This window comes from Acidaminococcus sp. HCP3S3_H5 (genome assembly GCF_052122235.1).
Lineage (GTDB): Bacteria > Bacillota > Negativicutes > Acidaminococcales > Acidaminococcaceae > Acidaminococcus.
In genome coordinates this window covers 397,066-454,736 of the sequence record NZ_JBQKCS010000001.1, presented here as the reverse complement: position 1 = coordinate 454,736, position 57,671 = coordinate 397,066, and the positions used below count along the sequence as shown (strand labels likewise).

51 protein-coding genes, 2 tRNA genes and 2 riboswitches (1 of these 55 running past the window's edge) are annotated in these 57,671 nt (G+C 57.2%); of the genes, 44 read left to right on the top strand and 9 right to left on the bottom strand.

Annotation, left to right across the window (positions count from 1 at the left end):
* Positions 1-534 precede the first annotated feature (534 nt).
* The gene (locus tag ACTQY5_RS02275) at positions 535-774 is read right to left on the bottom strand and encodes a hypothetical protein (protein ID WP_195839653.1); all 240 of its coding nucleotides are present in this window, start codon (positions 772-774) and stop codon (positions 535-537) included.
* 625 nt (positions 775-1,399) lie between these two features.
* Between ACTQY5_RS02275 and ACTQY5_RS02270 the strand changes: the two genes are divergently transcribed.
* From ACTQY5_RS02270 to ACTQY5_RS02210, 13 genes are all read left to right on the top strand, one after another.
* Positions 1,400-2,569 carry a hypothetical protein gene (locus ACTQY5_RS02270; protein ID WP_154488603.1) on the top strand — a complete coding sequence of 390 codons (1,170 nt, stop codon included), beginning with the start codon at positions 1,400-1,402 and terminating at the stop codon, positions 2,567-2,569.
* A gap of 15 nt (positions 2,570-2,584) precedes the next feature.
* Complete coding sequence (locus ACTQY5_RS02265; protein ID WP_154488602.1) at positions 2,585-3,745, top strand: M20/M25/M40 family metallo-hydrolase; 1,161 nt, start codon at positions 2,585-2,587, stop codon at positions 3,743-3,745.
* Positions 3,702-3,872: a hypothetical protein gene (locus tag ACTQY5_RS02260; RefSeq protein WP_022487107.1), complete on the top strand. Its 171-nt coding sequence runs from the start codon at positions 3,702-3,704 to the stop codon at positions 3,870-3,872. Before ACTQY5_RS02265 ends, ACTQY5_RS02260 begins: the two co-directional genes overlap by 44 nt.
* A gap of 93 nt (positions 3,873-3,965) precedes the next feature.
* Complete coding sequence (locus ACTQY5_RS02255) at positions 3,966-4,547, top strand: flavodoxin family protein (RefSeq protein WP_308664639.1); 582 nt, start codon at positions 3,966-3,968, stop codon at positions 4,545-4,547.
* Between the two features lie 72 nt (positions 4,548-4,619).
* Positions 4,620-4,696 (top strand) — tRNA-Pro (locus ACTQY5_RS02250).
* 156 nt (positions 4,697-4,852) lie between these two features.
* Positions 4,853-6,463 (top strand): peptide chain release factor 3, encoded by a 1,611-nt coding sequence (locus ACTQY5_RS02245; RefSeq protein WP_154488600.1) that lies wholly within the window; start codon positions 4,853-4,855, stop codon positions 6,461-6,463.
* 328 nt (positions 6,464-6,791) lie between these two features.
* Positions 6,792-7,535 carry a WecB/TagA/CpsF family glycosyltransferase gene (locus tag ACTQY5_RS02240; protein WP_154488599.1) on the top strand — a complete coding sequence of 248 codons (744 nt, stop codon included), beginning with the start codon at positions 6,792-6,794 and terminating at the stop codon, positions 7,533-7,535.
* 90 nt (positions 7,536-7,625) lie between these two features.
* A complete protein-coding gene (locus ACTQY5_RS02235) occupies positions 7,626-8,273 on the top strand; it encodes a phosphatidylserine decarboxylase (RefSeq protein ID WP_022487746.1) in 648 nt (215 codons plus the stop codon).
* Entirely contained in the window at positions 8,270-8,959 is a 690-nt protein-coding gene (pssA, locus tag ACTQY5_RS02230) for a CDP-diacylglycerol--serine O-phosphatidyltransferase (RefSeq protein WP_022487745.1), read from the top strand. The genes ACTQY5_RS02235 and pssA overlap by 4 nt, the downstream gene beginning before the upstream one ends.
* 21 nt (positions 8,960-8,980) lie before the next feature.
* The gene (locus ACTQY5_RS02225; RefSeq protein WP_154488597.1) at positions 8,981-10,267 is read left to right on the top strand and encodes a glycosyltransferase family 2 protein; all 1,287 of its coding nucleotides are present in this window, start codon (positions 8,981-8,983) and stop codon (positions 10,265-10,267) included.
* A 107-nt stretch (positions 10,268-10,374) separates the two neighbouring features.
* A riboswitch (M-box (ykoK) riboswitch) is annotated at positions 10,375-10,536 on the top strand.
* Positions 10,537-10,800: 264 nt separating this feature from the next.
* Complete coding sequence (mgtA, locus tag ACTQY5_RS02220) at positions 10,801-13,560, top strand: magnesium-translocating P-type ATPase (RefSeq protein WP_441368725.1); 2,760 nt, start codon at positions 10,801-10,803, stop codon at positions 13,558-13,560.
* 412 nt (positions 13,561-13,972) lie between these two features.
* Entirely contained in the window at positions 13,973-14,095 is a 123-nt protein-coding gene (locus ACTQY5_RS02215) for a hypothetical protein (protein WP_279128406.1), read from the top strand.
* Positions 14,096-14,229: 134 nt separating this feature from the next.
* Positions 14,230-15,474 (top strand): aromatic amino acid transport family protein, encoded by a 1,245-nt coding sequence (locus ACTQY5_RS02210; RefSeq protein ID WP_441368724.1) that lies wholly within the window; start codon positions 14,230-14,232, stop codon positions 15,472-15,474.
* 91 nt (positions 15,475-15,565) lie between these two features.
* On the opposite strand, the gene ACTQY5_RS02205 is transcribed toward ACTQY5_RS02210, so the two are convergent.
* Positions 15,566-16,540 carry a bile acid:sodium symporter family protein gene (locus ACTQY5_RS02205; protein ID WP_302574351.1) on the bottom strand — a complete coding sequence of 325 codons (975 nt, stop codon included), beginning with the start codon at positions 16,538-16,540 and terminating at the stop codon, positions 15,566-15,568.
* Positions 16,541-16,544: 4 nt separating this feature from the next.
* The gene (gene panC, locus ACTQY5_RS02200) at positions 16,545-17,396 is read right to left on the bottom strand and encodes a pantoate--beta-alanine ligase (RefSeq protein ID WP_441368723.1); all 852 of its coding nucleotides are present in this window, start codon (positions 17,394-17,396) and stop codon (positions 16,545-16,547) included.
* A gap of 904 nt (positions 17,397-18,300) precedes the next feature.
* On the opposite strand from panC, the gene ACTQY5_RS02195 reads away from it, so the two are divergent.
* The 20 genes from ACTQY5_RS02195 to ACTQY5_RS02100 all read left to right on the top strand — a co-directional run bounded on the left by ACTQY5_RS02195 (position 18,301) and on the right by ACTQY5_RS02100 (position 37,500).
* The gene (locus tag ACTQY5_RS02195; protein ID WP_441368732.1) at positions 18,301-19,026 is read left to right on the top strand and encodes an amino acid ABC transporter ATP-binding protein; all 726 of its coding nucleotides are present in this window, start codon (positions 18,301-18,303) and stop codon (positions 19,024-19,026) included.
* A gap of 56 nt (positions 19,027-19,082) precedes the next feature.
* Positions 19,083-19,961: a transporter substrate-binding domain-containing protein gene (locus tag ACTQY5_RS02190; RefSeq protein WP_022486638.1), complete on the top strand. Its 879-nt coding sequence runs from the start codon at positions 19,083-19,085 to the stop codon at positions 19,959-19,961.
* Between the two features lie 84 nt (positions 19,962-20,045).
* Positions 20,046-20,741, top strand: coding sequence for an amino acid ABC transporter permease (locus ACTQY5_RS02185; RefSeq protein ID WP_441368722.1), 696 nt, complete (start codon positions 20,046-20,048; stop codon positions 20,739-20,741).
* 13 nt (positions 20,742-20,754) lie between these two features.
* On the top strand, positions 20,755-21,546 hold the full coding sequence (locus tag ACTQY5_RS02180) for an amino acid ABC transporter permease (RefSeq protein WP_441368721.1): 792 nt from the start codon (positions 20,755-20,757) through the stop codon (positions 21,544-21,546).
* Positions 21,547-21,604: 58 nt separating this feature from the next.
* Positions 21,605-21,679, top strand: a tRNA-Asn gene (locus ACTQY5_RS02175).
* A 93-nt stretch (positions 21,680-21,772) separates the two neighbouring features.
* Positions 21,773-22,594, top strand: coding sequence for a nitroreductase family protein (locus ACTQY5_RS02170; RefSeq protein ID WP_441368720.1), 822 nt, complete (start codon positions 21,773-21,775; stop codon positions 22,592-22,594).
* Positions 22,595-22,610: 16 nt separating this feature from the next.
* Positions 22,611-23,042, top strand: a complete 432-nt coding sequence (locus tag ACTQY5_RS02165; RefSeq protein ID WP_022486642.1) for an Asp23/Gls24 family envelope stress response protein — start codon at positions 22,611-22,613, stop codon at positions 23,040-23,042.
* A 555-nt stretch (positions 23,043-23,597) separates the two neighbouring features.
* A complete protein-coding gene (locus ACTQY5_RS02160; RefSeq protein ID WP_441368719.1) occupies positions 23,598-23,987 on the top strand; it encodes an endonuclease domain-containing protein in 390 nt (129 codons plus the stop codon).
* Positions 23,988-24,504: 517 nt separating this feature from the next.
* Entirely contained in the window at positions 24,505-25,986 is a 1,482-nt protein-coding gene (locus ACTQY5_RS02155) for a Y-family DNA polymerase (protein ID WP_441368718.1), read from the top strand.
* Positions 25,983-26,186 carry a hypothetical protein gene (locus ACTQY5_RS02150; RefSeq protein ID WP_154488586.1) on the top strand — a complete coding sequence of 68 codons (204 nt, stop codon included), beginning with the start codon at positions 25,983-25,985 and terminating at the stop codon, positions 26,184-26,186. Before ACTQY5_RS02155 ends, ACTQY5_RS02150 begins: the two co-directional genes overlap by 4 nt.
* Positions 26,187-26,301: 115 nt before the next feature.
* The gene (gene argC / locus ACTQY5_RS02145; protein WP_441368717.1) at positions 26,302-27,228 is read left to right on the top strand and encodes an N-acetyl-gamma-glutamyl-phosphate reductase; all 927 of its coding nucleotides are present in this window, start codon (positions 26,302-26,304) and stop codon (positions 27,226-27,228) included.
* A gap of 249 nt (positions 27,229-27,477) precedes the next feature.
* Positions 27,478-28,866 carry a 3-hydroxyacyl-CoA dehydrogenase NAD-binding domain-containing protein gene (locus ACTQY5_RS02140; protein WP_441368716.1) on the top strand — a complete coding sequence of 463 codons (1,389 nt, stop codon included), beginning with the start codon at positions 27,478-27,480 and terminating at the stop codon, positions 28,864-28,866.
* A complete protein-coding gene (locus ACTQY5_RS02135) occupies positions 28,863-29,555 on the top strand; it encodes a Crp/Fnr family transcriptional regulator (protein ID WP_154488584.1) in 693 nt (230 codons plus the stop codon). Before ACTQY5_RS02140 ends, ACTQY5_RS02135 begins: the two co-directional genes overlap by 4 nt.
* A gap of 104 nt (positions 29,556-29,659) precedes the next feature.
* The gene (pflA, locus tag ACTQY5_RS02130; RefSeq protein WP_154488583.1) at positions 29,660-30,391 is read left to right on the top strand and encodes a pyruvate formate-lyase-activating protein; all 732 of its coding nucleotides are present in this window, start codon (positions 29,660-29,662) and stop codon (positions 30,389-30,391) included.
* A gap of 111 nt (positions 30,392-30,502) precedes the next feature.
* Positions 30,503-32,782 (top strand): formate C-acetyltransferase, encoded by a 2,280-nt coding sequence (gene pflB / locus ACTQY5_RS02125; RefSeq protein WP_154488582.1) that lies wholly within the window; start codon positions 30,503-30,505, stop codon positions 32,780-32,782.
* Positions 32,783-33,113: 331 nt separating this feature from the next.
* Positions 33,114-33,213, top strand: a riboswitch (SAM riboswitch).
* Between the two features lie 87 nt (positions 33,214-33,300).
* Complete coding sequence (locus ACTQY5_RS02120) at positions 33,301-34,122, top strand: MetQ/NlpA family ABC transporter substrate-binding protein (RefSeq protein ID WP_022486961.1); 822 nt, start codon at positions 33,301-33,303, stop codon at positions 34,120-34,122.
* Between the two features lie 21 nt (positions 34,123-34,143).
* On the top strand, positions 34,144-35,475 hold the full coding sequence (locus ACTQY5_RS02115; RefSeq protein WP_288311353.1) for a M20/M25/M40 family metallo-hydrolase: 1,332 nt from the start codon (positions 34,144-34,146) through the stop codon (positions 35,473-35,475).
* A 1-nt stretch (position 35,476) separates the two neighbouring features.
* Positions 35,477-36,382: an RluA family pseudouridine synthase gene (locus ACTQY5_RS02110; protein ID WP_154488579.1), complete on the top strand. Its 906-nt coding sequence runs from the start codon at positions 35,477-35,479 to the stop codon at positions 36,380-36,382.
* Between the two features lie 33 nt (positions 36,383-36,415).
* Complete coding sequence (locus ACTQY5_RS02105) at positions 36,416-37,069, top strand: Flp family type IVb pilin (RefSeq protein WP_441368715.1); 654 nt, start codon at positions 36,416-36,418, stop codon at positions 37,067-37,069.
* A 242-nt stretch (positions 37,070-37,311) separates the two neighbouring features.
* On the top strand, positions 37,312-37,500 hold the full coding sequence (locus ACTQY5_RS02100) for a hypothetical protein (protein WP_441368714.1): 189 nt from the start codon (positions 37,312-37,314) through the stop codon (positions 37,498-37,500).
* Between the two features lie 57 nt (positions 37,501-37,557).
* On the opposite strand, the gene ACTQY5_RS02095 is transcribed toward ACTQY5_RS02100, so the two are convergent.
* Complete coding sequence (locus tag ACTQY5_RS02095) at positions 37,558-38,751, bottom strand: anaerobic nitric oxide reductase flavorubredoxin (RefSeq protein ID WP_441368713.1); 1,194 nt, start codon at positions 38,749-38,751, stop codon at positions 37,558-37,560.
* Between the two features lie 199 nt (positions 38,752-38,950).
* Here ACTQY5_RS02095 and ACTQY5_RS02090 point away from each other — a divergent pair, with 199 nt between their 5' ends.
* From ACTQY5_RS02090 to ACTQY5_RS02070, 5 genes are all read left to right on the top strand, one after another.
* Positions 38,951-39,814, top strand: coding sequence for a pyridoxamine kinase (locus ACTQY5_RS02090; RefSeq protein WP_441368712.1), 864 nt, complete (start codon positions 38,951-38,953; stop codon positions 39,812-39,814).
* Positions 39,815-39,941: 127 nt separating this feature from the next.
* A complete protein-coding gene (locus tag ACTQY5_RS02085) occupies positions 39,942-41,534 on the top strand; it encodes a TerB N-terminal domain-containing protein (protein WP_441368711.1) in 1,593 nt (530 codons plus the stop codon).
* Positions 41,531-42,850 carry an ATP-binding protein gene (locus tag ACTQY5_RS02080; RefSeq protein ID WP_441368710.1) on the top strand — a complete coding sequence of 440 codons (1,320 nt, stop codon included), beginning with the start codon at positions 41,531-41,533 and terminating at the stop codon, positions 42,848-42,850. The genes ACTQY5_RS02085 and ACTQY5_RS02080 overlap by 4 nt, the downstream gene beginning before the upstream one ends.
* Positions 42,851-42,862: 12 nt before the next feature.
* Positions 42,863-45,100: a DEAD/DEAH box helicase gene (locus ACTQY5_RS02075; protein WP_441368709.1), complete on the top strand. Its 2,238-nt coding sequence runs from the start codon at positions 42,863-42,865 to the stop codon at positions 45,098-45,100.
* Positions 45,101-45,135: 35 nt separating this feature from the next.
* A complete protein-coding gene (locus ACTQY5_RS02070; protein WP_441368708.1) occupies positions 45,136-46,512 on the top strand; it encodes an MATE family efflux transporter in 1,377 nt (458 codons plus the stop codon).
* 41 nt (positions 46,513-46,553) lie between these two features.
* Here the strand turns inward: ACTQY5_RS02070 and ACTQY5_RS02065 are convergent, their stop codons facing one another.
* Together ACTQY5_RS02065 and ACTQY5_RS02060 are read right to left on the bottom strand one after the other, a co-directional pair.
* Positions 46,554-47,462 (bottom strand): sensor domain-containing diguanylate cyclase, encoded by a 909-nt coding sequence (locus ACTQY5_RS02065; protein WP_303224978.1) that lies wholly within the window; start codon positions 47,460-47,462, stop codon positions 46,554-46,556.
* A 35-nt stretch (positions 47,463-47,497) separates the two neighbouring features.
* On the bottom strand, positions 47,498-47,920 hold the full coding sequence (locus ACTQY5_RS02060) for a GNAT family N-acetyltransferase (RefSeq protein WP_302575901.1): 423 nt from the start codon (positions 47,918-47,920) through the stop codon (positions 47,498-47,500).
* Positions 47,921-48,319: 399 nt separating this feature from the next.
* On the opposite strand from ACTQY5_RS02060, the gene ACTQY5_RS02055 reads away from it, so the two are divergent.
* The 3 genes from ACTQY5_RS02055 to thiM all read left to right on the top strand — a co-directional run bounded on the left by ACTQY5_RS02055 (position 48,320) and on the right by thiM (position 52,350).
* Positions 48,320-49,684: an MATE family efflux transporter gene (locus ACTQY5_RS02055; RefSeq protein ID WP_303224980.1), complete on the top strand. Its 1,365-nt coding sequence runs from the start codon at positions 48,320-48,322 to the stop codon at positions 49,682-49,684.
* Between the two features lie 1,303 nt (positions 49,685-50,987).
* Entirely contained in the window at positions 50,988-51,575 is a 588-nt protein-coding gene (gene thiW / locus ACTQY5_RS02050; protein ID WP_288311511.1) for an energy coupling factor transporter S component ThiW, read from the top strand.
* Entirely contained in the window at positions 51,505-52,350 is an 846-nt protein-coding gene (gene thiM, locus ACTQY5_RS02045) for a hydroxyethylthiazole kinase (protein WP_441368707.1), read from the top strand. The genes thiW and thiM overlap by 71 nt, the downstream gene beginning before the upstream one ends.
* Before the next feature lie 125 nt (positions 52,351-52,475).
* On the opposite strand, the gene ACTQY5_RS02040 is transcribed toward thiM, so the two are convergent.
* The gene (locus ACTQY5_RS02040; RefSeq protein ID WP_441368706.1) at positions 52,476-53,486 is read right to left on the bottom strand and encodes an NADH:flavin oxidoreductase; all 1,011 of its coding nucleotides are present in this window, start codon (positions 53,484-53,486) and stop codon (positions 52,476-52,478) included.
* 126 nt (positions 53,487-53,612) lie between these two features.
* A complete protein-coding gene (locus tag ACTQY5_RS02035; protein ID WP_308664232.1) occupies positions 53,613-53,849 on the bottom strand; it encodes a hypothetical protein in 237 nt (78 codons plus the stop codon).
* A 222-nt stretch (positions 53,850-54,071) separates the two neighbouring features.
* Here ACTQY5_RS02035 and ACTQY5_RS02030 point away from each other — a divergent pair, with 222 nt between their 5' ends.
* On the top strand, positions 54,072-55,538 hold the full coding sequence (locus tag ACTQY5_RS02030; protein ID WP_288174251.1) for a C69 family dipeptidase: 1,467 nt from the start codon (positions 54,072-54,074) through the stop codon (positions 55,536-55,538).
* 85 nt (positions 55,539-55,623) lie between these two features.
* Positions 55,624-56,016, top strand: a complete 393-nt coding sequence (locus ACTQY5_RS02025) for an ArsR/SmtB family transcription factor (RefSeq protein WP_022486719.1) — start codon at positions 55,624-55,626, stop codon at positions 56,014-56,016.
* Positions 56,017-56,020: 4 nt separating this feature from the next.
* Here the strand turns inward: ACTQY5_RS02025 and ACTQY5_RS02020 are convergent, their stop codons facing one another.
* A complete protein-coding gene (locus ACTQY5_RS02020; protein ID WP_022486718.1) occupies positions 56,021-56,917 on the bottom strand; it encodes an AraC family transcriptional regulator in 897 nt (298 codons plus the stop codon).
* 164 nt (positions 56,918-57,081) lie between these two features.
* On the opposite strand from ACTQY5_RS02020, the gene ACTQY5_RS02015 reads away from it, so the two are divergent.
* A protein-coding gene (locus ACTQY5_RS02015; RefSeq protein WP_022486717.1) for a Zn-dependent hydrolase crosses the window boundary here: on the top strand, positions 57,082-57,671 show its 5' portion. The gene runs 631 nt beyond the window's last position; only the first 590 of its 1,221 coding nucleotides appear in the window; its start codon is at positions 57,082-57,084; its stop codon lies beyond the right edge, outside the window.

The following is a 57,671-nucleotide window of genomic DNA, read 5'->3' as shown; positions in this document are numbered from 1 at the left end:
TGTGGTATTTTAGCTAAAGAATATGATTTCTATATTGTTAATTTTATCATATTTGATGGGGATGGACGAGAAATGAAAAGCGGCAGGGCCGTTTTTCTGTCTCACGCAGACAGAGACCATCTGCCGGGGGCAGATGGTCATGAGCTGACAGTCACTAGTCACTAGTCTCTAGCGGCAGGAGGGAACCCGCCGGGTGGGTTCCTGGGAACGTATAAAAAGCGCAGGCCGGGATGGGCGTGCCTGCGGCTCGCCCCTACGGCGTTGGGGTCGGATGTTGGATACAACGGTCACAGGAACGGATTTTTTGAAGACCCCGTTTCTCTGATTTTCTGTTCCATCTCTGACCCCAACGTGTAGGGGCTGCCTGCAGGGAAGCCCATCCCGGCCGCCGGTTTTTCATGTTCAAAGGCAGATGCGTGAGCATCTGGCATCCGAAACGACTCACGACGAACGACCAACGATGAACCCAAAAGGCCGCCGGATTTTCCGGCGGCCTTATCATTGGGAAGGAAAACGCCCGGGGCGTTTTCCAACCTACAGCAATCCATGCAATTTTCCAAGTTTTTGGATCTGGTCCAGAGAGTAATGGGTGATCCGGGAAATGGTCTCCATGGGGATCTTTTCTTTCAGCATGGCAATAATGTTGGATTCCCGTTCTTCCTGACGGCCTTCGAAACGGCCTTTTTCAAGACCTTTTGCCAGGCCTTGTTCCATACCTTGTTCCATACCCTTTTCCAGGTTCTTTCTTGCAATGGCGTGTCCGATACCGCACATGGTTTCCGCCTCCTTTTTCATTTCAACGGTCATGGGGATGTGGTATTTTAGCTAAAGAATATGATTTCTATATTGTTAATTTTATCATATTTGATGGGGATGGACGAGAAATGAAAAGCGGCAGGGCCGTTTTTCTGTCTCACGCAGACAGAGACCATCTGCCGGGGGCAGATGGTCATGAGCTGACAGTCACTAGTCACTAGTCTCTAGCGGCAGGAGGGAACCCGCCGGGTGGGTTCCTGGGAACGTATAAAAAGCGCAGGCCGGGATGGGCGTGCCTGCGGCTCGCCCCTACGGCGTTGGGGTCGGATGTTGGATACAACGGTCACAGGAACGGATTTTTTGAAGACCCCGTTTCTCTGATTTTCTGTTCCATCTCTGACCCCAACGTGTAGGGGCTGCCTGCAGGGAAGCCCATCCCGGCCGCCGGTTTTTCATGTTCAAAGGCAGATGCGTGAGCATCTGGCATCCGAAACGACTCACGACGAACGACCAACGATGAACCCAAAAGGCCGCCGAATTGTCCGGCGGCCTTTTCCAAAGTACAAAAATGCGTTATAATAGCCACATGCTTACAATTTACCGCAATAAAGTTTTATTTATGGTATGAGAAATGAGGGGGATTATGGGCAGTATTGTTTCTTTGACGGTGCTTTTTTGCATTTATGCGGTCAGTGAACTGATCGCCATGAAAACCCGGGCGATCCTTTCCACGGTGCTGGGGATTTCGGTGATCCTGCTGGCGGGGTTCTGGTCGGGGATCCTGCCCCAGACCATCATCAAGGATGCCCAGGTTTCTGGCATCGGCATGGGGGTGGTGGGGATGCTGATCGTCTCCATGGGGACCACCATCGACTTTGCGGAACTGAAGCAGGAATGGAAGGTGGTGGTCACTTCCGTGCTCTGTGTGGTGTTTGCAGTAGCGGCCATTATCCTTTTGGGCGGGTTTGTGATGGATCCCAAGATCGCCATTGCCGGTTCTCCCATTTTTGCCGGAGGCAATGCGGCCACCCTGATCATGCTGGCAGCGGCCAAGGAGAAGGGGTTGGCCTATGTGGGGACCTTCTGTCTGGTGCTCCTGGTGACCCAAAAGTTCTTCGGGATCCCCATTGCTTCAGTGGCCCTCCGGCGCCTGGCCCGGCAGCTGCGGGAAGATGAGGCTTTCGTCCGCCGGCACTGTGAGGAGGCGGAAGCAGCAGCCCAGGCGGCCCAAAAGAAGCCTCTGGCCCTGCCTTCGGTGCTGGACAAGCCTTCGGTGTACCTGGCCAAACTGGGTCTGGTGGCCACCCTGTCCTTCTATGCAGCGAAGCTCACCGGGGGCCATGTCCATTATCTGGTCATGTGCCTGATCCTGGGAACGGTGTTCTTTGCCCTGGGGTTCCTGGACAAGGGAATCCTGGGCAAGACCCAGTCCAGCGGCCTGATCATCTTTTTTGTGACCATCGTGATCTTTTCCAACCTGGGGGCCACCACGCCCCAGCAGGTGCTGTCGGTGCTGCCTCCTCTTTTGTGGTCGGCGGTGCTGGGGGTGGCCGGTCTGTGTGTGGCGGCGGCTCTGTGCAGCCGTCTGTTCCGGATGCCCTTTACCCTGGCGGTGTCCCTGGGGATCACCTGCACCTTCGGGTTCCCCACCACCATGCTGATTTCCCAGGAAGTGTCCACGGCCATGGGGGAAACGGAAGAACAGCGGAAGGCTCTCCTGAACTTCCTGCTGCCCAAGATGCTGGTGGCTGGATTCGTGACGGTGACCATCACTTCCGTGGTGCTGGCAGGCTTTGTGGTGAATATTCTGTAGAAGGAGTGTAGGGATATGGATGGACTGGATCTGCAATTGAAGGAATATATTGAGGGAAAGCGGCTGGAGATGCTGAACCTGTGGGCGAAATTCGTCAACACGGAAAGCGGCCCCAAACAGCTGGACGGGGTGAACCAGGTGGGGGATATCCTCCAGGGGGAACTGGAACAGGCAGGGGCCTTTGTGCGCCGGGTGAAGGTGGAACAGGCCGGGGACCTGATCGTAGGGGACTGGAATCCGGGTTCCCCGGAACCGCCGGTGGTGTTCATGGGCCATATGGATACGGTGTTCCCGGCCGGAGCAGCGGCAAAAAATCCCTTCCGGGTGGATGAAGAGGGCAATGCCCACGGACCCGGGGTGCTGGATATGAAGGCGGGGCTGGTGATCGGCCTTTATGCCCTGAAGGCTCTCCAGTCCATTGGCTGGAACAAAAGACCCATCCGGTTCCTGGGGATCCCGGACGAAGAGACCCTTCACATGTTCTCCAATGCCAAGACTCTGATTGCCCGGGAAGCGGCTGGAGCGGCGGCTGCCCTGAATTTTGAACCGGGGCCGGTGGAGGACAGCCTGGTGATCGGCCGGTACGGGGGCGGGCCTGTATCCATTACGGTCCACGGGGTGGCGGCTCATTCAGGCAGTGCCCCGGAAAAGGGACGGTCGGCTGTGCTGGAAGCGGCTCACAAGATTGTGAAACTGGAGGCTGCCAATGACATTCCCCGGGGGAAACTGATCAACTGCGGAGCTGTGGAAGGAGGCATCGGGGAAAACACCATCCCGGACTACTGCAAAATCCGCATCGGCATCCGGTACCGGAACCAGGCCATCGGGGACGAAATCTTTGCTCTGCTCCGGCAGGTGACGGAGGAGTGCACGGTGGAAGGGACCAGTGCGGAACTGGACACCAGCCGGGTAATGGCCTGCATGGAGACCACTGACGGGGTCCTGAAGCTGTACGACCATGTGGCAAAGACCGGAGAGGCCCTGGGCCTGGGGAAACCCCGGGGCATCCAGGTGGGCGGCCTGTCCGATGCGGGAATCACCGTGGGCCTGGGAATCCCCACCCTGTGCGGCATGGGGGTGCGGGGCGCCGGGTCCCATACAGATCAGGAATATGCCCAGGTGGAATCCCTGTATGAACGGTGCCTTCTGGCAGCGGCGGCAGTGCGGCGCCTGTGAGGCGGCCATGGACAGGAGAGTCATTGCCAATGTGATCCTGGGGTTCGGCTGCATCGCCCTGGTGCAGCAGGAATTTTTCCTGGGAGCCGGGCTCATCGCCCTGAGCTGTGTGGTAAGGAAGCAGTAGGGCCGGGTCTGATGTCTCACCCCGGGATGTTGACCGGTCGTGGTATAATACGAATGTATCATAAAATATTACATTTCAAAGGAGACGTATGAAATGAAAGTTTTGCTCTTTAATGGCAGCCGTCGGGAAAAGGGCTGCACCTATACCGCTCTTTCCCTTGTTGCCAAGGAACTGGAAAAGGCCGGGATCCATACGGAAATCGTGTACATCGGCCTGAATACGGTGAACGGGAAACTGGATGAACTGGTGAAGGAATGTGCCGCCAAAATGAAGGAAGCGGACGGCCTGGTAGTAGGGTCCCCTGTGTACTATGCTTCTCCCACCGGGGAAATCCAGGTGTTCCTGGACCGGTTTGCCGGGGTGGCCGGAGCTGACCTGCGGCACAAACCGGCTGCGGCCATTGCCTCTGCCCGGAGAGCCGGCACCAGCACCACCCTGGATGTGCTGAACAAGTACCTGATGTACAACGAAATGCCGGTGGTGTCTTCCAACTACTGGAACATGGTCCACGGGAACACGCCGGAAGAAGTGCTCCAGGACAAAGAAGGGGTCCAGATCATGGAAACCCTGGGCAAGAACATGGCCTGGCTGCTGAAGTGCCTGGAAGCAGGGAAAAAAGCAGGAGTGGAAGAACCGGCCAAACCGGCGAAAGTGATGACGAATTTTATCCGGTAAAAAAGAAATCGAAAAAACTTTAAAAAAGTGCTTGACGATTTCCCTTCTATGCCGTATAATCATTCTTGTGTTCGGGGCGTAGCGCAGTTTGGTAGCGCGCTTCCTTGGGGTGGAAGAGGTCGTGAGTTCGAATCTCGCCGCTCCGACCATTTAATTGAACGGAACGCCACAAAGGTCAGCTTTGTGGCGTTTTTTCATATGCAAAAGAACCGGGACGGTCCGTGACCGGTCCCGGCTGCCCATGGTATAATGTACAATGGAAGAATCTGGACCATCTGTAATTGAGGATTGGAGGAATACCTTGCATGTCTGAGCTGCAGGAGAAGATTGCCAAACGAAGAACCTTTGCCATTATTTCTCACCCGGATGCCGGGAAGACCACACTGACGGAAAAACTGCTGCTGTACGGAGGGGCCATCCATCTGGCCGGTTCCGTCAAATCCCGGAAGGCCAACAAGCATGCGGTGTCCGACTGGATGGAAATCGAAAAGCAGAGAGGGATTTCCGTAACCTCTTCGGTACTCCAGTTCGATTATGACGGGTACCGGGTGAATATCCTGGATACCCCCGGGCACCAGGACTTTTCGGAAGATACCTACCGGACCCTGATCGCCGCTGACAGCGCGGTGATGCTCATCGACGCGGCCAAAGGGGTGGAACCCCAGACCAAGAAGCTGTTCTGGGTGTGCCACCGGCGGAAGCTGCCCATCTTCACCTTTGTGAACAAACTGGACCGGTACGGCCGGGCCCCCATGGACCTGATGGACGAAATCGAAAAGGTGCTCCACATCAACGCCTATCCCATCAACTGGCCTATCGGCACCGACGGCCATTACATCGGGGTATACGACCGGCTGAAGAAGCAGGTGGAACTGTTCGACAACGACAGCAGCCACGGATCCAAGATCCTGAAGAGCACAACCGGCAGCCTGGATGATCCTGCCATCAAGGAAGCCATCGGGGAAGCCAATCTCCAGAATCTGATGGATGATATCGAACTGCTGGATATGGCCGGGGATGAATTCGATCTGGCCAAAGTGGATGCCGGGGAACTGACGCCCATGTTCTTCGGGTCCGCCATGACCAACTTCGGGGTACGGAGCTTCCTGGAAAAATTCCTGGAACTGTCTCCGGAACCCCAGCCCCGGAAACTGAAGGACGGGGGCGTGGTGAATCCCACCGACGAGGACTTCACCGCTTTCATCTTCAAGATCCAGGCCAACATGAACCCGGCCCACCGGGACCGGATTTCCTTTATGCGGATCTGCTCCGGGGTGTTCGAAAAGGGCATGACCGTATGGCATGTCCAGGGACAGAAACCGGTGAAACTGGCCCAGCCCCAGCAGTTCATGGCCCAGGAACGGACCACTGTGGAAAAGGCCTACCCGGGGGATATCATCGGGGTGTTCGACCCGGGGATCTTCACCATCGGAGATACCCTGTGCAATGAGAAGCACCCGGTGCAGTTCGAGGATTTCCCCATTTTCCCGCCGGAAATCTTCGCCAAGGTCCAGCCCAAGGATTCCATGAAACGGAAGCAGTTTGAAAAGGGCATTGTCCAGCTGGCCCAGGAAGGGGCCATCCAGGTGTTCAAGCAGAAGGACATCGGGATGGAAAGTTTCGTGGTCGGCGTGGTGGGCGTGCTGCAGCTGGAAGTACTGGAATACCGGCTGCTGAACGAATACAATGCCAAGCTGCTGCTGGAACAGCTGCCTTATTCCGTGGCCCGGTGGGTCTATGCGGATGATCCGGAACTGATCCGGAACATCAAGGGCCTGGACAACGGGATGCTGGTGTACGACAAGCTGGGACGGCCGGTGGTGCTGGTATCCAATGAATGGAACCTGAACTGGATCCTGGAACGGAATCCGGGAATCAACTTCACCCAGGTCCCCAGCGAGGCACGGGCGATTTAAGGAGAAAAGGAAGGAACCTGCCTGAAGCAGGTTCCCGTAAAGGGAAACGCAGCCGGGGGCTGCTAACCCACCACCAGCCTGGGGGCTGGTCCCCCGCCCTTGAAAAGGGCGGATATAGAAGAGTGAAAGTAACGGCTGGTCCCCGCCCTTGAAAAGGGCGGATATAGAAAAGTGAAAGTAACGGCTGGTCCCCGCCCTTGAAAAGGGCGGATATAGAAGAGTGAAAGTAACAGATGGTCCCCCGCCCTTGAAAAGGGCGGATATAGAAGAGTGAAAGTAACGGCTGGCCCTTCGCCCTTGAAAAGGGCGGATATAGTGAGGTGGACTTATGGACAACAAGAAACCTGCTGTGGATATCCTGGGAGTGCCGGTGACTCCTTTTTCCATGGCGGAAGCAGTGGCGTGGCTTATGGAACGGGTGGACCGGGATCTGCCTACCCAGGTGGTCACCGCCAATGCGGAAATCATCATGATGGCCCAGCAGATGCCGGCCTACAAGGCCCTGCTGGACAAAACGGACCTGATCCTGGCGGACGGGGCCGGCACCGTGTGGGCCGGACGGACCCTGGGGAACCAGGTGCCGGAACGGGTGGCCGGTTTCGACCTGTTCCTGGAGCTTTTGAAGGACGGGGCCCGAAGAGGCACGAAATTCTTCCTGTTCGGGGCGGCTCCGGGAATTGCGGAAGCAGCGGCCGCCAAGGCGGCGGAAATCGCCCCGGGGGTGCAGATCGTGGGCACCCGGAACGGCTACTTCACCAAAGCCGATGAACCGGACATCATCCGGCAGATCAACGCAAGCGGAGCCCAGGTGCTGTTCGCGGCCCTGGGGGCTCCCAAGCAGGAATTCTGGCTGGAAGAACACCGGGATGCCCTGAAGCCTGCCCTGCGGGTGGGCCTGGGAGGCAGCTTCGACGTGCTGGCCGGGAAAATGGAACGGGCGCCCAAATGGATGCAGGAAGCTTCCCTGGAGTGGCTGTTCCGGCTGTACAAGCAGCCCAGCCGCCTGGGACGGATGATGGCCCTGCCGAAATTCGTGGTGAAGGTACTGGAAGCCAAACACGGCCGGAAATAACAGGGTCTGGACTCCACCGTTTTTTGCCGTACAGATTTGGACAAAGAAACTGAGATAAGGTATAATAAAACGATGGGTGGAGGTGAAGATGTGACCAAATACAAATACCATATAGTAAAGGAAGGCTATCCCTTTATCGGGACCATGCTGGCCGTGACCATCCTGGCCGGTTATGTGGCCGGTCCGGTTTTTGCAGTACCCCCGGCGGTCCTGATGATTTATTTTGGCTACTTCTTCCGGAACCGGGTGCTGGATGTGAAGCAGGATCCTGATATCCTGTATTCTCCGGCGGACGGTACGGTGATGGGGGTAGAGGAGTTTTTCGATAAAGAATATCTCAACGAACCGGCCAAGAAAGTGACCATTTTCCTGTCCGTGTTCAATGTGCATACCAACCGGGCTCCCATGACGGGGCTGGTGAAGTACATGCGCTACACCTGTGGGGGGTACGAACCGGCTTTCAAGGATTCGGCACCCATTGTGAACGAACGGATGGCCATCGGCCTGGACAACGGCACCAACCGGATCCTGGTGATCCAGATTGCCGGGATCCTGGCCCGGCGGATCGTTTCCTGGACCAGCCTGGGCAGCCGGCTGAAACAGGGTGACTGCTACGGCATGATCAAGTTCGGTTCCTGTACGGAACTGGTGGTTCCCCGCTCTGTGGAGATCCTGGTCCGGAAAGGGGACAAGGTGCAGGGCGGTATCAGTATCATCGGGAGGCAGAAAGCAGAATGAACTACAAACGCATGGTCCCCAACAGCATCAGCGGACTGAGCCAGATGCTGGGACTGATTTCCATTTATCTGTCCATGGAAAAGGATTTTTCCCTGGCAGCCATCTTCATTATCCTGGCCATCCTGGCCGATTCCTGTGACGGCCGTGCCGCCCGGGCTCTGGGGGTCAGCGGACCTTTCGGGGTGGAGATGGATTCTCTCTGTGACGTGTGTTCCTTCGGCATGGCACCTTCGGTGCTGATCTATACCTATTCCCTCCATGAACTGGGAGTGGCGGGGATGATCATCTCCGGTCTTTTTGCCTTCGGGGCGGCCATGCGGCTGGCCCGGTTCAACGTGAATGTCAGCGATATCCACGGATACTTCCAGGGGATGCCGGCGCCGGCGGGAGCCTGCGTCATCGTCACCTTCGTGCTGGGAGGCATGCAGATCGGCCCGGTGCTCACCTCCCTCCTGACGGTGGCTGTGGCCTGCCTGATGTACAGTGATGTAAAGTATCCGGATTTCAAGGGCCATGGGAATCCCCTGTTCCGGGTGCCGGTGATCATTTCTTTCATCCTGGGGGCTCTGGTATTGTACAGCGATCTGAAGGCCTGGCCTTTTGTGATCATGTTCACCTATACCCTGTGCGGGGTGCTCAATGCTGTGTATGTGAAAGTGACGGGGAAACAGGCCGTCTTTAAGTAAGAGGAGGAAACAAGAGGTTTTATGAGCACGTATTTTGACATCATCATGGTTCCCCTCCAAGTGCTGATCGTCTTTTTCACCATCTATTATTTTGTGATTTCCCTTTTTGGCATTTTGCCCCGGAAAAAAGAAAAGAAGATCCTGACGCCCAAGACTACCTTTGCCGTGATCGTGGCCGCCCACAACGAAGAAAAAGTCATCGGGGAGCTGGTGGAGAACCTCCATATGCTCCGGTATCCCGACGAACTGTATGACATTTTCGTCATCGCCGACAACTGTAAGGACCATACGGCGGATGTGGCCCGGAAAGCCGGGGCCATTGTGTACGAACGGTTCAATCAGGAGGAAGTGGGGAAGGGGTTCGCCCTGGAATGGATGTTCCGGCAGCTGTTTGCCCTGGACAGACAGTATGATGCGGTGGCCATTTTCGACGCGGACAACCTGGTGCACCCGGACTTCCTGAAGGAAATGAACAACCGGTTCTGCAAAGGGGAACGGCTGATCCAGGGGTATCTGGACGTGAAGAACCCCAACGACAGCTGGGTCAGCGGCACCTTCGCCATCAACTTCTGGATCGTGAACCATGTATGGCACCTGGCCAAGTATACCATCGGGCTCTCCAGCGTGTTCGGGGGCACCGGCATGGTGATTGCCACGGAAGTGCTGAAAAAGTACGGGTGGAAAGCCACCTGCCTGACGGAAGACATGGAATTCACCATGAAGTGCCTGCTGGAAGGGATCCCCACCACCTGGTGCCAGGATGCCATCATCTACGACGAAAAGCCCCAGACCTTCAAGGCTTCCTGGAACCAGCGGAAGCGGTGGGCCCAGGGCCAGTTCGATGTGGCAGGCCGGTACATGGGGAAGCTGCTGAAGGAAGGGATCCGGAAGCGGGACATTGTGATCCTGGATGGGGTCATCGATGTGTTCCAGCCCTATTTCATGCTGATCTCCACCTTCTTCGTGCTCTGCAGCACCATCTACAACTTTGTGCCTTTTTACACCAATGTGCTCTATGCCCTGCTGCCTTACCATGTGTGGCAGGTGATCGGGGTGGCCCAGTACGTGATCCCGGCCATTATCCTGTTCAAGATCAACGCGGCCCCCAAGTCCTGGTTCTACACCCTGTTCTATCCGCTGCTGCTCTACAGCTGGGTGCCCATCACCATTTTGGGCTTCCTGCACCGGCACGAACACGTGTGGAGCCACACCATCCACACCCGGAGCATCAGCTTCAACGATGTGCTGGTGCCGGAAAGTGCGGAAACCGGACCGAAGCAGATCGTACTGCCGAAAGAAAAAAGATAAGGGCTGCAAAGCAGCCTGCGATTGGGGGCTGTTGCTCATGCAACAGCCCTTTTTCTGTTTCATCCTTGACAAAATCCCTGCATATTGCTATAGTATGGGTATCAACAGAATAGTTCCGGTAGGCAAGGCTCCTACAGGGATACGGACTGCTGCCGCAACAGGATGGAGACATCCCGCGTAGGTCTGAACAGGCTGCGTCAAACAAGAAGGCGCCGCATAATGCAGTTTCACCGCCCTGTAGAGTTGAAGCTCGTACGGTGGCGGTGAAAGCGGCTGGCAGCTGTTTCCACTGAAGTGTGTTTTGCATTTGTGCCGTTCGGGTTTCCCCCCGGACGGCTTTTCTGTTATGTGAATCTGAGTCCTGGAAAGGTGGTGGCAAAGCATGGACGGTGCTGGTGGAGGCAGTCATCCTCACGGTTTGGGCAGCGGAATTTTCACAGACTGGCGGTGTCGGTCCGGTTTTGCTGCGCGTTTCTGAGCTGACGGCCTCTTAAAGAGGGGGAACGGCCCCCGGATTTCTTTAGGAGGAGAACATGAAAAAAGAAAATATGGACAAAAAATTCCAGCTGGCGGCCCATGAAGCCCAGGCAAAGCTCCTGGAGGCAGCTGCCCTGGAAACCAACGATGTGATGGCCCGGTACGGTACCGGGGCTTCCGGCCTGACGGAAGAACAGGCAGAGGCTTCCCGGGACAGATACGGAGCCAACAAGGTGACCCGGGAAAAGAAGAAGAGCGTGGCCGCCCGTCTGGTGGAAGCTTTTGTGAATCCCTTTACGGTGATCCTGTTTGTGCTGGCGGGGGTGTCTACGGTAACGGACATCATCCTGCCCCTGCGCTCCGGGAACATGGAGGATTTCAACCCGGTGACGGTATGCATCATCCTGACTTTGCTGCTGATCTCCGGCGTACTTCGGTTCGTCCAGGAAACCCGCAGCGGGGATGCGGCAGCGAAACTTTTGGAACTGATCACCACCACCTGCACGGTGATCCGGGACGGGGGCAAAAAGAAGGAAATTCCCCTCCAGGACGTGACGGTGGGGGACCTGGTGTGTCTGTCCACTGGTGATATGGTACCGGCGGATCTGCGGATCCTGGATGCCAAGGACCTGTTTGTGAGCCAGGCTTCCCTGACCGGGGAAAGCGCCCCTCAGGAGAAGGTCCCTTATAAAGTGGATGCCAGCGGGGACAAAGCGGTGACGGAACTGTCCAACCTGGCTTTTATGGGCACCAACGTGATTTCCGGTTCCGCCACCGGTCTGGTGCTGGGCATCGGGGACCACACTCTGTTCGGCAGCATGGCCAGCTCCATGGCCCAGGAGGCTCCGGAAACCAACTTCACCAAAGGAGTGAACTCGGTATCCTGGGTACTGATCCGGTTCATGATGGCCATGGTGCCCCTGGTATTTTTCATCAACGGATTTACCAAAGGAGACTGGGTGTCCGCCTTCCTGTTCGCCATTTCTGTGGCGGTGGGGCTGACGCCGGAAATGCTCCCCATGATCGTTACCACCTGCCTGGCCAAAGGGGCCGTTTCCATGTCGGAAAAAAAGACGGTGGTGAAGAGCCTGAACTCCATCCAGAGTTTTGGGGCCATGGACGTGCTGTGTACGGACAAGACCGGTACCCTGACCCAGGACAAGGTGGCTCTGGAATACCATCTGGATCCCAACGGTCAGTCCAGTCAGCGGGTGCTCCGGTATGCTTACCTGAACAGCTATTTCCAGACCGGGTACAAGAATTTTATGGATCGGGCCATTATTGAAAAAACGGAAGAAGAGGAAAAGGCAGACCCCAAGCTGGTGGATCTGTCGGAAAATTACCGGAAGGTGGACGAGGTGCCTTTTGACTTTGCCCGGCGGAGACTGTCCGTTGTGGTCATCGATCCCAAAAACCGGACCCAGATGATCACCAAAGGGGCGGTGGAAGAAATGCTGGCCATCTGCAGCCAGGTGGAACAGCCGGAAGGGACGGTGGAACTCACCGATGCCCTGCGGAGGAAAATCCGCCAGGTAGCGGACCAGCTGAATGAAGAGGGGATGAGGGTGATCGCCCTGGCCCGGAAAATCAATCCTTCCCCGGTAGGGGCTTTCGGGTCCAAGGATGAACGGGACATGGTGCTCATGGGGTACCTGGCCTTCCTGGATCCGCCCAAGGAAAGCGCCGGTCAGGCCATCCAGGCTCTGAAGGACCATGGGGTCACCACCAAGGTGCTTACCGGGGACAACGAAAAGACCACCCGGTGCATCTGCCGTCAGGTGGGGCTGCCGGTGGAACACATCCTTTTGGGCAGCGACCTGGAAAAAATGGATGACGGACAGTTGGCAGCAGAAGTGGAAGGAACCACCGTGTTCGCCAAACTGTCTCCGGACCAGAAGGCCCGGGTGGTGGGCGCTCTCCAGGCCAAAGGCCATACGGTGGGGTTCATGGGAGACGGGATCAACGATGCCCCGGCTCTCAAGATGGCGGATATCGGGATTTCCGTGGACAGTGCCGTGGATATCGCCAAGGAAAGTGCGGATATCATCCTGCTGGAAAAGAGCCTGATGGTACTGGAAGAAGGAATCGTGGAAGGCCGGAAAACCTACGCCAACATGATCAAATACATCAAGATGACTGCCTCTTCCAACTTCGGGAACATGTTCTCGGTGCTGGCGGCCAGCGCTCTGCTGCCGTTTTTGCCCATGAGCAGTCTCCAGCTGCTGATCTTGAACCTGCTGTACGAAATTTCCTGCATTGCCATTCCCTGGGACAATGTGGACGAGGATTATCTGAAGGTGCCCCGGAACTGGGATGCTTCCAGCATCGGCAGCTTCATGCTGTGGCTGGGGCCCACCAGCTCGGTGTTCGACTGGATCACCTATCTGGTGCTGTATTTCGTGATCTGTCCTCAGATGCTTTCTGGCGGGGTCACCTACAACCACATTGCTGCCGATGCAGTGGTGGGCCAGGGAGTCTTTGCCGGCATGAACCTGCGGGATGCCTATGAGGCCCTGTTCCAGGCCGGGTGGTTCGTGGAATCCATGTGGACCCAGACTCTGGTGATCCACATGCTCCGGACGCCCAAACTGCCTTTTGTCCAGAGCCATGCGTCGGCGCTTCTGACCGCCATGACCGGCAGCGGCATTGCCCTGTGCACCCTGCTGCCCTTTACCGGGGCCCTGGGAAGGGATCTGGGATTCCTGCCCCTGCCAGGGATGTATTTCGGGTTCCTGGCGCTGGTGGTGGCCGGATACATGCTGCTGACCACCAGCATCAAGAAGGCCTACATCCGGCATTACGGGAGCCTGCTGTGACAGGGAAAAGTGAAGAGGGAAGAGCAGGATCGGCGTGGGAGCGGCGAATCCATTGAGATTCCGTAATCGGCTGATGGAAGGAATCTGCGGCCGCAGATTCCGTTGAAGGGAAACGCAGCTGGCGCTGCTAACCCACCACCATTGCGCAGGCGCAACGGTCCCCCGCCCTTGCAAAGGGCGGATATACGCTCGAGCTGGTGCCCATTGTTTTTTGTGGGTACAAGGGCGTAAGGCCCGCGTATCCACTATCCGCCCTTTGCAAGGGCGGGGGACCAGCCGCAAGGCTGGTGGTGGGTTAGCTGCCGCAGGGCAGCGTTTCCCTTCAGGGAACCCGCTGAGAGCGGGTTCCTTCCAAAACAATGAACGACGAACGACGAACGATAAACGATTATTCCCGAAAGGAGCGATTGCCATGATGAATCTGATGAACGTGGAACCGGTATTCTGGATCGGAATAGGAGCCGTGGCGGCAGTGATCTGCCTGATGCAGGCAGTCTGTTGGACCCGGGAACCGAAGATGCGGAAGAATGGATGAAAGAGGGGCTGTTGCGTATGCAACAGCCCCTCCTTTTTTACGTTAACTCCCATTCCCTCCTGCTCCTTGTTATGCTACAATAAACCGGTATGCAGGTCAGCTGACTTGACAATATAACGGGGAGAGAGAACAAGATGGAGTATACGGAATCAGAGAATCTGGAGACGGCAGAGGAGGAGAACGGGAACCTGGAAGTCCGCCGGCTTACTTTTACAGAAGCGGTGATGCTGGTGGTGGGGGCCACCATCGGATCCGGGGTGCTGGGCCTGGCCTATGCCAGCCGGAAGGCAGGGTGGCCGGTGCTGCTCACCTGGCTTCTGGCAGCCGGGTTTCTTTCGGTGGCGTCCATGCTCTATGTGGCGGAAACAGCCCTGCGCACCCGGCGGCCTTTGCAGCTGTCCGGACTGGCGGAAAAATATGTGGGGAAGGCCGGATCCTGGCTGATCTTCTTTTCTGTGGGAGCTACCAGTTTCTGCAGCCTGATCGCCTACATCACCGGCTGCGGAAAGATTCTCAGCACCTTCCTGGGCCTGCCCCTGGAAGAAGCCAGCCTGCTGTTTTCCATCGGGGCAACCGCTGTGGTCTGGCTGGGCCTGAAAGTTACCGGGGCGGCGGAAAAGTTTCTGGGGCTGGGGATGATCCTGATGCTGGTTCTCCTGGTGGGGGCGTCCTTCCTCCGGGCCCGGGTGCCTCTGGATGAAATCCTCTATGCCCATTGGACCTGGGGTATCCCGGTGTTCAATATTGCCGTATTCTGCTATGCGGTCCAGTACATTGTGCCGGAACTGGCCCGGGGCTTCCGGGACCGTCCGGAAAAGCTGGTGCCGGCCATCCTGGGAGGCACGGGGATCTCTTTCCTGATCCTGGCCCTGGTGCCCCTGGCGGTGTTTTTGATGCTGCCAGGGAAGGAAATCACGGAAGTGGCGTCTCTTTCCTGGGGCAGGGCCCTGGAGAATCCGCTTTTCTATTTGTTGGTGAATTTCTTTGCCTTCTGTGCCATGCTTACCTCCTTCTGGGCCATTGCTGAAAGCTTCCTTACCAACTGCATCGAGCGGCTGGGGTTCCGGTCGGAACGGGATATCCGGAGCCGGGCCCTGTGTCTGGCTTTTATTGTGATTCCGCCCATTTTCCTGGCCAGCAGCGGTTTGGTGGGCTTTGTCAGCGCCATTTTCAGCGCCGGCACCTTCGGGGGCATCATCATGTCCGTGCTGCCGGTGTTCATGCTCCGGAGCGCCCGGAAAAAAGGAGACCAGGAACCCTGCTGGCAGTGCGGCTGGCTGGCCGCCCGACCCATCCAGGAACTGGTCCTTGTGGTGTTCCTGGCCTCCGGCGTTTACGCCCTGCTGAGCATGGCAGGGATGCTGCCCAAGGGGTGGTGAAAAAAAGGGTGTGTGAAAAAATTCACACACCCCCGTTCGCGGGCCGCGACCCAAAAAAGGACTGTTGCTTACGCAACAGTCCTTTTTTCATTCAATTCCTGTTTTTTTCTCCCACCAGTTCTCCCACGCTGTCTTCCTGCTGTCCTTCCTCGTCTTTTCCTACACAGTAGGAGGCGAAAAGGGAGCCGGACACGTTGTGCCATACGGAGAAGATGGCACCGGCGATGCCGCCGGCGGCGGTAAAGTACATCAGAGCCAGGGTGGAGGCCAGGCCGGAATTCTGCATGCCCACTTCAATGGTCATGGCCCGGCACTGGGCTTTGTCCAGCCCGAACCGGCGGGCGAAGAATCCGCCCAGCACCATGCCGCACAGGTTGTGGAGGATCACCACACAGAGGATCACCAGTCCGTTGTCCACAATGGCCCGGCCGGACATGGACACCACGCAGCCTACGGTGAGGATCACCACCAGGGCGGACAGCATGGGCATCACCCGGATTACCCGGCTGACCTGCCGGGGGAAGAAATAATTCATCCCGATGCCCAGGACGAGGGGCAGCAGCACCATTTTCACAATGGAAACCATCATGGACACAAAGTTGATATCCACCCAGGTGCCTGCAATGAACCACACCAGGAAGGGGGTCACAAAGGGGGCCAGCAGGGTGTTCACCATGGTCATGGAAACCGACAGGGCCACATCTGCGTGGGCAATGTAGGAAATCACATTGGAAGCGGTGCCTCCCGGGCAGCAGCCCACCAGCACCACCCCGATGGCAATGGCCTCAGGAAGGCGGAACAGGTGGATCAGCCCGAAAGCCACGGCGGGCATAATGGTGAATTGGAGCAGGGTCCCGATGGCCACGTTTTTTGGCTGGCGGAACACGTTCCGGAAGTCATCCGGGGTCAGGCTCATGCCCATGCCGAACATGATGATGCCCAGAAAGGTGGGAATCTGGGGGGCCAGAGGCTTCATGAGCCCTGGCTCCAGGATCCCCAAAAATCCGATGAGCACCACTCCCACGGACATGTACCGGGTGCAGAAACGTACGATTCCATCCACCATCCGGTCAGCCCTCCAGCACTACATTGTCGATGAGCCGGGTGGTCCCGAACTTCACCGCCACGGCCAGCAGCACACGGCCGGCAATGGGGCCGGTGACTTCCGTCAGTCCGGGCATGCCGTAGAGTTCCACATAGTCGATGTTGCTCATGGGTTCGGCCTTGATTTCAGCCGTTACCTGATCCACCAGCTTCCGGGGATCCCGCTCACCGGCAGCAAAGGCCTCTTTGGCGTGTTTCAGGCTCCGGGAAAGGACCAGCGCCGCCTTCCGTTCTTCCGGAGACAGGTACACATTCCGGGAACTTTTGGCCAGTCCGTCAGATTCCCGAATGATAGGCATAATACGAAGTTCAACATTCATAAACAAGTCTTCCACCATCCGGCGGAGGACTTCCGTCTGCTGGGCGTCTTTCAGCCCGAAATAGGCCCGGTCGGCCTGAGAAAGATTAAACAGCTTGGTGCATACCGTTGCCACACCCCGGAAATGGATGGGGCGTGTGCGGCCGCAAAGAACCTTGGTGATATTGCCCGTCACTTCCACCCAGGTCATATCCTGGTGGGGATACATTTCAGCCGGCGAAGGAGCAAAGATGGCCGTGGCACCGGCGGCTTCCGCGACTTTTTCGTCTGCGGCCAGCTTCCGGGGATAGGCATCATAGTCTTCGTTGGGGCCGAACTGGGTGGGGTTTACAAAGTCGCTGACGATGACCACGTCATTTTCTTTGGCAGCGGCTTTGATCAGGGAGGCATGGCCTTCGTGGAGGGCACCCATGGTGGGCACCAGACCGATGGTTTTGCCTTCTTTTTTCACAGTGCGGACAAAGTCCTTCAGATCTTTTACGGTACGGAACAGTTGCATAATGACAACACCTTTCGGTGAAAGTCCTGGAATATCCAGTACCCATAAGAGAGAGGGGCACCTTGCCGTCCCAGTCTTTCGATATGTTTTTGGTTCCGGTTCCGAATGGATCCTGACCATGGGGATCATGGCCTGCGCGCGGTCCAGTAACGGATAACCATATATTGGATGGAACCCTAAATTTATCTCCTGCCAGAAGCTCCATCATTCGGGTAACTATTATACGCGAAATAAAAGAATTGTCAAGACAATAAGAAAAAAGTTAACGAAAAGGAGGCTGCTGAGGCAGCAGCTCCGTCAACAGTCAGCTGTCAACGGCTGAAGGAAGGAATCTGCGGCTGCAGATTCCTTTGAAGGGAAACGCAGCTGGCGCTGCTAACCCACCACCCATGCTGCGCATGGATACCCCCGCCCTTGCAAAGGGCGGATATACGCTCGGGCTGGTGCCCATTGCTTTTTATAACATTAGAAAGCCTCACCTATGCATTCCAAACAAGGGGCCTTGCGCCCCGCGTTTCTATCCGCCCTTTTCAAGGGCGGGGGACCGTTGCGCTTGCGCAATGGTGGTGGGTTAGCAGCCCTTGGGGCTGCGTTTTCCTTCAGAACCATCTGCTCTTAGCAGATGGTTTCCATCGGCCGCTGATCATTGACCGTTGACTGCTGACAAGGGAGTGTGCCGCACGCAACGTGCAGCACACTCCCTTTGTATACATAATAATCCTACAAATTCAGTAAACATCGTAACAATTTTCTCGTTTTCGAGATAATTGTTTGTGAACTATTTGTGAACCGATTTACACAAACCGTATTTTGCGTATAATCGTAATTGTTCGAAGTAATACGAACAGTATTTCCAAAACAAGATATAATGATTGCAAATCAAATGAAAGCAGGGATGGCTATGATGATCAAACTCGAGCACGTCAACAAATACTTTGGCACCAACCATGTATTGAAGGACGCCAACCTGGAAGTGAAAGAAGGGGAAAAACTGGTAATCATCGGGCCATCTGGTTCAGGGAAATCCACCACAGTTCGGTGCATGAACTTCCTGGAGGAACCTACCGACGGGCATGTGTACATCAATGGTACAGAACTCACCCACAAGAACCGGACCCAGATCATCCGGGACAACATGTCCATGGTATTCCAGCAGTTCAACCTGTACCCGCACATGACGGTACTCCAGAATCTGACCCTGGCCCCCATGAAGCTCCGGCACAAGAGCAAAGAGGATGCGGAAAAAACCGCTTACCATTATCTGGAAGTGGTGGGGCTCCGGCACAAAGCCAATGTGTATCCCACCACCTTATCCGGCGGACAGCAGCAGCGAATCGCCATTGCCCGGGCCCTGTGCGACGAAAGCAAGATCATCCTGTTCGATGAACCCACCTCGGCCCTGGATCCGGAAACCATCCAGGAAGTGCTGGACGTGATGATCAAGCTGGCCAAGGAAGGGAACATCACCATGGTGGTGGTGACCCACGAAATGGGCTTTGCCCGGCAGGTGGCCGACCGGATCATCTTCATGGAAGACGGCCGGATCATCGACGAAGGCACACCGGACCACTTCTTCGTGAACCCCACCAATGAACGGGTGAAGAAGTTCTTAAGCAAGATTATCCGCTGATTACCACCTGGCGATAATCATAGAGCAGCAAGGAAGCATTTGAAGGAGGTTTTATCATGAAAAGTTTGGGCAAGCTGAGAAAGATCTTTGCAGTAGGGGTCACCGTACTTATGGCCGTATCGCTGTTTGCAGGGTGCGGGGACGAGAAAAAAAGCGCTGACAGTGGTAAATCCTCCAATGTAGCGGAAGACATCGCCGCCATCAAGAAACGCGGGGTCCTGCGGGTAGGCGTCAAGAACGTCACCAAGGGCTTCGGGTATCAGGATCCGGCCACCGGGAAATTCACCGGGCTGGAAGTTGACCTGAGTGCAGAACTGGCCAAGAAACTGGGAGTGGAAGTGGAATACACGCCGGTAACGGCAGCCACCCGTACCGCTCTTCTGGATTCCGGAGACATCGATATGGTTGCCGCAACCTTCACCATCACTCCGGAACGGAAAAAGAGCTGGGATTTCACCACTCCCTACTATACAGACCATGTTGGGGTGCTGGTGGAAAAAGCCAGCAACATCAACAGCCTGGCTGACCTGAAAGGGAAAGTGGTAGGGGTATCCTCCGGATCCACCTCCGCCAGAGCCCTGGTGGAAGCCATGATCAAGGCCAAAGTCATCGACGGGGACGGTTTCGATCCCAAGAGCTTCGATGCAGCTACCTGGAACAAGGGGGTAAGCTTCAAACAATACGCCGATTATCCGGCCATTTCCACGGCTCTGACTTCCGGCGAAGTATCCGCCTTCTGCGTGGATAAATCCATCCTGGCCATCTACCACACCGACGACAGGACCTTCATCAAGGAAGAATTCGCGCCTCAGGAATACGGCCTGGCCACCAAGAAGGGCTCCGGCATGAGCAAGTTCTGTGAAGAAGCTGTCCAGGGCTGGCTGAAAGACGGCACCATCAAGAAACTGGAAGCCAAATACAACCTGGATAAATAACGTGAGAAAGTAAATGCAAGGTGGGAAGCGGCAATCCTCCAATTTCGCGGGATTGCCCTTCTCTTTCAACAGGAGGCAATGATTATGGGCGGTTTATTTTCAGAAAAAGCATGGGAAGTGGTCCTGACCCACAAGGCCAGCTTCCTCCAGGGACTGGGGGTGACGGTGGAAAGTGCCCTGGGGGGCATTGTAATCGCCACCGTACTGGGCATCCTGCTGGGGCTCATGGGCGTGAGCACCAGACGGCTTCCCAAAACCATCAACCGGATCTACGTGGAAGCCATCCAGAATACACCGCTCATCCTGCAGCTGTGTCTTCTCTATTATGCCTGCTCCTTCTCCGGACACAAGATCGGGGTGCTGGCAGCAGGGATCATCGCCCTGGGCATCTATCACGGCGCCTATATGGCAGAAGTGATCCGGGCAGGGATCGAATCCATCCCCAGAGGCCAGTTTGAGGCGGCGGACGCCCAGGGGTTCGATTACACCCAGAAAATGGCCTACATCATCCTGCCCCAGACGGTGAAGGTGATCCTGCCTCCTACGGTGAACCAGATCGGGAACCTGATCAAGAACACCGCAGTGCTGTACATCATCGGCGGGGCGGACCTGATTTCGTCCACCTACAACTTCGTCACCGGGGCCAACACCGGGGGTTCCTACGCACCGGCCTACATTGTGTGCGGGATCCTGTTCTTCATCATCTGCTTCCCCCTGTCCACCCTGGCAGGCCGCTGGGAAGCCAAGCTGAAGGCCCAGGACGAAATGATGAATGCCTGAGGAGGAATAGAGTATGAGTACATTAGTCGGCAGCTTTGCCATCCTGAAAAATCCGGACATTATGTCCTTTATGCTGAAGGGAGCCTGCTTCACCCTGCTCCTGGCGGTGGTTTCCATTACCGCCAGCCTGGGGGTGGCTTCCGTCCTGGCCCTGGTGCGGAACTACTGCACCCGTCCGGCGGAAAGAGTCTTCCGCTGGGCTGCCACTGCCTACATCGAACTGTTCCGGAACACACCGCTTCTGTTCTGGATCTTCATCGGCACCGTTTTCTTCCCCGCTCCCGGGGTGCGGCGGATCCTGGGGCTCAGTTCCGTGGAAACCAAGCTCCTGTTCAAGTGCACCATTGCCCTGACCATCTTTGAATCCGCCATCATTGCGGAAATCATCCGGGGCGGCCTGAACGCCATTTCCAAGGGGCAGTTCGAAGCGGGCTATGCCCAGGGCTTCAACATCGTCCAGGTGATGTGGTACATCATCCTGCCCCAGGCCTTCCGGAAGATCATCCCCACCCTGATGAGCCAGGTGATCACCATCATCAAGGATACCTCCTTTATGGCCAACGTGGCCACCATCGAACTGATGGCCCGGGTGAACAAGGTGCTGGGAGGGGCCGCCATGTACAATGGCACCGGCACCATCAACGTATCCGACGTGTTCGTGCTGTTCGGGTTTGCGGCCCTGGTGTATTTCGTCATCAACTACAGCCTGTCCTGCGCTATCCGCCATGTCCAGGCCAACCTGGAAAAGGTGGGGGATTCAGAACCGGTGGCTGATGTGCCGGCCAATGTGGAAATGGCAAAATAAATCTTAAAAAACTGTTGACAGGAATCGGCTTTTCGTGTAGAATAATCTTCGTTGAGATTCCCCGATAGCTCAATGGTAGAGCACTCGACTGTTAATCGAGTTGTTGTAAGTTCGAGTCTTACTCGGGGAGCCAATTGCAAATCATGCCGGACGGATGTCCGGCTTTTTTTAAATTTACAGGGGTTCGCCGCTTCCCCGGCAGCACTGCAGTCAGAGAGAATATGAGGTGTTTCATTTGGTTGGAATTTTAACGGTCGATCAGAATAAGTGTGTTAGATGCGGGATCTGCTCCAAAGTCTGTCCCAGCTGTATCATTGAAATGGGTGAAAACGGCCCGGTGTGCATCAATGATATGTCCTGCATGTCCTGCGGCCACTGTGTATCCGTCTGTCCCACCGGTGCTCTTGATAATTCCCGCTGTCCCTATGCCGAAACCGAACCCATCCCCATGCCGGTGCTGGATTCCCAAACGGCCTACAACTTCCTGCGGATGCGCCGGAGCATCCGGAACTTCACTCCGGAACTGGTCAGTGAAGACAAGATGAGACAGCTGCTGGACATTGCCCGGTATGCACCTACTGCTGCCAATTCCCAGGGGCTTTACTACATTGTGGTGTCCGACCAGGGACTGATCCGGAAGATCTGCGACTGTGTGGCGGACTGGATGCAGGAAGAAATCGACAACAACTCTCCCCGCCGCCGGTATTTCCGGAAGGTACTGGAAGTGTACCGGGGCCGGGGCATCGACATCATCGGCCGGAATGCCAAACAGCTGGTTTTCGCACTGGCCCGGCGGCTGAACGTGACCGGCGTGAGCAACTGTGAACAGGCCTGGGCCTATGTGGAACTGTATGCTCCCACCCTGGGCCTGGGAACCACCATTATGGGCTTTATTGAAACCTGTGCCCGGGCAGATTACGCCCCGCTGCGGGAACTGCTCCAGGTACCCCAGAAACAGGTCATCGTCGGAACTCTGCTGGTAGGGTATCCCAAATACAAGTACAACCGGCTGGTGAACCGCCAGCATCTGAAGGTGGAGTTCCGGTAATAAAGGAGCTGATACCATGATCCAGGGCAAGACCATTATTTGTGAAGAAGTGTTCGTCCAGCTGGTCCGGCTGGCGGCAGAACGGGTGGACCGGGTGAACCTGTGGGAACACACCGGCGGGGGGCTCATGTCCTTTGCCAAAGGGCTCACCGGCAAGAACACTCCGGCGGTGGCGGTGGAAAAGACCGACGCGGAAGTGGCGGAAAACGGCACGGTGAAAAAAGGCCATGTGGCCTTCACCCTGAAGGTGTCCGTGGCATGCGATACCTCCATCCCCGACACCATTGAACAGCTGCGGGAAGCCGTGGTGAGAGAAGTGGTGCGGATCACCGATTTCCAGGTGGACCGGGTGGACATTATCGTGGCCCAGCTGGAAGAGGCGGAACAGGCGCCGGAACCCGAAAAACCGGAGAAAACAGAAGAAAGCCCTGCAGAGGCAGGGGAGTGAGAGAAGGGGCTGTTGCTTGGGCAACAGCCCCTTTGTCAGCAGTCAGCGGTCAACTGCCGATGACGGGGCTATTTTCACCTTGGCAGTACGATAAAAATAGGTGCACAGCCAAAAGTCCGCCCTGGGAGGGGCGGGGGACCGTGCGGAGCACGGTGGTGGGGGCATCGGCGATAGCCGATATTTTGCAGAAACGATGGACAACAGCAGTACAATAAAATAGATGCACAGTCAAAAGTCCGCCCTGGGAGGGGCGGGGGACCATCCGCAAGGATGGTGGTGGGGGCATCGGCGGCAGCCGATACTTTGCAGGAATGATGGACAACAGCGGGGTGTCCGGCAGGAGCACGATCTTCATATCCGCAGGTCTCGCTGCAGGATTCCAGGACGGTTGAACCATCCCCCCGCCAAGGTATTCGGTCCTTTCAGGACCTCATGCCCCCACCACCATTGCGCAGGCGCAACGGTCCCCCGCCCCTGCAGGGCGGACTTGGCCTCCGGCCTTGCTTTATAACTGCAAATATAATATTATAAGATAATTCAGTATAATTTCAAGGAGTGTTGACTTTGGCTGGCAGGAACGAAATCCCGGATTACCTGAAAAACTTTTCTCATAAGATGAGGAAAAACATGACAAAAGAGGAACGGCACCTTTGGTTCGACTTTTTCCGGAAATATCCTGTACGGGTGAAACGGCAGGTCATCATCGGAAAGTATATTGTGGATTTCTGCTGTGAACGGGCTCAGGTGATTATCGAACTGGACGGTGGACAGCATTATGAGACGGAAAATAAAAAAGCCGATGCTGAACGGACCCGGCACCTGGAACGGCTGGGATTCTTGGTCCTGCGGTATTCCAACCGGGATGTGATGAGAAATTTTTCCGGAGTGACAGAGAACATCGATCGGATAATCCGGGAAAGAATGAAGACGTTGGGAACAATATGAGCCGTTGCCGGCTAAAGTCCGCCCTGGGAGGGGCGGGGGACCGTGCGGAGCACGGTGGTGGGGGCATCGGCGATAGCCGATACTTTGCAGGAACGATGGACAACAGCAGTACAATAAAATAGGCTGCACAGCCAAAAGTCCGCCCTGGGAGGGGCGGGGGACCATCCGCAAGGATGGTGGTGGGGGCATCGGCGGCAGCCGATACTTTGCAGGAATGATGGACAACAGCGGGGTGTCCGACAGGAGCACGATCTTCATATCCGCAGGTCTCGCTGCAGGATTCCAGGACGGTTGAACTATACCCCCGCCAAGGTATTCGGTCCTTTCAGGACCTCATGCCCCCACCACCATTGCGCAGGCGCAACGGTCCCCCGCCCCTGCAGGGCGGACTGGGCCGCTGGCCGTTGACAGGGCTGCTGCTCACCGCAGCAGCCCCTTTCTCTTGCCTCTTTTCCCCATTTGTGCTATGATAATAGCAAACAAATGTTTAGTAAAACAAACGAAAGTGGGGAGAGTCATGGAACAGCGAATCTATGGGGCCATTGATCTGAAATCTTTCTATGCCTCGGTGGAGTGTGTGGAGCGGGGACTGGATCCTCTGGATGCCTGTCTGGTGGTGGCGGACCGGAGCCGGTCGGACCGGACCATCTGTCTGGCGGTGTCCCCGGCTTTGAAGCACTGGGGGATCCCGGGCCGTCCCCGGCTGTTCGAAGTGATCCGCCAGGTGGAAGAAATGAACACCCTCCGTCGGGGATGGCTCCGGGGCCGCCCTTTTTCAGGGAAATCCTTTCTGGCCTCCCAACTGGGCCGGGACCGGACCCTGGAGGTGGATTACATCACCGCCATGCCCCACATGCAGCGGTACATGGAAAAAAGCGCCCAGGTGCTCCAGGTGTACCTCCAGTTCATGGCCCCGGAGGACATCCACGTGTATTCTGTGGACGAAGTGCTCCTGGACCTGACCCCTTATCTGAAATCCGGAGGCTGGACTCCTTACGGCCTGATCCGGGAGATGATCCGCCAGGTGCTGAAGGAAACAGGGATCACCGCCACTGCCGGCATCGGCACCAACCTGTATCTGTGCAAGGTGGCCATGGACATTGTGGCCAAGCACATGGAACCGGACCGGGACGGGGTGCGGATCGCTTCCCTGACGGAAAAGACCTACCGGCAGCTGCTGTGGGACCACTGCCCTCTCACGGATTTCTGGCGGATCGGGCCGGGGATCACCCGGAAACTCCAGCGGTACGGCATGTACACCATGGGGGCGGTGGCCCGGATGTCCCTGGAAGATCCGGACCTGTTGTACCATCTGTTCGGGGTGAATGCGGAACTGCTCATCGACCATGCCTGGGGCTGGGAACCCTGTACCCTGAAGGATATCCGGGCCTATGAGCCCATGAGCAGCAGCCTGGGGTCCGGCCAGGTGCTCCAGCAGCCTGCCACTGCGGAAACGGCCCGGCTGCTGCTGTGGGAGATGGCGGACCTTTTGGCCCTGGACCTGGTGAAGAAGCACCGGGTGACGGATCAGCTGGTGCTGACCCTGGGTTACGACCGGTGCAATCTGGAAGACCCGGAGCGGCGCCGGTCCTACCGGGGAAAGGTGGCAGCGGACCATTTCGGCCGGCCGGTGCCCGTCCACGGCCACGGGTCCCGGAACCTGCCGGGTGGGTACACTGCTTCAGGACAGGTGATCAGGGAGGCGGCCCTGGGGCTTTTCCACCAGGTGGCCGATCCCCAGCTGCTGATCCGGAAGATCTCCCTTACCGCGGAACATGTGAAGGCCCCGGAGGCCCTGCGGTTGCTGGGGGCCGAAACGGACCTGTTTGCCCGGGAAGAGGCACCGGTGTACGCCCGGGGCCGGGAGGAGGAACTCCAGGAAACCATCCTGGCCATCCAGGACCGGTACGGGAAGAACGCCCTGCTCCGGGGGAGCAACCTGCTGCCCGGGGCCATGACCCGGGAGCGGAACGGCCAGGTGGGAGGACACCGGGCATGAAGCCGTATGAAGATATGCTGGATCTGCCCCGGCCCAGGATCTCCGGCCATCCCCGGATGGACCGGAAGAAGCGGGCGGCCCAGTTTGCCCCTTTTGCGGCCTTGAACGGTTATGAGGAACTGGTGGAAAAGGCCCTCCGGCGCCATGAGGCGGCGGTGGAGGCCCAGGTGGAACGGATCCGGGACCCGGAAAAACCATAATGTATTTTTATGCATAAAATGCAAATAATAAATCTGTCCCTACGGCTCTATCTGTGTTATAATGTTCCTATTCTATAAAGGCTGGGCCCAGTGCACCAGTGAATGAGGGGTGGTCATGATGTTTAAAGTATTTATCGACGGCGGCGAAGGAACGACCGGCCTGCGGCTGGCCCAGCGGCTGAAGCAGCGGACGGATATCGAACTGCTCACCATCAGTTCGGACCTGCGGAAGAACCTGGATGCCCGGCTGGAAAAGATCGACCAGGCGGACGTAGCCTTTCTGTGCCTGCCCGATGCCGCGTCCCGGGAAGTGGCGGCAGCCGCCAAGGACTGCGACACCAAGATCATCGACACCTCCACGGCCTTCCGGTGCGACCCGGCCTGGGCCTACGGGTTCCCGGAACTGGGCCCCTCCTACCTCCATGCCATCCAGGAGAGCAGCCGGATCTCCAACCCGGGCTGCCATGCCACCGGTTCCATTGCCGTGCTGGCGCCCCTGGTGAAGGCCGGGTTCATTGCTTCGGACGGGCTCTATACCCTTACTTCCCTGACCGGGTATTCCGGCGGGGGCAAGAAGATGATCGCTTCTTACGAAAATCTCCATGACAAGGAACTGGATGCTCCCCGGATCTACGGGCTGAACCAGCAGCACAAACATCTGCCGGAAATCCTGAAATATGCCGGACTGGAACAGTCTCCCATTTTCCTGCCCATTGTGGCGCCCTATTATGCAGGCATGCTGGTGACCGCCGGGTTCCAGATGCCCCAGGACCTGAGCCTGGCAGCGGTACGGAAGATGTATGCGGATTTCTACAGGGACCAGGCCTTCATCACAGTGGTCCAGAACGAGGAACTGCCCAAGATGCTGGGGTCCAACACCCTGGCCGGGAAGGATTCCCTGCGGATCTATGTGTGCGGCAACGAGGACCGGTTCACCGTGTCCGCCCAGTTCGACAACCTGGGGAAAGGGGCCAGCGGTGCAGCCATCGAAAACATGAACATCGCCATGGGCCTGGATCCGGAAACGGGATTGGAATTGTAAGGTGCTGCGGAGCAGCACCAGCTGGCAGTCACGAGTCATCAGTCACTAGCCGAAAGAGAGAACCCGTCCTTTGGGCCGGGTTCTTTTCATGCAGGGGGACGAAAATTTTGCGGGCGGCCGGGCCTGCCGCCCCTACGGAACCGGAAGCAAAACGGAACTGTGGGGCAGACAGGGAAAATACAGATCCACAGGGATGCCGTAGGGGGCGCAGGCCCGGCGCCCCGCCAACATACACAAGGAGGGACACCCATGGAATACTGGGATATTTACGACAGCAACAAACAGGTCACCGGCCGGAAAATGGTCCGGAACGACTGGCATATGAAACCGGGGGACTACCATCTGACGGTGCTGGCCCTGATCCGGGACCCACAGGGGAGGATCCTGATTACCCAGCGGAAGGCGGACAAGGAATGGGCTGCCCTGAAATGGGAAATCCCCGGAGGCGGAGTACGGGCGGGAGAAACTTCTCAGCAGGCGGTGCTCCGGGAAGTGGGGGAAGAGACCGGGCTCCATTTTGCTCCGGAAGAGGCCCGGTGCATCCATACCTACCGCAGCGACAGCCCGGAGGAACAGAACAATTATTTTGTGGATATTTATGAATTTCGAGGAGATTTTACCCGTGACCAGGTAAAGATCCAGGAAGACGAAGTGGAAAGCTTCCGGCTGGCCACCCCTGCCCAGATCCGGGAACTGGGAAAACAGGATGATTTCCTTCACTATCACAGAATCGAGGGATTGCTGACTATGGACATCAAAAAAATCACCATTGCAGGAGCAGGGACCATGGGGTATTCCATGGCGGATATTTTCGCCCAGAACGGGTATGAAGTGACCTTGTGGAACCACCGGCAGCCCACCCTGGACAAGGCCAGAACGAAGATCTCGGCGGGCGCGGCGGACAAAATCACCTATACCACCAGTATGGACGCCTTCCGGGGCCGGGACCTGATCGTGGAATCCATTGTGGAGGACATGGAGGCCAAACTGGCTTTTTACCGGGAAATGAGCCCCCTGGCAGATCCGGAAACCATCATTGCCACCAACACTTCCGGCCTGTCCATCAACAAACTGGCGGCAGCGGTCACCGGGCCGGACCGGTTCCTGGGGATGCACTGGTTCAATCCGCCCACCCTGATCCCTCTCATTGAAATCATCAAAAATGAGAAGACCCGGCCGGATGTGGCCAAAACCATCTATGACCTGTCCCTGGCCATCGGGAAGAAACCGGCCCTGGTGGAAAAGGATGTACCCGGGTTTGCCGCCAACCGGATCCAGCTGGCCGTGCTCCGGGAAGCCCTGGCCCTGGTCCGGGACGGGGTGGTCAGCGTGGAAGGGGCCGATGCGGTGATGAAATACGGCCTGGGCTTTAGGTGGGCCTGCCTGGGGCCTCTGGAAACCGTGGATTTCGGAGGCCTGGATGTGTTCTGCCACATCAGCGAATACCTGATGCCGGATCTGGAAGATTCCCATGAAGTGCCCGCCCTGCTGAAGGAAAAGGTGGAAGCCGGGGATTACGGGGTGAAGACCGGGAAAGGCTTCTATGACTATGCCGGGGACAAGGCCCGGGAAGCCACTGCCGCCCGGGACAAAAAGCTCCAGGCGGTGTATGACGCACTTTACGGAGGAAAGGCATGACAGGCCCCGTCCCCGCCCACTGCAAGGTCTGCCGGGGAGAATGCCTGAAGAGTGTGGAGTTCCTGGTGGGGCTGCCTCCGGAAAAGGTGACCACCCTGCTCCGCCGGTCGGTACGGCTGAAATTGGCCAAGGGGGAGTACCTGTTCCACGAAGGGGAACCCTGTGATGCCATCTACATCATCCACCAGGGCCGGGTGAAACTGTGCACCTACGACCAGGACGGCCTGGAACGGATCGCCGGGATCTTTGTGGAGCATGATACCATCTGGGAAGGGGTACTGGTGCCGGACAGCCGGTATTCCGCCTCGGCCATTGCCATGACGGGGGTGGAGTGCTGCAAACTGGCCCGGAGGGATTTCGAGGAGGCCATCCAGGAACCGGAAGTGGCCATGCGGATCATCGCCCTTTTGAGCAAGAAGCTCCACGACGCCAACCGGCGGAACCTTTTGAAAAGCATCGCCGACCCCAAGGAACGGGTGGCCGGGCTGCTGCTGTACCGGTACCGGCGGCAGACCAGCGACACCATCACCATGCGCCTGGAGGAAATGGCCGGCAGCCTGGCCCTCCGGCCGGAAACCATCAGCCGGAAGCTGAAGGAACTGGAACGGGAAGGGTACGTAAAAAAGACCGGCCAGAGCAGCATCAAGGTCCTGGATCCGGACCGGCTGATGGAGCTGGTGAATTATTGACCCAAATCAAGGAACCTTTTTGCAAAAACACATACAATGAGACCCATCAAGAGGCGTACGAACTGTGACCCCTTTGATGGGGTCTTTTTTTATCAGGAGGTATTATGATCCAGGGACGTATCCATTCCATCGAAACCTTCGGGTCCGTGGACGGGCCCGGAACCCGTTTCATCATCTTTGTCCAGGGCTGCAACATGCGCTGCCTGTACTGCCACAATGTGGACACCTGGAAATGCGGCCAGGGGGGCCAGCTGAAAACCGCTGACGAACTGCTGGACCAGGCGGAGCGCTACCGGCCCTACTGGGGTCCGGAAGGGGGCATCACCGTCAGCGGAGGGGAACCTCTGCTCCAGATGGATTTCCTGCTGGACCTGTTCCGGAAGGCCAAAGCCCGGGGCATCGGCACCTGCATCGACACGGCCGGCCAGCCCTTTACCCGGAAGGAACCTTTCTTCAGCCAGTTCAAAGAGCTGATGGAGGTAACGGACATCCTGCTGCTGGATGTGAAGCACATCGACCCGGAAGCCCATAAAAAGCTCACCGGCCAGCCCAATGACAACATCCTGGACCTGTTCCGGTATCTGTCGGAAATCAAAAAGCCCATCTGGGTCCGGCAGGTGCTGGTGCCCGGGTGGACCGACGATCCAGGGTCTCTGCAGCGGACCCGGGAATTCCTGGACACCCTTACCAACATCCAGCGGGTGGAAGTGCTGCCCTACCACAACATGGGCCTGTATAAATGGGAACAGCTGGGGATCCCCAACAAGCTGAAGGATGTAAAGCCTCCCACCCAGGAAGAGGTGGACAAGGCCCGGAAAATCCTGGGGGCAGTATAAAATAAGTTAGCCTAAGCAAACTTGACTCCAGTCAAGGTTTTAAAATGGAAAAACGGCTATGATTAAGCCATGAAAAACGAACCAACGGGAACTCAAAAAGGAGGATCTGTAATGAACAGCATCAATCAGAATGTTGCATGGAGAGGTTTTAAAGGCGTGAAATGGACGGACGATGTGGATGTCCGGGATTTCATCCAGAACAACTATACCCCTTATGACGGGGACGAAAGCTTCCTGGCAGGGCCTACGGAAGCCACCAACAAACTGTGGGGCAGAGTCCAGGAACTCCAGAAGGAAGAACGGGCCAAAGGCGGCGTATTGGACTGCGAAACGGAAGTGGTCTCCAGCCTGACGGCTTACGGCCCCGGCTACATCGATGAATCCATGAAAGATCTGGAACAGGTGGTGGGCCTCCAGACCGACAAGCCTCTGAAACGGGCCTTCATGCCCTACGGCGGCATCAAAATGGCGGAAGAAGCTGCGGAAACCTACGGGTACAAGGTGAACCCCAAGTTCCACAAGATCTTCACCGAATACCACAAGACCCACAACCAGGCTGTATTCGATGCCTACACCGCTGAAATGCGGAAAGCCCGCCACAGCCATATCGTAACCGGTCTGCCTGATACCTACGGCCGGGGCCGGATCGTAGGGGACTACCGGAGAGTGGCTCTTTACGGCATCGACTTCCTGATCAACAAGAAAAGCGAAGACCTGAACAACTGCGGATGCGGGGTTATGACCGATGACATCATCCGGCAGCGGGAAGAACTGGCGGAACAGATCCGGGCTCTGAAACAGATGAAGGAAATGGCCAAAGTCTACGGCTATGACATTTCCGCTCCTGCCAAGAACGCCAAGGAAGCCGTCCAGTGGCTGTACTTCGGCTACCTGGCTGCAGTAAAGACCCAGAACGGGGCTGCCATGAGCGTGGGCCGCATCTCCACCTTCCTGGATATCTACATCAGCCGTGACCTGGCCGAAGGGACCCTCACCGAAGAACAGGCTCAGGAACTGATTGACCATCTGACCCTGAAATTCCGCATGGTGAAATTCGCCCGGATCCCCTCCTACAACCAGCTGTTCTCCGGCGACCCGGTATGGGCTACCCTGGAAATGGCCGGCATCGGCATGGACGGCCGGCACATGGTCACCCGGAACGACTACCGGTTCCTCCACACCCTGGAAAACATGGGGCCTTCTCCTGAACCCAACCTGACGGTGCTGTATTCTTCCGCACTGCCGGACAACTTCAAGAAATACGCCGCCCACATTTCCATCACCACTTCTTCCATCCAGTACGAAAACGACGATGTGATGAAGCCGGTATGGGGCGATGACTACAGCATCTGCTGCTGCGTATCCGCCACCCAGACCGGGAAGGAAATGCAGTTCTTCGGGGCACGGGCCAACCTGGGTAAATGCCTGCTGTACGCCATCAACGGGGGCAAGGATGAAAAATTCCTGACCAAAGACGGCAAACACATGCAGGTAGGGCCGGAATATGCACCCATCACCTCCGACGTGCTGGACTACGGCGAAGTGATGCACAAATTCGACCTGATGATGGACTGGCTGGCCGGGCTGTACGTGAACATCCTGAACCTGATCCAGTACATGCATGACAAATACTACTATGAAGCGGCAGAAATGGCCCTCATCGACACCGATGTGCGCCGGACCTTTGCCACCGGCATCGCAGGCTTCTCCCATGTGGTGGATTCCCTGTGCGCCATCAAATACGCCAAAGTTTCCACGGTCCGGGATGAATCCGGCCTGGTGGTGGACTACAAGATCGAAGGGGACTTCCCCAAATACGGCAACGATGATCCCCGGGCGGATGAAATCGCTGTATGGCTGCTGAAGACCTTCATGACCAAGCTGCGGAAACACCACACCTACCGGAATTCCGAAGCCACCACTTCCATCCTGACCATCACTTCCAACGTGGTGTACGGCGGCGCCACCGGTGCCCTGCCTGACGGACGGAAGGCCTACACCCCGTTCGCTCCCGGTGCCAACCCGGCCTACGGCGCAGAACAGAACGGCCTCCTGGCTTCCCTGAACTCTGTGGCCAAGCTGCCGTACGAATATGCTCTGGACGGAATCTCCAACACCCAGACCATCGCTCCGGAAACCCTGGGCCACAATGAAGAAGAACAGAAAGCCACCCTGGTACGGGTAATGGACGGCTACTTCGATCAAGGAGCCCACCACCTGAACGTGAACGTGTTCGGCGTGGACAAGCTGATCGACTGCATGGAACATCCGGAAAAACCGGAATATGCCAACTTCACCATCCGGGTATCCGGCTACGCGGTGAAATTCATCGACCTGACCAGAGAACAGCAGCTGGACGTAATCGCCCGCCGCGCTCATCAGAAGATGTAATGTTTTAGTAAGAAGGGGCTGTTGCATGAGCAACAGCCCCTTAGTCGGAAGTCCGAAGTCTGAAGTCGGAAGCCTCAGGACAGGATCCGTCTGGCTGGACGGATCCTTTTGATTCTGCAAAACCAGAATCGCAATCAATCTGAGAGATCATTTCGTCCAAAGGTTCTACACATTCAAAAAATTTGCCTGCAAATTTAACATTCGGCTCCAGGCTCCAGACTTCAGACTCCAGACTTGAGCCGGTTACCTGCAACTGTTCTTGATCAGGTTACAAAAAGTCCTTGACTTTCCTAGTGAAGTAGTGTAGAATCAGAACCATCAAAATCACATACCTTCATCGAGAGCAGCAGAGGGATTTGGCCCTATGAAGCTGCGGCAACCCCCGGAAGGGAAGGTGCCAATTCCAACAGGGATTCCCTGGCAGATGAAAAGCGAGCTCAGTCATCGAAAACACCATCTGCCCAGCAGGTGGTGTTTTTCTTTGGGTGCTTTCGGGAAGGCGAAAAGGAGAGATGTTCATGAAACTGAAGAAATGGATTGCAGCAGCCGTATCCGTCCTGGCCCTGGCCAGCCTGGTCAGCGGCTGCGGCAGCGACAAAAAGGCGGCCGCCCCGGCGGAAAAGAAGACCATCACTGTAGGGATCACCCCCGGGTATTCCGAACAGGTCATGGAAGTGGTAAAGAAGGAAGCGGAAAAACAGGGGCTGAAGGTGGAAATCAAGACCTTCTCCGACTATGTGACTCCGGACCAGGCCCTGGCCCAGAAGGACATCGACCTGAACTCCTTCCAGCATGAACCCTTCCTGCTGGCCTTCAACAAAAAGAACGGCACCAAACTGGTGAGCATCGGCAAGACCTACCTGGCTCCCCTGCGGCTGTATTCCACCAAGATCAAGAACGTGGCGGACATCAAGGACGGGGACAAGATCGCCATCCCCAACGATCCTTCCAACGGAGGACGGGCCATCCTGATGCTGAGCAAACTGGGCCTCCTGAAAGTGAACCCGGATGTGAAGCCCACGGAACTGACCGTCAACGACATCACCGAAAACCCGAAACACCTGCAGATCGTGGAACTGGAAGCTGCCCAGCTGCCCCGGAGCCTGGATGACACCGCCGCTTCCATCATCAACGCCGGGTATGCCAACTCCGCCGGTCTGTCCACGGACCTGGCCATTGCCAAGGAAGACAACACCAGCCCCTATGTGAACATCATTGCCGCCCGGGAAGAAGACAAAGACAACCCCACCTACAAGAAATTCGTCCAGATCTTCCAGAGCCAGCCGGTGAAGGACTACATCCTGGAAAACTGCAAAGGCAACCTGGAACCGGCCTGGTAATTGAGAAAGAAGGGAACGGCAATGAAGCTTACGGAAGAAGAACAGAAATACGCCGCCCATCTCCAGCGGTTCATCCAGTGCGCCACCGTGTCCAACGCCAATGTGGACAAGGTGGACTGGAGCCAGTTTGAAAAACTCCATGAGGCCTTCCGGGAATTCTATCCCCACATCTATCGCCTGATGGAGCTGGATGAAGTGGGCCAGGCAGGCCTCCAGTTCCACCTGAAGGGCACTGGCAGCGCAAAGAAGCCCCTTCTGCTCATGGCCCATCAGGACGTGGTGGAAGTAGGGGACCGGGGCCAGTGGAAATTCGATCCCTTCGGAGGCGAAATCATCGACGGCTGTATCTGCGGCCGGGGCACTACCGACTGCAAGCACCAGCTGCTGGCGGAAATGGAAGCGGTGGAAGCCCTGCTGGCAGAAGGCTGGCGGCCGTCTTACGACCTGTACCTGTCTCTGGGCTACAGTGAGGAAGTGTACCTGGAAAACGATGTGGACGGAGCGGAAAAGCTCACCCGGCACCTGGAAGAGAAGGGGGTCCGGCTGGGCACCGTAGTGGACGAAGGGGGCGGCCTGTTCCCGGTGGGGGACAAGCTGGAAGCCAAGATCGGAGTGGCGGAAAAATCCCCGGTGAACTTCGAGATTTACGCCACCTCTCCCGGAGGCCATTCCAGCCGTCCCGGGAAGGGGACAGCCCTGGGGACCCTGGCCAAAGCCATTGTGGCCATCGAATCCCATCCTTTCCCGTACCGGTTCACTCCCCTGACCCTGGCCCATCTCCAGAAAAGCGCCAAACTCCAGGATGCCGGCCGCCGGGCTATCTATGAAGATCCGGAAGGCCACTGGCAGGAACTGTGCCAGTTGGCCCAGGAAGATCCGGCCCTGGATGCCCTGCTCCACACCACCATCGCCTTCACCATGGCCGAAGCCAGCAAGCAGCCCAATGTGCTGCCCAGCCGGGCGGCGGCCCAGATGAGCGTCCGGGTGCTCCAGGGGGATACGGTGGAATCCTGCGAAAATTACTTCCGCCAGTTCCTGCCGGAAGGGGTGGAAATCCGCCATGTGTCCGGCAAGGACCCGCTGCCTGCTTCCGATCCCCAGAGTTACGGGATCCAGGTGGCGGAAAAGGTGCTGAAAGGCCAGTATGGGGAAAAAGTGGACGTGGTGCCCTTCCTGATGCTGGGAGGCACCGACAGCCACTATTACAAGCGGATCGCCGACAATGTGATGCTGTTCTCCGGGTATCTCCGGGACAGCCGCTGGGGCGCCGCCCACCAGGTGAACGAAAAGATCCCCGCTGATGCCCTGAAGGCCAGTGTGGACTTTTTCAAGGAATTTTTACGGTCTTACTGATATGGAACTGACGTACCAGGTGGATCGGGACCATGCCGGATGCTGCGTCCGCCAGGCAGCCCGGGGTCCCATGCACCTTTCGGAAAAACTCTGGCGGAAAATCAAATGGAACGGCACCATTACCGTGAACGGATCCCCGGTTTCCAGTCCTTCTCACAGGCTGGAGGCCGGGGACCGGCTTGTTTTCCAATGGGAAGAAACGGCGGCGGTGATCCCGGTCCATCTGCCTCTTGCCATTTTGTACGAGGATGAGGACCTGCTGGCGGTGGACAAGCCTGCCGGCATGCTGATCCACCCCACCTGGTCCGGGGCCCGGGATACCCTGGTCCAGGCGGTGGGAGGGTATTTCCGCCAGTCGGGGCAGAAATGCGGCATCCATCCCCTGTACCGGCTGGACCGGGACACCACGGGCCTTCTGCTGGTGGCCAAATCCGCTTTTGCCAAACACGCCCTCACCCGCAGCCACCAGGAAATCTACCGGGAATACCTGGCGGTGTGTGAAGGGGATCTGGCAGAACCCCGGGGCCGGATCCATCTTCCCATCGGCCGGGTGGCAGAAGGGGTGGACCGGTGGATGGTCCGGGAAGACGGACGGCCGGCAGTGACCGATTATGAGATCCTGGCTGGCGGAGGGGACCATACGGTGCTGAAGATCCATCTCCTTACCGGAAGGACCCATCAGATCCGGGTCCATTTCGCCCACAAGGGGCACCCTCTGGTGGGGGACCCGGTGTACGGCACAAGGGACCCAAGGATTGCCCGCCAGGCCCTCCACGCCTGGACCGTCCGGTTCCGCCATCCCAGGACCGGCAAGGAAATATTCCTGGAAGCCCCGGTGCCGGAGGACATGAAGGGGCTGACAGGAAGTCAGGTTTGTACGGCTTTTCTCCCTCAAAATATGCTATAATTGATTAATAAGACCGTAAAGGAGATGGAAACAATGAGACGACAGAAAGGACAGGACATCATCGAATACGCCCTGATGCTTGCCATCATTGTGGGTTTGGGATGGATGGTCTATTCCCATGCGGCCGACGGAGGTCTGCCCAGCTCCATCAATTCCGTCTTCAACAACGCCAGCGCTCTCCTGGGGGAAGCTTCCAAGAAAAAACTCCCGGCCGCCACCACGGCGAAAGATATCATCGAACGGCTCCGGCAGGGACGGTATGAGGGGCTGGCGGATGTGCTCCAGGGGAAACCTTCCAAAACCCTGGTAATTGCTTCGGACAGTGCCGCCGGACAGGAACTGGCCCGGAAGCTGAACATCCAGACCAAAGAAGGGGACGGCTGGTTCGCCAGGGTCCAAACCGATGGGGTAACGGTGTTTTCCTATTACTCCGCAGAGGCAAACAAGGGGATGACCTTCAGTCAGCTGGCAGCAGATTACCAAAAGAATACCAAAACGTATTATGATGCATCTACAGGGGAAAATAAAGCTACGGTAAGGATCACGGAAGGGCTGTTCAACAGCCAGGGGAAAAGTGCCGCGGGTGCAGGGAAGACCGTCTTTGAAAATGTCCCGGGCTACGTGGGACCTTCTCCCAGCGGCAGCGGGTTCATCATCGATCCTACGCGTACCAAAAAATTGAAATAGAAACGGCCGTTTGCGTCAACTTCTTGAACAAACCATGACAAAACCTGCACCTGTGTTGACAGGGCAGGTTTTTTGCTATAAATAAAAAGGTACAGCACATATGCAGGAGGCTTGACAGAATTGAAAACTATGGACCGGCCAAAGCCAATCCCTTCCGGGAAACCCATGGCGGTCTGGTTTCTGCCGCGGCTCCGGAACCGGCTGTCAAGCCAACGGGAGCAGCGGCTTCAGCCGGGAAAACCGTGGAGCTGACGGAATTGAAAAATACCGGCACAAAGGCCATACGGGATCCTTTGGCCGGGGCGGACCCCAAGATCCTGGAAAAGTTCTGCCTGGTAAAGGGCGGAACCTACAAAAAAGTGACCGCCTGCCTCCAGGGGCTGGACAAAAGCGCCACGGGCCTTGACCCGGCGGCTTCCTTCGTCCAGTGACCAGTGACAAGAGACCAGTGACCGGGGGTGTGAATTTTTTCACACCCCCTTCGTATTTTATTTCACCGCTTCCGCAAATTCTCTTCCGTACTTCCGGCACAGCTCCTGGCTGGCCTGGTCCGGGGCCCACTGGCACCGGAGCCCTTCGTTGACCAACTGGAACCCGGCACCGCCCAGCAGTTCCGTGATCTGTTTCACCGCTTCTCCGCTCCAGCCGTAGCTGCCGAAAGCAGCGGCCTTTTTGTTCTTGAACTTCAGGCCCCGGATCATTTCCATAATGCCCCCGATGGAATACAGGAACCCGTAATTGATGGTGGGGGACCCTACCAGGATGGCCTTGGATTTGAACACTTCCGTCACGATGTCGTTTTTGTCATCCACTGCAGAGTTGTAGATCTTCACCGTCAGGGTGGGGTCCGCTTCCATCAGGCCTTCGGCGATGCATTCCGCCATCCGCCGGGTGGAATTCCACATGGTGTCGTAAATCAGGGTCACCTGGTTTTCCTGGTAATTCTGGGCCCATTCCTGGTAGGCCTTGACGATCTGCAGGGGATCATCCCGCCAGATTACCCCGTGGCTGGGGCAGATCATGCTTACCGGCACGCCCATCTTGAGAATCTCGGCGATCTTCCGGGTGACCATGGGGCTGTACAGGTTCAGGATGTTGGCATAATACTTCATGGCTTCCCGGTACAGTTCCCCCTTGTCCAATGCATCATTGAACAGGGTTTCGCTGGCGTAGTGCTGGCCGAATCCGTCGTTGCTGAACAGGATGTTCTCCCCGGTCATGTAGGTGAACATGGTGTCCGGCCAGTGGAGCATGGGAGCTTCGATGAACACCAGCTGAGAGCCCCCCAGGTCCAGGGTGTCCCCGGTCTTCACGGTGACGAAATTCCAGTCCTGGTGATACAGTCCCCGGAGAATGGCTTCCCCTTTCTGGGTGCAGTAGATGGGGGTGTGGGGAATCTCCCGCATCAGGGCCGGCAGGGCACCGCTGTGGTCGTTTTCGTTGTGGTTCATCACAATATAATCAATGGCCTTCAGGTCGATTTCCTGTTTCAGATTGGCCACGAATTCTTCATCAAAGGGCTTCCAGACCGTGTCCATCAGCACCGTCTTCTGGTCTCCCCGGATCAGATAGGAATTGTAGGAGGAGCCTTTTTCCGTAGAATATTCATGGCCATGGAACTCCGTCAGTTCCCAGTCGATTTTCCCAACCCAGGTGACTTTATCCGTAATTTTCTTTCCCATATGAAACATCTCCTTTGGCAGCAGTCTGTTTTTCCATGGTTCAAGTATACATGGAATAACCGGGAAAATCCGTTGTCAGTACAACAATTGGAAGAGCAGCAACCCGCTCTGGCATCTCTGGCTCATATGGGGTACAATACAGATAATGCTTGTCCATTTGCCCGTGTCCAATTTTCTGCAATTGAAAGGTGGTATTTCCATGAAAATCAAACGTGTTCTGGCCATCCATGACCTTTGTTCTTTCGGCCGCTGTTCCCTGACGGCGGCCATGCCGGTGCTGTCCGCCATGGGACACCAGGTGTGCCCGTTCCCTACGGCTCTGTACAGCAACAACCTGACTTACGGGAAATTCGTTTCCCGGGATCTGACGGACCTGATGGCCGGGTACCGGGACCAGTGGAAGGCACTGGGCCTTGGGTTCGATGCGGTGTACAGCGGTTTTTTGGCAGGGCCTGCCCAGGTGGAGCAGGTAATCGCCGCCATTGAGGAATTTGCCGGGGAAGACCGGATTGCCGTGGTGGACCCGGCCATGGGAGATGACGGGAAGCTGTACCCGGTGTTCGATGCTTCCATGGTGGAAGCCATGAAGAAACTGGTGGCCCATGCCACTCTGATCACCCCCAACTATACGGAAGCCTGCCTCTTGACAGATACGCCCTGGAAAGACGCAGCCCCCACTGACGACGAGCTGGAAGCCCTTTGCGACAAGCTGCTGGCCCTGGGACCCAAACAGGTGGTGATCACCAGTGTGCCCTGCGATAAGGAACATCTGAAAATCGTCAGCAGTGAACCCAGCCAGCTGTTCCCGGAAGCCTATGAAGTGAAGAAGCTGCCCTTTGCCACCTGCGGTACAGGAGATGTGTTCACCAGCACCCTTTTGGGCTATGTGCTCAATGGCAAAGATCTGAACCGGTGCGTCCAGGAAGCGGCGGATTTTGTCAGCTATGTCATCGACACCACTCTCAAAGCCGGTACCGACCCCAAAGAAGGGGTGGTCCTGGAAGGATGCCTGTGGAAGCTGCTGTTCCCCCAGTCCAAGAACTGCACCACCTGCATGGCGTAAGGGAGTGAAGGAAAGAGGAGGCTGTTGCTCTTGCAACAGCCTCCTCTTTCGGTTTATAATAAAGATTGGTGAAAAAATGTTTGCTTTTGGCTGAAATTCTTTCCAGTTGGGAGAAAGGGGGAGGGGCATGGAATTTGTGAAGAAGACACCGGAGGAGAAGGCGGCCAGTTTCCGGCTGCTCCAGAAAATGTATGCTTCAGAGCCCATCAAGCCCCGGACCCCGCCCGAACCGCTGCCCCCTTTGCTCCAGCAGCTTCGGGCCATGGAAAAGGACGACTCCAGCCGGTATGAGACCACTCCGGAACTGTTCGTCCGCCAGGGGAAACTGGCGGCGGATTACGAGGATGACACCGTGTACGACCTGCCGGTACTCCATTACTATCCCACCTACCGGGTGCTTACGGACAAAGAGCTCCGGGGGTATTTCGGCTGGCGGACCCGGCTCCGGCATCAGCAGCTGGAACGGACCTCTCTGACCTATGCTTTCCTTTATATATACGAACTGCTGAACCAGATCGGGGTGGAAAATCCCGAGGACGGTTATGAGAAACTGAAGGCTTTCGGGGAAACCTACGGCCTCCTGGACGACCGGATCCTGCCCTATCTCCACCAGTGGCTCCGGGATTACGTGCTGTATTACCAGCTGAATTCCGCCCTGCTGCCGGAAACCCAGCGGAACCGGCAGGATGAAGCCTATCTGGTGCTGGATGACTGGGAAAATGCCACGGACCAGGAACTCTTCGACGCCCTGGACCTTTTTTCCACCTACCATATAAGCCGGTCCAAACTGTACAAACAGAAACCGGAAGACACCGTGCGGCTTTTGGGCCGGATCTACCGGATGATCCAGGGGTACTGGAAGACCCACCGGAAAAAATCTTTTTTGGAGGAACATGTGGGAGGGCCCGGCTACGAATGGCTGGAGCTGTTTGCCAACGCCGTATTCCTCCGGAAGGAGGACAAACGGGATCTTACGGTGGCGGTGAATCCCCTGTGCATCTACCGGGACCGGAAGGGCATCTGGACCTTCCGCCATTACGTGTACACCTCCAAACAGCTCCGGAAGCTGGGAAAACTGATGAAGACCCTGGACGGCCTCCTCCGGGAGGAACTGGACTTCCCTCAGCCCCTCCAGCAGCCCCTGTCCTACAAATGGCTCACCCGGCTGGTCCACCAGGGGGTGGAAGAGGACCGGAAGGAACAGAAGGAAGCGGAAAAACGGAAAGTGGTGTTCCATCTGGATCAGCTGGACCAGATCCGCCAGGATGCGGCGGTGACCCGGGACAGACTGATGACGGAAGAGGAACGGCGGGAGGAAGGTCTGCCTTCCCTGGAGGACAGAACGGAAGCCCCGGCAGCACAAAAGGCTCCGGAACCTTCGGAAATGGCTCCGGCCCCGGCAGTTTCCGGTCAGGAAGCTGCAGGACAAAGACCGGAATCCGGCAAAATCTCTCCGGCCTCTGGAGAAGCACCCCCGGAACCGGCCGAACCGGCCCGGCCCTGGAATCTGACAGAAGAGGAATACCGCTACCTCCACGACCTGCTCTATGGGGAAGACACCTCCTGGACCGGGGCCAAGGGGCTGATGCCTTCTATTTTAACAGACAGCATCAACGAAAAATGTTACGAAGAATTCGGGGATACGGTGCTGGAAGCCGGGGACCCGCCTTCTGTGATCGAAGATTATGCGGATGACCTGAAAGGAACGATAGAACCATGACGCTGAAGATACCCAAACGGATTGCCCGGACCCTTATCAGCTCCCTGAAAGGGGGCGTGGTGCCCCGGATCGGGCTGCCTTACATTACCGTAGGCCGGAAGAACGAAATCGACGCCCTGCTCCACGATGTGGACGTGATTGCCGACGGGGGCGCTTCTTTCCGGTTCATTGTGGGCCGGTACGGCAGCGGGAAAAGCTTCCTGCTCCAGACCCTCCGGAACTATGTAATGGAAAAGGATTTCGTGGTGGTGGACGCCGACCTGTCCCCGGAACGGCGGCTCCAGGGCACCAAAGGACAGGGACTGGCCACCTACCGGGAACTGGTACGGAACATGGCCACCAGGACCCGTCCCGAAGGAGGCGCCCTGCCTCTGATCCTGGACCGGTGGATCAACCAGGTCCAGCAGCAAGTGGTGACGGAAACGGGCCTGGCCCTTACGGACGGCCGACTGGATACCCTGGTGGAACAGAAAATCGGCCAGGTGATCCAGGCCCTCAGTGAAATGGTCCACGGGTTCGATTTTGCCCGGCTGCTGACTTTGTACTACCGGTCCTACCGCCAGGGGGACGAAGCCACCAAGGCAAAGGTGATCCAGTGGTTCCGGGGAGAATTCCATACCAAGACCGAAGCCCGCCAGGAACTGGGAGTGAACATCATCATCTCCGATGAAGACTGGTATGAATATCTGAAGATCTTCGCTCTGTTCCTGAAGCAGGCCGGTTACGCCGGGCTCCTGGTGTGCATCGACGAACTGGTGAACATCTACAAGATTCCCCATGCCATCACCCGGCAGTACAACTACGAAAAGATTCTCACCATGTACAACGATACCCTCCAGGGAAAGGCCCACTACCTGGGCATCATCATGGGAGGCACTCCCCAGTGTATGGAAGACCCCCGGCGGGGAGTGTACAGCTATGAGGCCCTCCGGTCCCGGCTGGCGGAAGGCCATTTTGCCGGAGAACACAAGGACCTGCTGGCACCGGTGATCCGGCTCCAGCCTCTTACCAGCGACGAAATGCTGGTGCTGGTGGAAAAACTGGCGGAGATCCACGGGGTGCTCTACGGCTATGCCCCGAAAGTGACCCAGGAAGATCTGGTGGCCTTCATCCGGATCGAATTCCAGCGGATCGGGGCGGATTCCCACATCACTCCCCGGGAAGTAATCCGGGACTTCATCGAGGTGCTGGACATCCTGTACCAGCATCCGGAACTGAAGGTGGAAGCCCTGCTCCAGTCCGACAGCTTCCAGTATGCCCAGAACGCCGTGGAAGGGGAGGAAACCGCTCCGGAATTTGCGGAGTTCACCGTATAAGAAAGGATTGCCATGAATATCTTTGACCGGTATGCACCTTTTGTCCAGGATTTCATCTACAGCCAGGGGTGGTCGGAACTGCGGCCCATCCAGGTGGCGGCCGGAGATGTGCTGCTGAACACGGACCAGAACCTGCTGCTTACTGCTTCCACCGCCTCCGGGAAGACCGAGGCGGCCTTCTTTCCCATCCTGTCCCTGTTTGCCCAGAATCCGCCCAAAAGCGTGGGGTGCATCTACATCGGTCCTCTCAAGGCCCTGATCAATGACCAGTTCCTCCGGCTCCAGCCTCTCTGTGAAGAAGGGGGCATCCCGGTGTGGCACTGGCATGGGGACGTTTCCCAGTCCCACAAGGCCAAAATGATGAAGCATCCTTCCGGGATCCTCCAGATTACCCCGGAATCCCTGGAAGCCCTGCTGCTCCACAAACACATGGCCATTCCCCGGCTGTTCGGGGATCTGCGGTTCGTGGTCATCGATGAAGTCCATTCCCTGCTCCGGGGGGACCGGGGAGGCCAGACCCTGTGCCTGATCCAGCGGCTGTCCCGGCTGGCCGGGGTGAATCCCCGGCGGATCGGTCTTTCGGCCACCCTGGGAGACCCGGAAAAGGTGGGGGGATTCCTGAGCCTGGGTACAGGCCGGAAGACCCTGATCCCCCAGGTGAAGGCCCCGGGGACCAAATGGCGGCTGTCCATGGAACATTTTTACGTGAAAGACGCCCAGGCCGGGGAGGACCGGGCGGACCTCCAGGCCCTGCCGGCACTGGATGTGAAGACCGACCAGGCTCCGGCCCAGGCGGACCCGGGACTGGGATACATCTTCGAGCACACCCGGGGGAAAAAGTGCCTGGTGTTCGTGAATTCCCGGGAAGAATGTGAAGGGGTCACCACCAGCCTCCGGCAGTACTGCGAGCTGAACCATGAGCCGGACCGGTTTTTGATCCACCACGGGAATCTGTCCGCCTCCTACCGGGAAACAGCGGAAGAACTGATGAAAGATGAAAGCCGGAGCCTGACCACCGTCACTACGTCCACCCTGGAACTGGGCATCGACATCGGCCGGCTGGAGCGGGCCTTCCAGATCGATGCGCCTTGGACGGTGTCTTCCTTCCTTCAGCGGATGGGCCGGACCGGGCGGCGGGACCTGCCTCCGGAAATGTGGTTCGTGATCCGGGAGGACGAGCCGGAGATCCGGGCCATGCTGCCGGCCACCATCCCCTGGAAGCTGCTTCAGGGCATCGCCCTGATCCAGCTGTACCTGGAGGAAAAATGGGTGGAACCGCCCCGGCTGGACCGGCTGCCCTACAGTCTCCTGTACCACCAGACCATGAGCGTCCTGGCCAGCAATGGGGAAATGTCTCCGGCGGCTCTGGCGGACCGGGTGCTCCGGCTCAGCTATTTCCACCGGATCACCCAGGAAGATTACAAGGTGCTCCTCCGGTATCTGATCGCCGAAGACCATATTGCAAGGACCGAACAGGGGGGCCTGATCGTGGGCCTTGCCGGGGAACGGGTGATCAGTTCCTTCAAATTTTACGGGGTGTTCCAGGAAAACGAGGAGTTCACCGTCCGGTGCGATTCCCAGGAACTGGGCACCGTGGTGGCGCCCCCTCCTCCGGGAGAAAAGATCGCCCTGGCTGGTCATGTATGGCGGGTGTTGGAAGTGGACCGGAAACGCCATGTGATCTACTGCGAACTGGTTAAGGGAAAAGTGCCCGCTTATTTTGGAGAATGTCCCGGGGATATCCATACAAAAGTGCTGGAGAGGATGCGCCAGGTGCTCCGGGAGGACCGGTCCTATCCTTATCTGATGAAAAACGCCGTGGCCCGGCTCCAGCAGGCCCGGTTCACCGCCAAAGCCTCGGGCGCGGCGGAAAAGCCTCTGATCCAGTTGGGCGGGAAGATGTGGTGCCTTCTGCCCTGGCTGGGGAGCTATGGCTTTTTGGCCCTGGAACGGTTCCTGAACCTGAAATGCGCCCAAAAACTGGGACTGAAGAAGCTGGATCCCTTCCGTCCCTTCTTTATGCAGTTTACTATGGAAGCGGACGAGGAGACCTTTTTCCAGGTGGTGGAGGAAGAAATCCAGAAGGAAATCGATCCCCTGGAACTGGTCTACCCCCATGAGGTGCCGCTATTTGACAAATATGACGAATACCTGCCGGAAGAACTGGTGAAAAAAGGCTTTGCCCTGGGGGTCCTGAACCTGGAAGACGTGCGGAAACGGATCCGGGAATGGAGCCGGAACCGGCATTGATGGAATGAGAAATTTGTGGGGAAGGGGAAGGAATCATGACAGAAACCAAGAAGCAGTCCCATAAACCGGGGCTGGACATGCTCCATGGCTCCATTGCGGATAAACTGTTCTTTTTTGCCATGCCCATCGGGCTCATGGGGCTGTTTGAGCAGCTGTTCAACAGTGCGGATGTGTTCCTGCTGGGTCATTTTGTAGGGAAGGACGCCATGGCGGCCGTAGGGAACAACATGCCGGTGATCGGGCTCCTGGTGACCCTGTTGATCGGGATCTCCCTGGGGGCCAATGTGACCATTGCCCAGTATCTGGGAGCCGGGAAGCAGGAAAAAGTGGAAGAGACTGTCCAGACCGCCATTGTCATGGCCCTGGGCCTGGGGGTTCTGCTGACGGCGGTGGGGGAACTGATCGCCCATCCGGCCTTGAAGCTCCTGGCGGTGCCGGAAGAGGTCCACGATCTGGCGGCCACCTATCTGCGGATCTTCCTTTTGGGGATGCCCTTTTTGACCCTGTACAACTTCGAAGCGGCCATTTTCCGCAGCTGCGGAGACGGGAAGACCCCGCTCTACAGCCTGGTGGCAGCCAATCTCCTGAACATCACCCTGGATCTTTTGTCTGTGACCGTGTTCGACTGGGGGATTACCGGGGTGGTCAGTGCCACGGTACTGTCCTTTGCCGTGAATTCCGGCATCCTGTTTGTGCTCCTGTGCCGTACCCCTCAGCCCATCCGGCTCCAGCGGCACAAGATGCGGCTGAACGGCCATGAAATGGGAAAAATCCTCCACATCGGGCTCCCTGCGGGAATCCAGGGCATGGTCTTTGCCATGAGCAATGTGGTGATCCAGTCTTCCATCAACAGCCTGGGCACCGCGGCCATGGCGGCGGCTGCCGCTTCCGTAATCATCGAATTCAACATCTACTGCTTTGTAAACGGGTTCAGCCAGGCCACCACCACCTTTGTGGGCCAGAACTACGGGGCCCGGAAGCTGAGCCGGTGCTTTGCCACTACCAAGGCAGCCTTCTGGGTGGAAGGACTGTTCCTGCTGTGCATCACCGTGCCCATCCTGCTGTTCGGGGAGCATGTAATCGGATTCTTCAACCCGGATCCCCAGGTGATCCGGCTGGGGGTGCTGCGGCTTTGGTGGGTGGGGGATACCCTTTACCTTAACGGGGCCATGGATATCCTCTCCGGAGCTCTCCGGGGCTACGGCTATTCCCTGCCCCCGGCCATTGTGGCCCTGATCGGCATCTGCGGGGTCCGGCTGGTGTGGATCTACACCGTGTTCGCCAGCCACCGGGATTACCTGACCCTGATCCAGGCCTACCCGGTGAGCTGGATCATAGCCACCGCGGTGCTGGCTGTGGTGTACTGGCAGTGCAGGAAGTATATTGTAAAGTCGGCCCTGGCAGGGAGATAAAAGGCAGATAACGGGGGTGTGAATTTTTTCACACCCCCTTGTCATTCCACTTCATCATGCACAATGGTATTCCGTCCTTTTTTCTTGGCTTCATACATGTAATCGTCCGCCCGCTGGATGATGGATTCCGGGGTGTCGCCTTCCTGCACTGCGGTGATCCCCACGCTCATGGTAATGTGGAGGGGATGTTCTTCGTGGTGGATGAAGGACTGTTCCACCATGTGCTGGAACCGGTTGGCAATGGGGATGATGTCCGATCTGTTCTTGATGGGGTAGATCCCGATGAATTCCTCCCCGCCCCAGCGGCCCAGGGTATCTGTGGACCGGATGGAGTGGGTGGCGGCGTGGGCAAAGGCCTTCAGCATCCGGTCCCCAGCCGGGTGGCCATACTTTCCGTTGAAATCGTGGAAATGGTCGATATCCGCAAACAGCACCGCAAACAGCCGATGGAGCCGATGGTACTCCGAAAAACGCATTTTCAGCAGGGTATCCAGGAACATCCGGTTGGGCAGCCCGGTGAGGGCATCGTGATAGGCCAGGGAATACAGGTTCTGGACGATCAGGGTTCCCCGGTCCAGCAGGCTTACTTCCTCAAAGATTTCTGCCACCATCCGGATCTGCCCCTGTCCATCGGTGAGAGGCACAAAATGGGCCTGGATCACCCTCATGGTTCCGTCTTTATGGGTGAAAACCAGCTTTTTGGATAGGGGCTTTTTCTGGTCCATGGAGGCCAACAGGGGACAGTAGGTCCTGCACAGAGGCCGGCCATTTTCATCCATATGATCCAGCTTTGTCTCCGGACAGCGGATACCGATCATTTCTTCCGCCCTGTAGCCGGTAATCTGTTCCGCCGCCCGGTTCCAATAGACGATGGTCCGGTCCGGGGTCACCATATAGGTGCCGAAAGGTGAAAGCTCCGCCAGCTGTCGGAAATCTTTATCCTGGATCATACACACATTCTCCTTTCCAAAACATGGAACAGTCTTTATTCCAGTTGCTTCTTCATCCACTGATGGGGGACCCCTTCGTCCGGTTCTATCGGACCGTAGGCCTCATACCCCAGGGTTTCGTAGAAATGTTTGGCCCGGACCTGGGCATGGAGACGGATTTCTGTCCCGCCCAGCTCTTTTACGGCTTTTTCGGTGCCTTCTACCAGCAGGCTGCCGGCGCCTTTGCCCCGGAGCCGCTTTTTCACGGCAATCCGTCCCAGGATCCAGATTCCCGGTTCCTCGCCGGGGAAGAAACGGCAGACCCCCACGGCTTCTTCCTGGTCATCCCACAGGAGACCGTGATGTGAGGCCTGATCCTGGCTGTCGAATTCCTCCTGGAATCCCTGTTCCTGGCAAAAGACTTCTTCCCGCAGAGCTTTGGCTTCCGGAGGCAGTTGGGTGTAGGTGGTAAATTTCATTATGAGATTCTCCTTTGAATGGGTAAATTTTGCGGGCGGCCGGGCCTGCCGCCCCTACGGACCCGGTGCAATTTGCAGGCAACCGGCCTGCCGCCCCTGGGGACCATGGTTTGGTTACCGGCGGGGGTCCCTGGTCAGCTGGTGGATTTTCTGCCGGAACATCAGGTTTGTCCGTCCAGAATCAGGCGGGCCAGGGCTTCATCCAGCAGCCGGACCGGATCCGTCAGCTGGAAATTCAGCCGGGAATAGTAATAATATTCCTCTATTATACACCAGAACAGACAATTTATAGGAAGATATTTTGGCATATACCACTGACGGCGTCTGTCTGTTTCTTTTACTAGGTACAGTGTATAATAGAAGAAATGCTATGATACAAGAAAGAGAGGAATCAATGCCTTGGCTGCTTCGCAAATCAACATGCTGGAAGGCTCTTTGACAAAGCCTTTGTTCCAGTTTGCCATCCCGGTGGCTCTTATCGGGATCCTCCAACAGATGTTCAATACGGCGGACATTATGGTCCTGGGCCGCTTTGTAGGGAAGGAGGCCCTGGCGGCGGTGGGGAACAATGCTCCGGTGATCGGGGTCATGGTCAATCTGTTCCTGGGGATTTCCCTGGGAGCCAATGTGCTCATTGCCCGGCGGCTGGGAGGAAGGCGGCTGAAGGAAGCCTCCCAGGCCATCCACACCACCGTGCTCATGGCCCTTCTGACCGGGCTGTTCATCCTGGTGCTGGGGGAAATCCTGGCCGGACCTCTCATGGTCTGGATGGGTGTGCCGGAAGAAGTCCGGGCTGCTTCGGAATTTTACCTGAGGATCTATCTGCTGGGCATGCCGGGGATGACTCTTTACGACTTCTTGTCCGCCGTGTACCGGAGCCACGGGAATGTGCGGACCCCGCTGCTGTCCCTTATCACCGCCAGCCTGGTGAATATTGCAGGGAATTTCCTGGCGGTGTTCCTGGGGTTCGGGCTGGCCGGGGTGGTGGTGGCTACCGCCGTGTCCAATTACGTCAGTTCCGGGCTGCTGCTGCGGATGCTCCGGTATGGACACGGGGTGCTCCATTTTTATCCGGGCGCCATCCGTTTGCGGCTGGATGACATCCGGGAAATCCTCCGGGTGGGGGTGCCTGCCGGGATCCAGGGCATGGTGTTCAATCTGTCCAATATGGTGATCCAGTCCGCCATCAACAGCGAAGGGGCCCTGGCCATGGCGGCTTCGGCTGCGGCCTATGTGCTGGAAATTAACACCTATCCCTTTATCATCGCCTTCGGCCAGGCCATTACCACCTTTACCAGCCAGAACTTCGGGGCCGGGAACCTGAAACGGTGCCGGAAGGTGCTGGGCCGGGGCCTGACGTTGAACTTCCTGTTCACCTGCGTTTTGATCGGTCTGGTGTTCCTGGTGGCCCGGCCCTTCCTGGAGATCTTCGGACTGGAGCAGGAAGCGGTGGATCTGGGGGTCATGCGGATTCATCTGATCATCGGATTCTATTTCCTGTCAACGATTTACGAAAGCCTGTCCGCCTCCATGCGGGGGTTCGGCAACTCCCTGACCCCGGCTCTGGCCATGCTGGTGAGCATCGTGGGCACCCGGCTCCTGTGGCTGGCCACCGTCTATGCCGCCAACCCCACCTACCGGAACATCATGTACTGCTATCCCCTGAGCTGGCTGGCCGCCGATGTGCTGATCGGTGCCCTGTTCTGGAGAGACTGGAAGCGGGGGAAGCTGGGAGGGACTGGAATAGGGCAGAGTGCAGAGTGAAGAGTGCAGAGCAGGTTGGCAGCGGCCGGAGGAACCTTTGCTTATCCGTAAGGGCAGCAGGCCCGGCCGCCTGCTGAATAGGCCCCAATGGACCGCACGGCCAAAAGTCCGCCCTGCAGGGGCGGGGGACCGTGCGGAGCACGGTGGTGGGGGCATCGGCGATAGCCGATACTTTGCAGGAACGATAGACAGCAGCAGTACAATAAAATAGGTGCACGGCCAAAAGTCCGCCCTGCAGGGGCGGGGGACCGTGCGGAGCACGGTGGTGGGGGCATCGGCGGCAGCCGATACTTTGCAGGAACGATTGACAACAGCAGTACAATAAAATAGGTGCACAGCTAAAAGTCCGCCCTGCAGGGGCGGGGGACCGTGCGGAGCACGGTGGTGGGGGCATCGGCGGTAGCCGATACTTTGCAGGAACGATTGACAACAGCGGGGTGATCGGCAGGAGCAAGATCTTCATATCCGCAGATCTCATTGCTGGATTCCAGGACGGTTGAACCGTACCCCCGCCAAGGTATTCGGTCCTTTCAGGACCTCATGCCCCCACCACCATTGCGGAGGCGCAACGGTCCCCCGCCCCTGCAGGGCGGACTTGGCCTCCGGCCCTGCTGGTACTTTGTACGAGTATACATCGATTCTCCGGGAGCCGGGAGGACAGGCCCAGGAGGAGTCGGCGGGACAACATCGGGTGTTGTCGCTCCTGGGGTGGAGCACGCGGGCGATGGGGTCCGGCTTCCTGGTCCGTAGCCGCAGCCTTTGACCGTCAGGGCAAGGCGATAGGCTGTGAACCTCCCGCCAGGGACGAACGGGTCTGCCCTCCCGGCGGAGAGCCCTCGCGGGTGTATGGGTATAGAAGTTTTTGCCCTCTGGGCGGCCGGGACGGGTTTGCCTGCGGCGACCCCCTACATCGTTGGGGTCAGAGATTCGTACATCTGGCGAGCCGCCGGTTGTGCGGCCTCTACGGGCCCATGCTCTGCATTCTTCACTTTCGGACATGAATGAATAACGATACTGTGATGAAGGATTTATCGAGAACTTGTTGACACATACCGGCCCGACCCTCCCCTTGAACAAATTTCCCCAATCTGCTATACTTGTAACGATCGAGGGGGAGCGCCCTGGATCGGTATTCATTTTACAGCGAGGGAGCCCGTGTGCCGGGTTGAGAGGGTACCACAGTACCGACCGTCAGGATTGGCTTTTGCCATCTTTTTTGGCGCTGTGGAATGGATACGGCAATGGAATCGATTCCACTCCCGAAGGATCGGCAGACCGGTCCAGTAAGGAGTGGAGTTTTTTTATGGAAAGCAAACAGCAAAAAGTCCTGCGTCTGGTGTTTTTGTCCATGATGATCGGCCTGGGGGTTGTGATTTCCCCCATTCTCCGGGTGGAAGGCATGTGCCCCATGGCCCATCTGATCAATATTACCTGTTCGGTGATGCTGGGGCCCTGGTATTCTCTCCTGTGTGCCACCCTCATCGGCATCATCCGGATGACGGTGATGGGGATCCCGCCTCTGGCCCTGACCGGGGCAGTGTTCGGGGCTACTCTTTCCGGGATCTTCTACCGGGCCAGCGGGGGCAAGATCATTGCCGCCTGCCTGGGTGAAGTAATCGGCACCGGGATCATCGGGGCCATGGTGTCCTATCCTGTAATGGAAATCCTCATGGGCCGCACCGGCCTTTCCTGGATGTTCTACGTACCCAGCTTCATTGCCGGTACCCTGATCGGCGGTTCCATTGCCTTCGGGCTGCTCACCATCCTGTCCCGGAACGGGACCCTGTTGGAATTCCAGAGAAAATTGGGAGTGAATATCTATGACCGGGGAAGTCATCCGCAAGCTGCCCGGAACCTTTATGGACATCATGTCCAGGGTGCGGGAAAATGAACCGCTGATCCACTGCATGACCCATGCCATCACCATGAATGACAGCGCCAACGCCATCCTGGCTGTGGGGGGAAGTCCCACCATGGCCTCCCATCCCCAAGAAGTGGAAGAGATCGTGGAGGCGGCAGATTCCCTGGTGGTGAATTTGGGGAACATCAATGAGGAACGGCTGGAAGCCATGAAAATCGCCGGGGAAAAGGCCCATGAAAAAGGCATCCCCATCCTGCTGGATGCCGTAGGGGTAGCCTGCAGCACCCTTCGGCTGGTGTACGCCCAGCAGTTCATCGAACACAACCGGCCCGGGATCATCAAGGGGAACAGTTCGGAAATCCGGACCCTCTGCGGCCTTTCCGCCCATGCCCACGGAGTGGATGCCGGAGCGGCGGATGCGGTGACCAGGGAAAACTTCGCCGCAGATGCCCGTGCCTTCGGCCAGTATGCCCGGCAGCACGGAGCGGTACTCCTGGTCACTGGGGCAGTGGACCTGGTGACGGACGGAGAGACCGCCTTCGGCATTGCCAACGGGACGCCTCTTCTGGGCCGTCTCACCGGCACCGGCTGCATGGTGGGGGCTCTGGCAGGCACCTGGCACGCCTGTGGATCCTCTTTGGCCGCCGCAGCCCTGGGCACAGCGGTCCTGGGCATCGCCGGGGAAGAAGCCGCCAAAGAGTGTCCTGGGTTGGGCACCTTCCACATCCGCCTGCTGGATGCCCTGTCCAATCTTACCGGGGAGCAGGTGGCAGAGAAAGTGAAGATGGCAGAGACCGTTGGGTAAGCCCCGGTCTCTTTTTTGTCCCTGCAAAACGGAAATGAAAAAAAGAGCATCCTGTTCCAGGCCAGAGCCTATGCAGAAGACCCCAACCACAAATTCGACATGAAGCTGGAAGGACAAACCCTTTGCTATTCTTCCAATATCTTCCGGAACACCTGATGGTCTTTCAGGGCGGCCCGGCCCAGGCCTATGAGATCGGCCTGACCGGTGGCCAGGAAATGTTCTGCCTGATCTCCTGTGACGATGCCTCCGGTAAGGAGCACCGGGATCCGGGCCGTTTCTTTGGCGGCCTGGGACAGTTCTGCAAAATAACCGGGTTCCGGGTGGCCGGGACGGAAAAAGATGCACAGGCCGCCGGACAGGCTGATGCCGTCCAGGCCTTCCTGCTGCAGCAGTTCCACAGCCTGGGGCAGTTCTTCCGGCCGGGAGCCGCCTTCCATGTAGTCTCCGCCTCCCAGCCGCAGGGTCACCGCAAAATCAGCCGGGACGGCGACCCGTACAGCCTGGATCACTTCCCGGAGATAACGGGTACGGCCTTCCAGGGTGCTGCCGGTATAGGCATCCGTCCGTTTGTTGGTAAGGGGAGAATAGAACTGGTTCAGCAGGTACCCGTGGGCAGCGTGGATCTCCACTCCGTCGTAGCCGGCTTCCCGGGCCCTGAGGGCGGCCGCGGCAAAGGCGTCCCGCACCCGGACCAGGTCTTTTTCCCCCATGGGACGGGGCAGTTCCGGCTGGCCGTAGGCGGAAGCGGTCCGGGCCGGGTTCAGGACGGCACTGGGCCCCAGAGGCTCCTGTCCTGTCAGGGCCTTATGGGCTGCACTGCCTGCATGGCTCAGCTGGGCCAGGATGGGGACATGGTGCTGGTGGACGGCGGCGGTGATCCGTTTCAACCCGTCCAGATCTGCCCTTTCATCAAAGGCAATTTGATGGACACTGGCCCGGCCTTCCGGAGCAACGAAGCAGTGTTCCTGGATGATCAGGGCTGGCCCGCTCTGGGCCATATCTCCATAATAATCCACAAGGGCCTGTGTCACCTGGCCCTTGTCCGATTTTTCCGTAGCCATGGGAGGCAGCACCAGACGGTTCTTCAGGGTCAGGGAACCCAGGGAGATGGGCTGGTGGAGCAGGGGATGGTTCATGAGAAAATCCCTCCTGTAATTAATTTATATACAATTGCCATTATACAGGGGAGACAAAGGAAAAGCAAGGGGCAGTGGCCATAGGGAATCAGTTCAGCAAATTGATTTTGGATTGGAATAACCTTTTTACTTGCAGAGATTGATGAACAGGGTAATGATCAGCGTCTTGCAGATGTTGATGAAAACTACGGTGATCACCGGAAGGATGAACCAGCTGCAGCTGCCGATCAGGTCCACTTCCTTCATGTTCAGATTCAGTTGATAATGATCCATGATGTTCCGGAAGAGCATGCCCCCAAACAGGCACCCCACGTAATAGGGAAAGGTGACTCCGGTCAGTCGGGTCAGGACATACCCGATCATCCTGTGAGATTGCATTCCCCAGGTTAGCTTGGTATAATAAAGGGAAAGCGGCAGGGAAGGACCTGCAGACAGGGAACATCCATGAAACAGCATAAATTCTGGGCCTGGGCCACGGTTTTCGCCTTTGCCATGACCATGCACACCGGTATGAAGAAAAATAAAAGGAAAGGGGGCTGCTGCAAGGGCGACAGCCCCCTTCTGTATACGAAAGGAGACGGAACAATGCCTTGTACCACATTATTAGTAGGAAAGAATGCAACCGTTGACGGATCCACCATGATGGCCCGGAACGAGGATTCTCCTTCCGGACAGTTTACCGCCAAGAAGTTCATCGTGGTCCGGCCGGAGGACCAGCCCCGGCACTACAAAAGCGTGATTTCCCAAGTGGAAATCGACCTCCCGGACAATCCTCTGCGCTATACGGCCATGCCCAATGCCCAGGCCACGGAAGGGATCTGGGGAGAGGCGGGGATCAACGCCGCCAATGTGGCCATGACGGAAACGGAAACCATCACCTCCAATCCCCGGGTATTGGGGGCGGATCCTCTGGTGCCGGGAGGCATTGGCGAAGAGGACCTGCTGACCCTGGTGCTGCCCTATATCCGGTCTGCCCGGGAAGGGGTGCTGCGGCTGGGGAGCCTGCTGGAACAGTACGGCACTTATGAGATGAACGGCATCGGGTTCCAGGATGTGAATGAAATCTGGTGGCTGGAAAGCATCGGGGGCCATCACTGGATTGCCAAACGGGTGCCTGACGACGAGGCGGTGGTCATGCCCAACCAGCAGGGCATCGATTTCCTGGACCTGGCGGACGCCCTGGACCAGGGAAAGGACAACCTGTGCTCCCGGGATCTGGCGGAATTCATTGAAGACAACCACCTGGATCTGACCCTTGCGGAAGACCGGGAAGGGCCGGTGGCGGAAGATACGGCCTTTGACTGCCGGTCCGCCTTTGGCAGCCACGATGATGCGGACCATACCTACAACACACCCCGGGCCTGGTACATGCTCCGGTGCCTGACTCCCTTCAGTGTCCAGTGGGAAGGACCGGAAGCGCCGTTCCATCCGGAAGACGACGATCTGCCCTGGTCCGTGGAACCGGACCGGAAGGTGACCGTGGAAGACGTGAAATACATCCTCAGCAGCCACTACCAGGGGACTCCCTACGATCCTTACGGCCACAAAGGGGACGGGAGCCTTCGGGGGAAATACCGTCCCATCGGCATCAACCGGACCAACTTCCTGGCTCTCACCCAGCTGCGGCCGGACCTGCCGGAAAACCGGCGGGCCGTGGAATGGATCGCCGAAGGATGCAATGTGTTCAATGCCTTTGTGCCTTTCTACACCAATGTGGACAAGACCCCGGACTATCTGGCGGTTACGGGAGAAGAACCGGATTCCAATCAGTTCTATTGGGCTAACCGACTGATCGGGGCCCTGGCCGATGCTCATTTCGGCGCCTGCGCCAATCTGATCGAGCGTTACCAGAACAAAGTGGCCGCCCGGGCCCATGCCCTGCTGAAGGAAGGAGACCGGGGAGAAGCCGGAGAGAATGTAAGCCGGTATCTGGAAGCCCGGAACGAAACCATGGCCGCCATGGCCAGAGAAGAGACCAAGAAAGTCCTGGGCCAGGTCCTTTACGCCGCCAGCAACGGAATGAAGAACGGATTTGCCCGGTCGGATGCGTGAGCCCCGGCCTGCGACCGGGGGGTGAATTCTTTCACCCCCTTTTTTATGTTATAATAATCCCAACAAGACTATTGGAGGAATCGTTATGTCAGCGGACCAACTGCCCCACAATCATGGAGAAAATATCAACTACATCCTGAAAGATCTGCCGGAAAATGCCAATTTTTCTGCGGTGTCCGGGCTGTTCAGCAGCCTGGCGGACGCCAACCGGATCAAACTGTTCTGGTTCCTGTGCCACATGGAAGAATGTGTCATCAACCTGTCTGTCCTGATGCACATGAGCAGCCCGGCTCTGTCCCATCATCTGAAGATCCTCCGGGAAAACGGCCTGATCATCAGCCGCCGGGCCGGCAAAGAAATGTACTACAAAGCCGCCAACACCGAGGAAGTCCGGCTCCTCCACCACATGATCGAACTCCTCATCGACATCACCTGCCCGGAGCAGGAGGGAAAGCAGACAGTAAAGAGTGAAGAGTAAAGAGTCATGAGCGCTTTTTCTTCCGGTACTGGAAGGGTGTACAGTGGAACTGCTGACGGAAAGCTTCTATGTAGTAACTGGGGGAGCTGAACCCACAGTTTTCTCCAATTTCACTGATGGACTGGTCGGTGGAATCCAGCAGTCGGACACTCTGTTCCAAGCGCAGTTCCCGGAGATAGGCAAAGATGGATTCTCCCGTGAACCGTTTGAAGATGCGGCAGCATTCGCTTTCTGTATAGGATGCATAAGCAGCTATTTGAGCCAGGGTGATTCTTTCCCCATAATGGGCTGTCAGGTAGCTGAGGATCCGCTGGGCCACGGTATTGGCCCGGGACCATTTCCGTGTCCGGAAATCATCCGATGGATGGTGGCAGAGAATGGCGGCAAAAATTTCATAGACCCGGGCTGTGGCAAGAAGTTCCCAGCCCGGTCTTTTTGTTTCACTTTCCTGGTAGATTTCACGGATTTTCTGGAGCACATCCGCCTGCCAAGGATCCTTTCGATACAGGGGCCGGGCAGTCAGTACAGGATCTGAGAGGGCTGGAAGCACATAGTCTTGTTCCAGTACAGAACCGGGAAATCCGCAGAGCAGCCGGGGATGGATATCCAAGCAAATGTAGCCTGCATCCGGATTTCCCAGAGGGCGGGCCATGTGGAGATAACCGCTGTTGATGAAAATGCCATCTCCGGTCTCAAGCTGACAACTGGCTTCGTTGACGGAAAAAGTCACAGTACCCTGGACTACGGCGCAGAACTGCAGTTCTTCATGCCAGTGCAGCCGGGTATAACCCAGTACATTGCGGCTTAGAATGGAATTGTAGACAGCCATGGGAAATCCATGGGTCCCGTGGCGGGTGGATTCCCGGTTTCTGGCATCCACTGGGATGTTGGTGACCTGCATGGAAAAACTCCTTTCGTCTGAAGAAGATGGATTTGGTTCCAGTATAACAGACTTTTCAAAAAACGCAATTTAGTGATATTTTTCATCAGGATTCGCATAGAATCCCTTCTAGGGATTTCTTATAATGAAACCATCAAGAAAGGGAGTCCAAGGAGGTATACAGTATGGAAATCAATGGAAAGCGTCTGATGGAACATATCAATACTTTGGGAAAAATCGGCATTGGAGAGGATGGCAGGCGGATCCGGCTGGCGGCCAGTGATACCAATCGGCAGGGCCGGGATCAGGTAGCAGCATGGATGGAGGAAGCCGGTCTCCAGGTAGTGGTGGACCGGATCGGGAATATCTTCGGCATCTGGGAAACGCCGGAAAACAAGGGAGAAACTCCCATGATGGTGGGGTCCCACATCGATACGGTGATCAATGCCGGTCAGTATGACGGCTGTCTGGGGGTGCTGGCTGGCATCGAACTGTGCCAAACCCTCCAGGAACAAGGGGTCCGTCCCAAGCATCCTCTTGTAGTGGGAGTGTTCACCAACGAAGAAGGGGTCCGGTATTCGCCCGATATGATGGGCAGCCTGGTGTACGCAGGGGGACTTTCCTGCGAAGAAGCCCTGGCTTCTGTAGGCACAGATGGGACCATCCTGGGGAAAGAACTGAAGCGGATCGGATATGGGGGTACCGTGGAACCCGGGTTCCTGAAGCCCTTTGCCTTTCTGGAACTCCACATCGAACAGGGCCCCATCATGGATGT

What these genes read in the sequence shown, in the direction of transcription:
- ACTQY5_RS02275 (WP_195839653.1), bottom strand. Translation starts at nt 774, where the DNA reads ATGTGCGGTATCGGACACGCCATTGCAAGAAAGAACCTGGAAAAGGGT.
- ACTQY5_RS02270 (WP_154488603.1), top strand. Translation starts at nt 1,400, where the DNA reads ATGGGCAGTATTGTTTCTTTGACGGTGCTTTTTTGCATTTATGCGGTC.
- ACTQY5_RS02265 (WP_154488602.1), top strand. Translation starts at nt 2,585, where the DNA reads ATGGATGGACTGGATCTGCAATTGAAGGAATATATTGAGGGAAAGCGG.
- ACTQY5_RS02260 (WP_022487107.1), top strand. Translation starts at nt 3,702, where the DNA reads ATGAACGGTGCCTTCTGGCAGCGGCGGCAGTGCGGCGCCTGTGAGGCG.
- ACTQY5_RS02255 (WP_308664639.1), top strand. Translation starts at nt 3,966, where the DNA reads ATGAAAGTTTTGCTCTTTAATGGCAGCCGTCGGGAAAAGGGCTGCACC.
- ACTQY5_RS02245 (WP_154488600.1), top strand. Translation starts at nt 4,853, where the DNA reads ATGTCTGAGCTGCAGGAGAAGATTGCCAAACGAAGAACCTTTGCCATT.
- ACTQY5_RS02240 (WP_154488599.1), top strand. Translation starts at nt 6,792, where the DNA reads ATGGACAACAAGAAACCTGCTGTGGATATCCTGGGAGTGCCGGTGACT.
- pssA (WP_022487745.1), top strand. Translation starts at nt 8,270, where the DNA reads ATGAACTACAAACGCATGGTCCCCAACAGCATCAGCGGACTGAGCCAG.
- ACTQY5_RS02225 (WP_154488597.1), top strand. Translation starts at nt 8,981, where the DNA reads ATGAGCACGTATTTTGACATCATCATGGTTCCCCTCCAAGTGCTGATC.
- mgtA (WP_441368725.1), top strand. Translation starts at nt 10,801, where the DNA reads ATGAAAAAAGAAAATATGGACAAAAAATTCCAGCTGGCGGCCCATGAA.
- ACTQY5_RS02215 (WP_279128406.1), top strand. Translation starts at nt 13,973, where the DNA reads ATGATGAATCTGATGAACGTGGAACCGGTATTCTGGATCGGAATAGGA.
- ACTQY5_RS02210 (WP_441368724.1), top strand. Translation starts at nt 14,230, where the DNA reads ATGGAGTATACGGAATCAGAGAATCTGGAGACGGCAGAGGAGGAGAAC.
- ACTQY5_RS02205 (WP_302574351.1), bottom strand. Translation starts at nt 16,540, where the DNA reads ATGGTGGATGGAATCGTACGTTTCTGCACCCGGTACATGTCCGTGGGA.
- panC (WP_441368723.1), bottom strand. Translation starts at nt 17,396, where the DNA reads ATGCAACTGTTCCGTACCGTAAAAGATCTGAAGGACTTTGTCCGCACT.
- ACTQY5_RS02195 (WP_441368732.1), top strand. Translation starts at nt 18,301, where the DNA reads ATGATCAAACTCGAGCACGTCAACAAATACTTTGGCACCAACCATGTA.
- ACTQY5_RS02190 (WP_022486638.1), top strand. Translation starts at nt 19,083, where the DNA reads ATGAAAAGTTTGGGCAAGCTGAGAAAGATCTTTGCAGTAGGGGTCACC.
- ACTQY5_RS02185 (WP_441368722.1), top strand. Translation starts at nt 20,046, where the DNA reads ATGGGCGGTTTATTTTCAGAAAAAGCATGGGAAGTGGTCCTGACCCAC.
- ACTQY5_RS02180 (WP_441368721.1), top strand. Translation starts at nt 20,755, where the DNA reads ATGAGTACATTAGTCGGCAGCTTTGCCATCCTGAAAAATCCGGACATT.
- ACTQY5_RS02165 (WP_022486642.1), top strand. Translation starts at nt 22,611, where the DNA reads ATGATCCAGGGCAAGACCATTATTTGTGAAGAAGTGTTCGTCCAGCTG.
- ACTQY5_RS02155 (WP_441368718.1), top strand. Translation starts at nt 24,505, where the DNA reads ATGGAACAGCGAATCTATGGGGCCATTGATCTGAAATCTTTCTATGCC.
- ACTQY5_RS02150 (WP_154488586.1), top strand. Translation starts at nt 25,983, where the DNA reads ATGAAGCCGTATGAAGATATGCTGGATCTGCCCCGGCCCAGGATCTCC.
- argC (WP_441368717.1), top strand. Translation starts at nt 26,302, where the DNA reads ATGATGTTTAAAGTATTTATCGACGGCGGCGAAGGAACGACCGGCCTG.
- ACTQY5_RS02140 (WP_441368716.1), top strand. Translation starts at nt 27,478, where the DNA reads ATGGAATACTGGGATATTTACGACAGCAACAAACAGGTCACCGGCCGG.
- ACTQY5_RS02135 (WP_154488584.1), top strand. Translation starts at nt 28,863, where the DNA reads ATGACAGGCCCCGTCCCCGCCCACTGCAAGGTCTGCCGGGGAGAATGC.
- pflA (WP_154488583.1), top strand. Translation starts at nt 29,660, where the DNA reads ATGATCCAGGGACGTATCCATTCCATCGAAACCTTCGGGTCCGTGGAC.
- pflB (WP_154488582.1), top strand. Translation starts at nt 30,503, where the DNA reads ATGAACAGCATCAATCAGAATGTTGCATGGAGAGGTTTTAAAGGCGTG.
- ACTQY5_RS02120 (WP_022486961.1), top strand. Translation starts at nt 33,301, where the DNA reads ATGAAACTGAAGAAATGGATTGCAGCAGCCGTATCCGTCCTGGCCCTG.
- ACTQY5_RS02115 (WP_288311353.1), top strand. Translation starts at nt 34,144, where the DNA reads ATGAAGCTTACGGAAGAAGAACAGAAATACGCCGCCCATCTCCAGCGG.
- ACTQY5_RS02110 (WP_154488579.1), top strand. Translation starts at nt 35,477, where the DNA reads ATGGAACTGACGTACCAGGTGGATCGGGACCATGCCGGATGCTGCGTC.
- ACTQY5_RS02105 (WP_441368715.1), top strand. Translation starts at nt 36,416, where the DNA reads ATGAGACGACAGAAAGGACAGGACATCATCGAATACGCCCTGATGCTT.
- ACTQY5_RS02095 (WP_441368713.1), bottom strand. Translation starts at nt 38,751, where the DNA reads ATGGGAAAGAAAATTACGGATAAAGTCACCTGGGTTGGGAAAATCGAC.
- ACTQY5_RS02090 (WP_441368712.1), top strand. Translation starts at nt 38,951, where the DNA reads ATGAAAATCAAACGTGTTCTGGCCATCCATGACCTTTGTTCTTTCGGC.
- ACTQY5_RS02085 (WP_441368711.1), top strand. Translation starts at nt 39,942, where the DNA reads ATGGAATTTGTGAAGAAGACACCGGAGGAGAAGGCGGCCAGTTTCCGG.
- ACTQY5_RS02080 (WP_441368710.1), top strand. Translation starts at nt 41,531, where the DNA reads ATGACGCTGAAGATACCCAAACGGATTGCCCGGACCCTTATCAGCTCC.
- ACTQY5_RS02075 (WP_441368709.1), top strand. Translation starts at nt 42,863, where the DNA reads ATGAATATCTTTGACCGGTATGCACCTTTTGTCCAGGATTTCATCTAC.
- ACTQY5_RS02070 (WP_441368708.1), top strand. Translation starts at nt 45,136, where the DNA reads ATGACAGAAACCAAGAAGCAGTCCCATAAACCGGGGCTGGACATGCTC.
- ACTQY5_RS02065 (WP_303224978.1), bottom strand. Translation starts at nt 47,462, where the DNA reads ATGATCCAGGATAAAGATTTCCGACAGCTGGCGGAGCTTTCACCTTTC.
- ACTQY5_RS02060 (WP_302575901.1), bottom strand. Translation starts at nt 47,920, where the DNA reads ATGAAATTTACCACCTACACCCAACTGCCTCCGGAAGCCAAAGCTCTG.
- thiW (WP_288311511.1), top strand. Translation starts at nt 50,988, where the DNA reads ATGGAAAGCAAACAGCAAAAAGTCCTGCGTCTGGTGTTTTTGTCCATG.
- thiM (WP_441368707.1), top strand. Translation starts at nt 51,505, where the DNA reads ATGACCGGGGAAGTCATCCGCAAGCTGCCCGGAACCTTTATGGACATC.
- ACTQY5_RS02040 (WP_441368706.1), bottom strand. Translation starts at nt 53,486, where the DNA reads ATGAACCATCCCCTGCTCCACCAGCCCATCTCCCTGGGTTCCCTGACC.
- ACTQY5_RS02035 (WP_308664232.1), bottom strand. Translation starts at nt 53,849, where the DNA reads ATGATCGGGTATGTCCTGACCCGACTGACCGGAGTCACCTTTCCCTAT.
- ACTQY5_RS02030 (WP_288174251.1), top strand. Translation starts at nt 54,072, where the DNA reads ATGCCTTGTACCACATTATTAGTAGGAAAGAATGCAACCGTTGACGGA.
- ACTQY5_RS02025 (WP_022486719.1), top strand. Translation starts at nt 55,624, where the DNA reads ATGTCAGCGGACCAACTGCCCCACAATCATGGAGAAAATATCAACTAC.
- ACTQY5_RS02020 (WP_022486718.1), bottom strand. Translation starts at nt 56,917, where the DNA reads ATGCAGGTCACCAACATCCCAGTGGATGCCAGAAACCGGGAATCCACC.